General features: G+C 71.1%; 49 protein-coding genes and 7 pseudogenes (1 of these 56 running past the window's edge). 23 read left to right on the top strand and 33 right to left on the bottom strand.

The window, feature by feature from the left end:
• The 3 genes from MDN94_RS17785 to MDN94_RS17775 all read right to left on the bottom strand — a co-directional run.
• Window positions 1-182, bottom strand: partial view of an NAD(P)/FAD-dependent oxidoreductase gene (locus MDN94_RS17785; RefSeq protein ID WP_482726725.1) — the start only. The gene continues 1,063 nt to the left of window position 1, outside the view; 182 of the gene's 1,245 nt are visible here — the first part of the coding sequence; its start codon is at window positions 180-182; its stop codon lies beyond the left edge, outside the window.
• Window positions 183-321: 139 nt separating this feature from the next.
• Complete coding sequence (locus MDN94_RS17780) at window positions 322-663, bottom strand: DUF3140 domain-containing protein (protein WP_482726724.1); 342 nt, start codon at window positions 661-663, stop codon at window positions 322-324.
• Window positions 660-887 (bottom strand): hypervirulence associated TUDOR domain-containing protein, encoded by a 228-nt coding sequence (locus MDN94_RS17775; RefSeq protein ID WP_482726723.1) that lies wholly within the window; start codon window positions 885-887, stop codon window positions 660-662. Before MDN94_RS17775 ends, MDN94_RS17780 begins: the two co-directional genes overlap by 4 nt.
• 236 nt (window positions 888-1,123) lie before the next feature.
• Between MDN94_RS17775 and MDN94_RS17770 the strand changes: the two genes are divergently transcribed.
• Window positions 1,124-2,029: an SDR family oxidoreductase gene (locus tag MDN94_RS17770; RefSeq protein ID WP_482726722.1), complete on the top strand. Its 906-nt coding sequence runs from the start codon at window positions 1,124-1,126 to the stop codon at window positions 2,027-2,029.
• Between the two features lie 225 nt (window positions 2,030-2,254).
• On the opposite strand, the gene MDN94_RS17765 is transcribed toward MDN94_RS17770, so the two are convergent.
• The 3 genes from MDN94_RS17765 to MDN94_RS17755 all read right to left on the bottom strand — a co-directional run bounded on the left by MDN94_RS17765 (window position 2,255) and on the right by MDN94_RS17755 (window position 4,539).
• A complete protein-coding gene (locus MDN94_RS17765; protein ID WP_482726721.1) occupies window positions 2,255-2,836 on the bottom strand; it encodes a fasciclin domain-containing protein in 582 nt (193 codons plus the stop codon).
• A 142-nt stretch (window positions 2,837-2,978) separates the two neighbouring features.
• Window positions 2,979-3,749, bottom strand: coding sequence for an anti-sigma factor (locus tag MDN94_RS17760; protein WP_482726720.1), 771 nt, complete (start codon window positions 3,747-3,749; stop codon window positions 2,979-2,981).
• A 184-nt stretch (window positions 3,750-3,933) separates the two neighbouring features.
• Window positions 3,934-4,539 carry an RNA polymerase sigma factor gene (locus tag MDN94_RS17755; RefSeq protein ID WP_482726719.1) on the bottom strand — a complete coding sequence of 202 codons (606 nt, stop codon included), beginning with the start codon at window positions 4,537-4,539 and terminating at the stop codon, window positions 3,934-3,936.
• A gap of 154 nt (window positions 4,540-4,693) precedes the next feature.
• Here MDN94_RS17755 and MDN94_RS17750 point away from each other — a divergent pair, with 154 nt between their 5' ends.
• The 5 genes from MDN94_RS17750 (at window position 4,694) to MDN94_RS17730 (ending at window position 10,687) form a co-directional block, all read left to right on the top strand.
• Window positions 4,694-5,707, top strand: a complete 1,014-nt coding sequence (locus MDN94_RS17750; protein WP_482726718.1) for a MerR family transcriptional regulator — start codon at window positions 4,694-4,696, stop codon at window positions 5,705-5,707.
• 284 nt (window positions 5,708-5,991) lie between these two features.
• Window positions 5,992-7,170: a polyprenyl synthetase family protein gene (locus MDN94_RS17745; RefSeq protein WP_482726717.1), complete on the top strand. Its 1,179-nt coding sequence runs from the start codon at window positions 5,992-5,994 to the stop codon at window positions 7,168-7,170.
• Entirely contained in the window at window positions 7,167-8,648 is a 1,482-nt protein-coding gene (locus MDN94_RS17740) for a phytoene desaturase (RefSeq protein WP_482726716.1), read from the top strand. Before MDN94_RS17745 ends, MDN94_RS17740 begins: the two co-directional genes overlap by 4 nt.
• Window positions 8,649-8,657: 9 nt before the next feature.
• Complete coding sequence (locus tag MDN94_RS17735; protein WP_482726715.1) at window positions 8,658-9,683, top strand: phytoene/squalene synthase family protein; 1,026 nt, start codon at window positions 8,658-8,660, stop codon at window positions 9,681-9,683.
• On the top strand, window positions 9,680-10,687 hold the full coding sequence (locus MDN94_RS17730) for a DUF5914 domain-containing protein (RefSeq protein WP_482726714.1): 1,008 nt from the start codon (window positions 9,680-9,682) through the stop codon (window positions 10,685-10,687). Before MDN94_RS17735 ends, MDN94_RS17730 begins: the two co-directional genes overlap by 4 nt.
• A gap of 69 nt (window positions 10,688-10,756) precedes the next feature.
• On the opposite strand, the gene MDN94_RS17725 is transcribed toward MDN94_RS17730, so the two are convergent.
• The 5 genes from MDN94_RS17725 to MDN94_RS17705 form a co-directional block, all read right to left on the bottom strand.
• Window positions 10,757-12,325: an FAD-dependent oxidoreductase gene (locus tag MDN94_RS17725; RefSeq protein WP_482726713.1), complete on the bottom strand. Its 1,569-nt coding sequence runs from the start codon at window positions 12,323-12,325 to the stop codon at window positions 10,757-10,759.
• Window positions 12,322-13,065, bottom strand: coding sequence for a class I SAM-dependent methyltransferase (locus tag MDN94_RS17720; RefSeq protein WP_482726712.1), 744 nt, complete (start codon window positions 13,063-13,065; stop codon window positions 12,322-12,324). Before MDN94_RS17720 ends, MDN94_RS17725 begins: the two co-directional genes overlap by 4 nt.
• Entirely contained in the window at window positions 13,062-14,282 is a 1,221-nt protein-coding gene (locus MDN94_RS17715; protein WP_482726711.1) for a lycopene cyclase family protein, read from the bottom strand. The genes MDN94_RS17720 and MDN94_RS17715 overlap by 4 nt, the downstream gene beginning before the upstream one ends.
• Window positions 14,279-14,524, bottom strand: a complete 246-nt coding sequence (locus MDN94_RS17710; RefSeq protein ID WP_482726710.1) for a hypothetical protein — start codon at window positions 14,522-14,524, stop codon at window positions 14,279-14,281. Before MDN94_RS17710 ends, MDN94_RS17715 begins: the two co-directional genes overlap by 4 nt.
• Before the next feature lie 222 nt (window positions 14,525-14,746).
• Window positions 14,747-15,484 (bottom strand): SAM-dependent methyltransferase, encoded by a 738-nt coding sequence (locus MDN94_RS17705; protein ID WP_482726709.1) that lies wholly within the window; start codon window positions 15,482-15,484, stop codon window positions 14,747-14,749.
• Between the two features lie 151 nt (window positions 15,485-15,635).
• Here MDN94_RS17705 and MDN94_RS17700 point away from each other — a divergent pair.
• Window positions 15,636-15,989 (top strand): annotated as a pseudogene (locus MDN94_RS17700) (thioredoxin domain-containing protein); the annotation flags it as partial.
• Between the two features lie 143 nt (window positions 15,990-16,132).
• Here MDN94_RS17700 and paaE read toward each other — a convergent pair.
• The 8 genes and pseudogenes from paaE to paaN all read right to left on the bottom strand — a co-directional run bounded on the left by paaE (window position 16,133) and on the right by paaN (window position 23,368).
• Window positions 16,133-17,254: a 1,2-phenylacetyl-CoA epoxidase subunit PaaE gene (gene paaE, locus MDN94_RS17695; protein WP_482726708.1), complete on the bottom strand. Its 1,122-nt coding sequence runs from the start codon at window positions 17,252-17,254 to the stop codon at window positions 16,133-16,135.
• Window positions 17,254-17,760: a 1,2-phenylacetyl-CoA epoxidase subunit PaaD gene (gene paaD / locus MDN94_RS17690; protein ID WP_482726707.1), complete on the bottom strand. Its 507-nt coding sequence runs from the start codon at window positions 17,758-17,760 to the stop codon at window positions 17,254-17,256. The genes paaE and paaD overlap by 1 nt, the downstream gene beginning before the upstream one ends.
• The gene (gene paaC / locus MDN94_RS17685; RefSeq protein WP_482726706.1) at window positions 17,754-18,584 is read right to left on the bottom strand and encodes a 1,2-phenylacetyl-CoA epoxidase subunit PaaC; all 831 of its coding nucleotides are present in this window, start codon (window positions 18,582-18,584) and stop codon (window positions 17,754-17,756) included. The genes paaD and paaC overlap by 7 nt, the downstream gene beginning before the upstream one ends.
• Window positions 18,585-18,593: 9 nt before the next feature.
• Window positions 18,594-18,887 carry a 1,2-phenylacetyl-CoA epoxidase subunit PaaB gene (gene paaB / locus MDN94_RS17680; RefSeq protein WP_441264725.1) on the bottom strand — a complete coding sequence of 98 codons (294 nt, stop codon included), beginning with the start codon at window positions 18,885-18,887 and terminating at the stop codon, window positions 18,594-18,596.
• A complete protein-coding gene (gene paaA / locus MDN94_RS17675) occupies window positions 18,884-19,870 on the bottom strand; it encodes a 1,2-phenylacetyl-CoA epoxidase subunit PaaA (protein ID WP_482726705.1) in 987 nt (328 codons plus the stop codon). The genes paaB and paaA overlap by 4 nt, the downstream gene beginning before the upstream one ends.
• Window positions 19,871-20,152: 282 nt before the next feature.
• Window positions 20,153-20,399 (bottom strand): annotated as a pseudogene (locus tag MDN94_RS17670) (3-hydroxyacyl-CoA dehydrogenase family protein); the annotation flags it as partial.
• Between the two features lie 24 nt (window positions 20,400-20,423).
• Window positions 20,424-21,647, bottom strand: coding sequence for a thiolase family protein (locus tag MDN94_RS17665; protein WP_482726704.1), 1,224 nt, complete (start codon window positions 21,645-21,647; stop codon window positions 20,424-20,426).
• The gene (paaN, locus tag MDN94_RS17660; RefSeq protein ID WP_482726703.1) at window positions 21,647-23,368 is read right to left on the bottom strand and encodes a phenylacetic acid degradation protein PaaN; all 1,722 of its coding nucleotides are present in this window, start codon (window positions 23,366-23,368) and stop codon (window positions 21,647-21,649) included. The genes MDN94_RS17665 and paaN overlap by 1 nt, the downstream gene beginning before the upstream one ends.
• Window positions 23,369-23,710: 342 nt before the next feature.
• Here paaN and paaK point away from each other — a divergent pair, with 342 nt between their 5' ends.
• Complete coding sequence (paaK, locus tag MDN94_RS17655) at window positions 23,711-25,057, top strand: phenylacetate--CoA ligase PaaK (protein ID WP_482726702.1); 1,347 nt, start codon at window positions 23,711-23,713, stop codon at window positions 25,055-25,057.
• Between the two features lie 93 nt (window positions 25,058-25,150).
• Window positions 25,151-25,267, top strand: a pseudogene (locus tag MDN94_RS17650) (helix-turn-helix domain-containing protein); the annotation flags it as partial.
• A 146-nt stretch (window positions 25,268-25,413) separates the two neighbouring features.
• On the opposite strand, the gene MDN94_RS17645 reads toward MDN94_RS17650, so the two are convergent.
• Entirely contained in the window at window positions 25,414-26,463 is a 1,050-nt protein-coding gene (locus MDN94_RS17645) for a DMT family transporter (protein WP_482726701.1), read from the bottom strand.
• Entirely contained in the window at window positions 26,460-27,290 is an 831-nt protein-coding gene (locus MDN94_RS17640; RefSeq protein ID WP_482726700.1) for an SDR family NAD(P)-dependent oxidoreductase, read from the bottom strand. Before MDN94_RS17640 ends, MDN94_RS17645 begins: the two co-directional genes overlap by 4 nt.
• 140 nt (window positions 27,291-27,430) lie before the next feature.
• Between MDN94_RS17640 and MDN94_RS17635 the strand changes: the two genes are divergently transcribed.
• The gene (locus MDN94_RS17635) at window positions 27,431-28,015 is read left to right on the top strand and encodes a TetR/AcrR family transcriptional regulator (protein ID WP_482726699.1); all 585 of its coding nucleotides are present in this window, start codon (window positions 27,431-27,433) and stop codon (window positions 28,013-28,015) included.
• 50 nt (window positions 28,016-28,065) lie between these two features.
• Here the strand turns inward: MDN94_RS17635 and MDN94_RS17630 are convergent.
• Window positions 28,066-28,241, bottom strand: a pseudogene (locus MDN94_RS17630) (FMN reductase); the annotation flags it as partial.
• A 181-nt stretch (window positions 28,242-28,422) separates the two neighbouring features.
• Between MDN94_RS17630 and MDN94_RS17625 the strand changes: the two are divergent.
• Window positions 28,423-28,962 carry a DinB family protein gene (locus MDN94_RS17625; protein ID WP_482726698.1) on the top strand — a complete coding sequence of 180 codons (540 nt, stop codon included), beginning with the start codon at window positions 28,423-28,425 and terminating at the stop codon, window positions 28,960-28,962.
• On the opposite strand, the pseudogene MDN94_RS17620 reads toward MDN94_RS17625, so the two are convergent.
• A pseudogene (locus MDN94_RS17620) lies at window positions 28,946-29,173 on the bottom strand (pyridine nucleotide-disulfide oxidoreductase); the annotation flags it as partial. The gene MDN94_RS17625 and the pseudogene MDN94_RS17620 sit on opposite strands and share 17 nt — an antisense overlap.
• A gap of 210 nt (window positions 29,174-29,383) precedes the next feature.
• On the opposite strand from MDN94_RS17620, the gene MDN94_RS17615 reads away from it, so the two are divergent.
• On the top strand, window positions 29,384-29,899 hold the full coding sequence (locus tag MDN94_RS17615) for a DUF4396 domain-containing protein (RefSeq protein WP_482727103.1): 516 nt from the start codon (window positions 29,384-29,386) through the stop codon (window positions 29,897-29,899).
• Window positions 29,900-30,022: 123 nt separating this feature from the next.
• Here the strand turns inward: MDN94_RS17615 and MDN94_RS17610 are convergent, their stop codons facing one another.
• Both MDN94_RS17610 and MDN94_RS17605 read right to left on the bottom strand, forming a co-directional pair.
• Complete coding sequence (locus tag MDN94_RS17610) at window positions 30,023-30,562, bottom strand: hypothetical protein (protein ID WP_482726697.1); 540 nt, start codon at window positions 30,560-30,562, stop codon at window positions 30,023-30,025.
• Window positions 30,559-30,708, bottom strand: a complete 150-nt coding sequence (locus MDN94_RS17605; protein WP_482726696.1) for a hypothetical protein — start codon at window positions 30,706-30,708, stop codon at window positions 30,559-30,561. Before MDN94_RS17605 ends, MDN94_RS17610 begins: the two co-directional genes overlap by 4 nt.
• Before the next feature lie 110 nt (window positions 30,709-30,818).
• On the opposite strand from MDN94_RS17605, the gene MDN94_RS17600 reads away from it, so the two are divergent.
• Window positions 30,819-31,388, top strand: coding sequence for a TetR/AcrR family transcriptional regulator (locus tag MDN94_RS17600; RefSeq protein ID WP_482726695.1), 570 nt, complete (start codon window positions 30,819-30,821; stop codon window positions 31,386-31,388).
• A gap of 204 nt (window positions 31,389-31,592) precedes the next feature.
• Here the strand turns inward: MDN94_RS17600 and MDN94_RS17595 are convergent.
• Window positions 31,593-31,946, bottom strand: a pseudogene (locus MDN94_RS17595) (hypothetical protein); the annotation flags it as partial.
• Window positions 31,947-32,248: 302 nt separating this feature from the next.
• On the opposite strand from MDN94_RS17595, the gene MDN94_RS17590 reads away from it, so the two are divergent.
• The 6 genes from MDN94_RS17590 (at window position 32,249) to narI (ending at window position 42,530) form a co-directional block, all read left to right on the top strand.
• Window positions 32,249-33,451 (top strand): globin domain-containing protein, encoded by a 1,203-nt coding sequence (locus MDN94_RS17590; protein ID WP_482726694.1) that lies wholly within the window; start codon window positions 32,249-32,251, stop codon window positions 33,449-33,451.
• A gap of 602 nt (window positions 33,452-34,053) precedes the next feature.
• Window positions 34,054-35,235 (top strand): MFS transporter, encoded by a 1,182-nt coding sequence (locus tag MDN94_RS17585; protein ID WP_482727102.1) that lies wholly within the window; start codon window positions 34,054-34,056, stop codon window positions 35,233-35,235.
• Between the two features lie 431 nt (window positions 35,236-35,666).
• Entirely contained in the window at window positions 35,667-39,386 is a 3,720-nt protein-coding gene (locus MDN94_RS17580; protein WP_482726693.1) for a nitrate reductase subunit alpha, read from the top strand.
• Window positions 39,386-41,107 (top strand): nitrate reductase subunit beta, encoded by a 1,722-nt coding sequence (narH, locus tag MDN94_RS17575; RefSeq protein ID WP_482726692.1) that lies wholly within the window; start codon window positions 39,386-39,388, stop codon window positions 41,105-41,107. Before MDN94_RS17580 ends, narH begins: the two co-directional genes overlap by 1 nt.
• Window positions 41,104-41,748, top strand: coding sequence for a nitrate reductase molybdenum cofactor assembly chaperone (gene narJ / locus MDN94_RS17570; protein WP_482726691.1), 645 nt, complete (start codon window positions 41,104-41,106; stop codon window positions 41,746-41,748). Before narH ends, narJ begins: the two co-directional genes overlap by 4 nt.
• A gap of 62 nt (window positions 41,749-41,810) precedes the next feature.
• Window positions 41,811-42,530 (top strand): respiratory nitrate reductase subunit gamma, encoded by a 720-nt coding sequence (narI, locus tag MDN94_RS17565; RefSeq protein ID WP_482727101.1) that lies wholly within the window; start codon window positions 41,811-41,813, stop codon window positions 42,528-42,530.
• 110 nt (window positions 42,531-42,640) lie between these two features.
• On the opposite strand, the gene MDN94_RS17560 is transcribed toward narI, so the two are convergent.
• From MDN94_RS17560 to MDN94_RS17550, 3 genes are read right to left on the bottom strand one after another with little or no spacing between them, the layout of a single operon-like run.
• Complete coding sequence (locus MDN94_RS17560) at window positions 42,641-45,241, bottom strand: cation-translocating P-type ATPase (RefSeq protein ID WP_482726690.1); 2,601 nt, start codon at window positions 45,239-45,241, stop codon at window positions 42,641-42,643.
• A 49-nt stretch (window positions 45,242-45,290) separates the two neighbouring features.
• Window positions 45,291-46,160 carry a universal stress protein gene (locus MDN94_RS17555; protein WP_482726689.1) on the bottom strand — a complete coding sequence of 290 codons (870 nt, stop codon included), beginning with the start codon at window positions 46,158-46,160 and terminating at the stop codon, window positions 45,291-45,293.
• Window positions 46,157-47,056, bottom strand: coding sequence for a universal stress protein (locus MDN94_RS17550; RefSeq protein ID WP_482726688.1), 900 nt, complete (start codon window positions 47,054-47,056; stop codon window positions 46,157-46,159). Before MDN94_RS17550 ends, MDN94_RS17555 begins: the two co-directional genes overlap by 4 nt.
• A gap of 714 nt (window positions 47,057-47,770) precedes the next feature.
• Between MDN94_RS17550 and MDN94_RS17545 the strand changes: the two genes are divergently transcribed.
• The gene (locus MDN94_RS17545; RefSeq protein ID WP_482726687.1) at window positions 47,771-48,748 is read left to right on the top strand and encodes an Acg family FMN-binding oxidoreductase; all 978 of its coding nucleotides are present in this window, start codon (window positions 47,771-47,773) and stop codon (window positions 48,746-48,748) included.
• A gap of 571 nt (window positions 48,749-49,319) precedes the next feature.
• Here MDN94_RS17545 and ppdK read toward each other — a convergent pair.
• From ppdK to MDN94_RS17525, 4 genes and pseudogenes are all read right to left on the bottom strand, one after another.
• Window positions 49,320-52,022, bottom strand: a complete 2,703-nt coding sequence (gene ppdK, locus MDN94_RS17540) for a pyruvate, phosphate dikinase (RefSeq protein ID WP_482726686.1) — start codon at window positions 52,020-52,022, stop codon at window positions 49,320-49,322.
• A 648-nt stretch (window positions 52,023-52,670) separates the two neighbouring features.
• A pseudogene (locus MDN94_RS17535) lies at window positions 52,671-53,180 on the bottom strand (PAS domain-containing protein); the annotation flags it as partial.
• Window positions 53,181-53,528: 348 nt separating this feature from the next.
• Complete coding sequence (locus tag MDN94_RS17530) at window positions 53,529-54,587, bottom strand: TerC family protein (RefSeq protein WP_482726685.1); 1,059 nt, start codon at window positions 54,585-54,587, stop codon at window positions 53,529-53,531.
• A 57-nt stretch (window positions 54,588-54,644) separates the two neighbouring features.
• Window positions 54,645-55,154 carry a universal stress protein gene (locus MDN94_RS17525; protein ID WP_482726684.1) on the bottom strand — a complete coding sequence of 170 codons (510 nt, stop codon included), beginning with the start codon at window positions 55,152-55,154 and terminating at the stop codon, window positions 54,645-54,647.
• A gap of 147 nt (window positions 55,155-55,301) precedes the next feature.
• Between MDN94_RS17525 and MDN94_RS17520 the strand changes: the two genes are divergently transcribed.
• The 3 genes from MDN94_RS17520 to MDN94_RS17510 all read left to right on the top strand — a co-directional run bounded on the left by MDN94_RS17520 (window position 55,302) and on the right by MDN94_RS17510 (window position 56,345).
• A complete protein-coding gene (locus MDN94_RS17520; protein ID WP_482726683.1) occupies window positions 55,302-55,649 on the top strand; it encodes a helix-turn-helix transcriptional regulator in 348 nt (115 codons plus the stop codon).
• Window positions 55,646-55,828, top strand: coding sequence for a hypothetical protein (locus MDN94_RS17515; protein WP_482726682.1), 183 nt, complete (start codon window positions 55,646-55,648; stop codon window positions 55,826-55,828). Before MDN94_RS17520 ends, MDN94_RS17515 begins: the two co-directional genes overlap by 4 nt.
• A 295-nt stretch (window positions 55,829-56,123) precedes the next feature.
• Entirely contained in the window at window positions 56,124-56,345 is a 222-nt protein-coding gene (locus tag MDN94_RS17510) for a hypothetical protein (protein ID WP_482726681.1), read from the top strand.
• The last annotated feature ends 41 nt before the right edge of the window (window positions 56,346-56,386 follow it).

The raw sequence follows: 56,386 nt of genomic DNA, 5'->3' as shown, positions 1-56,386 counted from the left end.
AAGCCGCGATCAAGGAGGAAGCCGTCGCGCCGGTCCGTGCGCATCCGGCCTCCCACCTGGTCGGAAGCCTCGAGCAGTTGGACCCGCAGCCCCGCCCGGCACAGGTCGAGGGAGCAGGCGAGGCCGGCGAGCCCGGCGCCCACCACGACGACGTCAGGAGTGGCGTGCTGCGTCGGTTTCATCCCGTTCATCCCTCCAGGGTTTCGGCCGTGCCCGACGATCTGCCCCACGTCCGGCCGAAGTCCGACCGCGACCCGGAGCAGCGTCGGGGGTGAGCGTGTAACGGCACCGACCGCTCCTCGTCGTTACCACCGGGAAGCGTCACTTCTCAGGGTCGTGGCCCCAGTTCATCAGCGAGTACCGCCACTTGGTGCGGGTGACGTCGCCGGCGGGCCGCTGGGCGACGTGCCGGTGCACATAGCCGACGACCTTGCGCATGTGCGCGATGTCGTCCTCGTCGAGATCCGCCTTCTTGGTACGCAGCAGATCCACGATCCGCCGCCCCGAGGCATGTCCGACGCTCTCGCCACCGTCGGAGGACTCGCCGACGCTCTTCGACTCGTCGGTCCCCAGCCATTCCTCGAGGTCACCGGCCGTCATGTTGACCGCCTCCCCGAACTCGGCGACGGCCTTCTCGCGGTCCGCGTCGCTCCCGGGGTTCATGAGTCCTTGTCCCGCTTGCGCAGCGACTGCGGCTTGTGGACGGCCCTGCGGCCGGACTTGTCGCTCTCCACCTCGTACTGCGGCTCGTCCTTCGAGGCGTCGACGGTGCGGCCCGCCGCCTTCGTACGCTTGGTGATCTTCTTCTTGACCTTGCCCGGCACGGTTGTGCCGTGGCTGCTCCACGAGACCTGGTCGCCCTTGCCGAGCTTGTCGTCCTTGGCCATGGCAGTCCCTCCTGCGCTCACCGTCACCGGACCTGATCATGCTGTGCGGCGCCCGGCAGGGCCGCAACCTCGGCCGGATCCTCGGCCGGATCCTCCCCGCACGGGCGTGCCCCGGGCGGTGGCCGGCCGTGGACCGGCGGGCCCCGGCCCCGGTGCCTATGGTGAGAGAACGGCTCGCCGGACCGCGCGGCGCGAACCGCCGCTCCGGTGACACCTTCCCCACCGAGGAGGACCACGTGAGTGGCTCAGCACGTCCTCTGCAAGGCCGCACCGCCGTCGTGACCGGCGCCGCCCGGGGACTGGGCGCGGCGATGGCGAGGGAGCTCGCCCGGCGCGGAGCCACGGTCGCCCTCCTCGGCCGTGAGGAGTCGGCCCTCGCCGAAGTCCGGGAAACGATCCCAGGACCTGCCCGGTGCTGGGAGGTCGACGTGACCGACGACGACGCGATGCGTCGTGTGGCCGCCGACGTACGGGACCGCCTGGGCCCCGCCTCCGTAGTCGTCGCGAACGCCGGAGTGGCCGAAGGCGGCCCCTTCGCGGAGTCCGACCCCGCACTCTGGCGGCGGGTGATCGAGGTGAACCTCATCGGGAGTGCCGGCACCGCTCGTGTGTTCCTTGCCGATCTCCGTGCCTCCCGCGGCTACTTCCTGCAGATCGCCTCCCTCGCTTCGATCGGCGCGTCCCCGCTGATGAGCGCGTACTGCGCCTCCAAGGCCGGCGTCGAGTCTTTCGCCCACTCACTGCGGGCCGAGGTGGCGCACGAGGGCATCGACGTCGGCATCGCCTACCTGAACTGGACCGACACCGACATGATCCGTGACGCGGACGATCATCCGGTGCTGCGGGAGCTGCGGGCGCACATGCCGAGGCCCGCGAGGAAGGTCCATCCCGTCGAGACAGTGGCCGCCCGTATGGCGCGGGCCGTCGAGCGGCGGAGCGCGGCCGTGTACGTCCCGGCCTGGCTCCGGGCCACGCAGGCCGTGCGCGCCGCGATGCCTCCGGTGGTCACCTTCGTGTCGAAGCGGGAGCTTCCGCGCTTGCAGCGGAGGACCGTCTTCGAGGCGACGGGGCTGCTCGGCGCCGGCGGACGAGCGGACACCGACGCAGGCCACCGGGCGTCCACCGGAACCCCGGACCGCTGACCGCCGGCCGGGCGCCGGTGCGTTGACGGAGCAGTCGTTGTTCTCCCCGACGTGGCCCCCGCGGTCGAGACTGTCCGCGGCCTGGTCGCGACACAGGCTCCGTGGCTGACGGTCCGCTGCGCCTTCCGACCGGTCGCCCTCCGCGGGACCGTTCCCGAGAATGCCGCTGCCGGTGCGGTCGCGGTGCCGCGACAGCACCGGCAGGACTCGGCCGCCGGGCCGGGATCAGGATGGCGGCATCAGCACGGAGTCGATGAGGTGAACGGTCGCGTTCTTCGTCTTCACGTCACCGCAGACGATCGAGGCCGAGTCGTTCACCTTGAACTGGTCACCGGACCCGGACGTCGTCAACTGGCCGCCCTGCATGGTCGTGAAGGTGCCGTTCGGCAGCTTGTCGACCGTCACCTTCTCCTCCACCACGTGGTAGGTGAGCAGGTTCGTCAGTGCGGCCTTGTCGTTGAGGATGGCGTCGAGATCCGCCTTCGGGATCTTCTCGAACGCGTCGTTGGTCGGCGCGAACACCGTGATGTTCTGGGCGTTGTTGAGTGTGTCGACCAGTCCCGCCTTCTCCACGGCGGTCGCGAGCGTGGACAGTTCGGGGTTGCTCGCCGCCGCGGTGGCGACCGGCTGGCCCGCCATTTCGGCGGGGCTGCCCGGACCGCTCGTCGGCAGAGAGGCGCAGGCGGGACCGAACGGCTCGCCCGTACCCTCGGCCTGGGCGACCGGGGCGAGGGCCACGAGGCCGAGGGGAAGCAGGAGGCCGGCGGCACCGGCGAGAGCAGCACTCCTGAAGCGGTTGGTGTTCATGAGATTTCACCTTTGCTGGGGAGGAGCGACGGGCTCTTGCCGCTGCCCGTCACATCAGTCTCTTCCGCCCATGGACCTTCCGCGGATGCCTTATGAAAGGACTATTTACCGGACAATTTTATCGGCTGCTCCGGTCGCCGCATCAACCGATGAGGGCGCCCCGCACAACACTGCGTCCCGAGTGCGCCGGGTTCCCGTCGTACGCCTGGTCGGAGACATCCACCACCGGGTACGAAGGCAGGTCGACCCCGTCGGGCACGGGCAGGGTGGCTCGGCCGTCCCGGCCCAGTGCGCCGACGGGGACGAGCCGGCTCCCGGAGGGGTCCATGAGCCACACCTCGAAGTAGCCGTCGGTGTCCGGCAGGGCGTGCACGGTGATCTGCAGCACCCGGCCCTCCTCGGAGCTGTCGGCGAGCCGGACGGTCCCGAAGGCGCTGTGGCCGGGCCGGGGGGCGAGGCGGTGCGGCACCCCCGCGCTCTGCGACGCCTGAGGCCGGCTCTCGTGCGCCTGCCACCATGCGACGCCGCCGCCGGCGGCGAGCCCTACGGCAAGGGCGAGAGCGGCGAGCGCACGGGAGGGTCTGCGACCGCCCCACAGGGGCCGTCGCGAGGAGGTCCCGGTAGGTGCGGCCGGCTCGTAGGAATCGGTTCCCGAAGGGAGATCAGCGGCCTCCAGTTCGCGCCGGATCGAACGCCATACCCGGTCGGGCGGTTCTGTCATCGGATCGCCGGGACCGGCGGAACGGGCGGCGCGAACCACTGCACGCATCGCCTCGAGTTCTCGTCGGCACTCCGCGCACACCGCGAGGTGCAGGTGCTGTCCGGCGAAGCGTGCGGAGTTCGCGTTCTCGCCGTTGTCCCCGTGGTCCAGCGCGATCTCGGCCAGGTCGGCGGGGTCGACGTGGTCAGCCACCCGATCCTCCCTCCCGCGCTGTTCACCTGAACCGCGCCCGCCCCGGTCGTGGGGCGGAGACGGCGGCCTGTGCACACAGAAGGCACACCGACACTTCGCTCGTGTGCCGGCCGGCGGATGCCACCGGACCCGGCGGACACGGACAAAGCCGGACGGATCGCGTGACCGTGGCCGCATGCGGCTGTCAATACCGGAGACGTGCATCCTCGACACGGCGGCGCAGCAGGTGCATTCCGCGCCGGGCGTGACTCTTCACCGTGCCCAGCGGCATGCCCGTACGATGCGCGATCTGGACCTGGGTGAGGTCGCCGTAGAACGCCAGGGCGAGGATTTCCCGTTGCGCCGGAGGCAGTCTGCGCAGTTCGTCCGCGACGAGCACCCGGTCGAGGACCGCGTCAGGGGTCGTCTCCCGCGGTTCCGTGGCCGGCATCTCGGCCGCCGCGGCGCCGGCGATCCGGGCCCTGCGCGTACGTGCCGCCAGTGCGTCCACGACTTTGCGCCGGGTTATACCGACCAGCCAGGCGCCCAGCGGTCCGCGCTCCGGGCGAAAGCCCGCCCGTCCCCGCCACGCCGCGAGGAAGACCTGCTGGGTGACGTCCTCGGCTTCTTTGGCATCACCGAGGGAGCGAGTGGCCATGGTGTGCACCATGGCCCCCCACCGGCGATAGATCGCGGCGAACGCCTGCTCGTCCCCGAGCAGCAGTCCTTGGGCGAGCCGCTCGGACTCCCTCGTCTCCTCGACGGGTGCGTACAGGGTGCTTGCGGGCACCTTCACCGGCGTTGCACTCATGCTGCGCTCCCTCCGTCGGGCGACCGTTCGTGCTACCGCGGCCCCGATACGGTCAGGTGACCTCGTGGTTCACGCCATTGCGCGACGGGCCCAGTGTTCGACGACAGAAACGACGCAAGCAACATGCGTCGTTTGTGCGTCGTATGCTGGCCGTGTGAACCGTACGAACGACTGGCACCCGGGAACGGAGGCCGGCCTCACCACCGGCGCGGTGGCGCGCCGCTTCGGCGTGGCGCCCACCACGCTGCGCTCCTGGGACCAGCGGTACGGCATCGGGCCGGCCGCGCACGAGGGCGGCAGGCACCGGCGGTGGACCGCCGCTGACCTGGCGCTCCTCGAGCGCATGTGTGCCCTCACCAACGCGGGCCTGCCGCCGGCCGAGGCCGCCCGCGTCGCTCGCGCGGAGACACGTACCGCGCCGGAGACGAAGTCCCCCGGCGTCGACGGCGGGGGAAGCGTTCCCGGCCCCGGCGGTCCGGCCCCGCAGCGTTCCACGGCGCGCCGGCGTGCCGGAAGCGGCCTGCAGTTGGGGGACGCCCGGGTGGAATGCAAAGGGCTCGCCCGCGCGGCGCTGCGCCTCGATTCGCACGCCGTCGACCGCCTGCTGGAAGCGGTGATCGCCGAGCACGGCATCGTGGCGGCATGGACGGAGGTCGTCGTCCCGACGCTGAGGGCCGTCGGCCGTAAATGGGAGAGGTCGGGCGAGAAGTACGTCGAGGTGGAGCATCTGCTGTCGTGGCACGTCTCCAGCGCCCTGCACCGCCGCCGGGCCGTCCCCGACGAAGGCTCGACCGCGGATCCCGTGGTGCTCGCCTGCGTCCCCGGCGAGACCCACACCCTGCCGCTGGAGGCCCTCGCAGCGGCCCTCGGCGAGCGGGGGCTGCCGGTGCGCATGTTCGGCGCCGCACTGCCCGCCGAGGCCCTGATCGAGGCGGTCCGCCGAACCGGCCCGAGCGCCGTCGCGCTCTGGGCACAGTCCCGGACGACGGCGAGCCGACCGCTCGCCCAGCACGTCGCGCACATGACCTGGGGTGTGAGGGGGGCACGCCGGCAGCCGGTGGTGCTGACCGTGGGCCCGGGATGGACGGCGCCCCTCGTGCCCGGAACGCTGCACCCGCTCGGGCTCCGTGAGGCGGTGGACACGGTCGCCTCGGTGCTCGGCCGCTGACCGGTCCCTGTTCGGAGCAGCGTCCCCCCTCCTCACGAGGCGGTGCCCCGCCTTCGGTGGTTGCCTGGCGAGAGGCAACCAACGAGCGAGGACCAGCCGGGCCGCCCGAGGCACCTGACTGCACCGTTCCTGGAACGGTGCCGCAGGACCACGGAACGGAAGGCCGCCGACCAGGCTCGCGGCCGTTCTTGGAAGGGCGGCGGACGACTCGGCGCATCCAAGGACGCCTTCGTGGCGGAAGTGGCGGTGTTCGAGACAGTCGCGACGCCCGGAAGGGGGCCCGCATGCTCGGTATCCAGGCGACCGAGGACGACATGGGCGCAACCGGCGGCGAAGGCCGCCCCCTCAGGGGCATCTCCCCGGAGCGGCCCCGCCCTTGTGTGGTCGACGCCGTGGAGGCCGTTCTCCGGGATCACCTGGGCGAGCGTCTGGAGGACGCCCGGCGGACCGACGCGGTGTTCGCCGAGGAGGTCGCGGGGCGCGTGCGCGACATCGCCCTGCGCGGCGGCAAGCGTCTTCGGGCCCGGTTCCTCTGGTGGGGGTGGAGGGCCTGCGGCGGCCCGGCCGAGGGAGCGGAGACGGAGAACGTGCTCCGCGTCGCAGCTGCGCTGGAGCTGATCCAGACGTGTGCCGTGGTCCACGACGACCTCATGGACCGCTCACCGACCCGCCGTGGTGCCCGCGCCCTCCACGAGGATTTCGCGCAACAGCACTCCGCGGCAGGCATGTCCGGCTGCCCCGCGTCCTTCGGGACCGCCGGGGCCGTCCTCGCCGGGGATCTGGCCCTCGCCTGGGCCGACGATCTGCTGACCGCCACCGCGCTGGCCTCCGCACAGGGCGCCCGCCTTCAGCGGGAATGGCGCGCCATGCGGTCGGAGATGGTCGCGGGCCAGTACCTCGACATCCGCGCGGCGGCCACCGGCTCCACGGCGGTGGACCAGGCCGTCCGTATCGCCTGCCTCAAGAGCGCCCTCTACACCGTCGAGCGTCCCCTCGCGCTCGGCGCCGCCCTCGCCGGAGCCACCGACCGTACGACGGACGCCCTGCGGTCGGCCGGCCGGCCCGCGGGCATCGCCTTCCAGCTCAGGGACGACCTCCTGGGTGTGTTCGGCGATCCGCGGCGCACGGGCAAGCCCGCCGACGACGACCTGCGGGACAAGAAGCTGACCTACCTGCGCGCCGTCGCGCTGCGGCTGGCCGACGAGTCCGGGCCCGCGGCGGCCGCCGCGGCCCTGAGAGCGCCCGGCCCGACGCTGACGGACGCTCAGGTACGGGACGCAAGGGCCGCCCTGGAGAGCACAGGCGCCCGGCGGGTCGTGGAAGCGAGGATCAGCCGGCTGGTCCACCTCAGTGAACGCCGTCTGGCCGCGCTGCCCGGTGACCCCGCCGCCGTCGCGGCGCTCGGCAGTCTGATCCGCACAGCGGCGGGGCCGACCTCGCCGCACGAGGAGGACACTCCATGAAAACCGTTCCCGGTCGCACCGACCGCGTGGTCGTCGTCGGTGCCGGGCTGTCCGGCCTCGCCGCCGCGCTGCATCTGCTGGGCAGCGGCCGCCGGGTCACCGTGGTGGAACGGTCGGACCAGGCCGGCGGCCGGGCGGGGCGCGCGCGGCTGGGCGGCTATCTCCTGGACACGGGTCCGACGGTCCTCACGATGCCGCACCTCGCCGAGGAGGCGTTCGCCGCGGTGGGCGACTCGCTCGCGGACCGGGTCGAGCTCATCCCCCTGCACCCTGCCTACCGGGCGCAGTTCGCCGACGGATCGGGCCTCGACGTGCACACGGACGGGGAGGCGATGGCCGAGGAGGTCCGCGCCTTCGCGGGCCCGGCCGAGGCCGCCGGCTACCTGAGGCTCCGGCAATGGCTGCGGTCGCTCTACGAAGCACAGATGCGACGGTTCATCGACACGAACTTCGACTCGCCGTTCCAGTTGCTGCACCCGGATCTGGCGCGGCTGGCCGCCCTACGCGGCTTCGGCCGGCTGGACGCGCAGATCGGCCGGTACGTCAAAGACCCCAGGCTGCGCAGGGTCTTCTCGTTCCAGTCGCTCTACGCGGGCGTGCCGCCCGCCCGTGCGCTCGCCGCCTACGCCGTCATCGCCTACATGGACACGGTCGCCGGCGTGTACTTCCCCAAGGGAGGCATGCACGCGCTGCCCATGGCTATGGCGGACGCCGCCCGCGACGCCGGAGCCGAGTTCCGCTACGGCACCGAGGTCACGGAACTCACGATGTCCGCCGGACGCGTCACCTCCGTGCGCCTCGGCGACGGGGAGCGGCTGCCGTGCGACGCGGTGGTCCTCACACCCGATCTGCCCGTGGCCTACCGCCTGTTGGGACGCACACCGCGCCGGCCGGTACGGGTGACGCACTCCCCCTCCGCGGTGATCCTCCACGCGGGCACGCGCCGCAGCTGGCCGGGCCTTGCCCACCACACCATCTCGTTCGGACACGCCTGGGAGCGGACGTTCGACGAGATCACACGCACGGGGCAGCTCATGAGCGACCCGTCGTTGCTCATCACCCGGCCCACGGCCCACGAGCCGCGGCTGGCGCCCGAGGGCCGGCATCTGCATTACGTGCTCGCGCCCTGCCCCAACACAACCGTCGGCCCGTCGGCGGACGCATGGCGTTCCCTGGCCCCCCGATACCGCGACAGCATCGTCAGCGTGCTGGAGAAGCGCGGTCTGGACGGGTTCGGCGACGCGATCGAGGAGGAGCAGTTGATCACTCCAGCCGACTGGACGGCACAGGGTCACGCTGCGGGAACTCCGTTCTCCGCGGCCCACACCTTCGCGCAGACCGGCCCGTTCCGGCCACGCAACCTGGTCACCGGCGTCGAGAACGCCGTGCTGGCCGGCTGCGGAACGACTCCGGGTGTAGGCGTACCCACCGTGCTCGTCAGCGGAAAGCTGGCGGCGTCCCGCATCAGCGGACAGTGAGAGGCGGTCATGACACGACGTGAACTGGACGCGGCGCGGATCTCGGACCCGGGGCTGCGAGCGGCGTACCAGCACTGCCGGCGGCTCAACGCCCGTCACGGCAAGACCTACTTCCTCGCCACCCGGCTGCTGCCGGTCCACCGGCGTCCGGCTGTCCACGCACTGTACGGTTTCGCACGCTGGGCCGACGACATCGTGGACGATCCGGCCCGCGTCCGCACACCAGAGGCGCGGGACCTGCTGCTCGCGCGGCTGGAGAGCCAACTCGCTTCGGGGCTGCGGACCGGCCGGAGCAGCGAACCCGTCGTGCGGGCTGTGGCCGACACGGCCAGGGCCTACGCCATCCCCCACGAGCACTTCTCGGACTTCGTGGCCTCCATGCGGCAGGACCTCACGGTCACGGACTACGCCACCTACGAGGACCTCAGGTCGTACATGCACGGGTCCGCCGCCGTCATCGGCCTGCAGATGCTGCCTGTGCTCGGCACCGTGGTGCCGAAGGAGGTAGCGGCACCGCACGCGGCCGCGCTGGGGGTCGCGTTCCAGCTCACCAACTTCCTGCGGGACGTCGGCGAGGACCTCGACCGCGGGCGGGTCTACCTGCCCGCCGACCTGCTCGCCGCCCATGGTGCGGATCGCGCTCTGCTGGAGTGGAGCCGCGCCACCGGCAAGCCGGACCCCAGGATCCGCGCCGCGCTCGAAGCCGCCGCCGAGCTCACCCGGAGCGTCTACCGGGAGGCACGACCGGGCATCGACATGCTCGAGCCGCGCGCCCGGCCCTGCATCCGGACGGCCTACACGTTGTACGGAGGGATCCTCGACGCCATCGCCGACGACGGCTACGCCGTGGTGCAGCGACGGTCGGTGGTACCACGGAGGCGCCGCGCCGCCGTAGCACTGGACGGACTCGTACGGATTCTGACGACGCGCCTGCGCCCACAACCCCGGCGGTCGCCGGAGCACGCCCTCAAGTCGCGCCCGGCCGCACTGGCAGACAGGTCGCCCGCCACGGGCCCCGGGAGGTACGGAGCATGACGGGGCCTCGGGGACCCCTGCGGTACACCCTGCCCGTGCGGTCGCGGCGCCGGACCCGCTGGGAACAGCAGACGCCGACATGGCGCGAGGCCAGGCCGTCGCTCATCGCGGACGCGCTGAAGCGCTCGGCGGCACGGCCCTCCGGCAACTGGTACGTCATCGGCGCCTCGCGGGAGATCGGCAGCGAGGGGCACCCGTTCGGGCGGACGATCGGCGGCGTGGAGGTCGTCGCCTGGCGCACCGCCTCGGGCGGGCTGAGGGCCGGGCCGGGCGCCTGTCCGCACCTCGGCGCCCCCCTGCGGGACAGCCGGATCGTGTGCGGCAGCGTGGTCTGCCACTGGCACGGACTGTCCCTGGACGGAAGTCCGTTCGCCGGCTGGGACCCGTACCCCGCCCATGACGACGGCGTGCTCTGCTGGGTGCGTCTCGACGACCTCGGCGGGGAGCCGCCGCTCGACCGGCCGGTGGTGCCGCCGCGTCCGAGCGGCGGCACTGTCGACGCCGTGTTCACCGCCGTGGGCCGCTGCGAGCCGGAGGACGTGGTGGCCAACCGCCTCGACCCGTGGCACGGGTCCTGGTTCCACCCGTACTCCTTCGTGGATCTGGCCGTCGTGCGGGTGCCGGAGGGCGACGCGGACGAGGACGCGTTCACCGTCGACGTGTCGTTCAAGCTCGCCGGTCGGCTTGTCGTTCCCGTGCGGGCGGAGTTCACCGCGCCCGAACCGCGCACGGTCGTCATGCGCATCACCGAGGGCGAGGGCGCGACGTCCGTCGTGGAGACGCACGCCACGCCGCTGGGCCCCGGCCCTGACGGCAGTCCGCGTACGGCGGTGATCGAAGCCGTCGTCGCCGTCTCCGATCGGCGTGGGTTCGCCGTGGCACGGGCGGCGGCCCCTGCGCTTCGGCCGCTGATCCGGTGGGCGGCGGGGCGCCTGTGGCGCGACGACCTCGCGTACGCGGAACGGCGCCGGCTGCTGCGCAGCACGGGTCGATTCCCGGGCTGATCCGGTCGGTTCGGCCGCCCTGCCGGACGCCGGCCCGGCACCCGGCCCGCTGCCCCTGGAACCGATGGCTCAGTCGATGTCGGCGAACCGGGCGGCCATGCTCCGGAGCAGTCGCGAACGTCCCCTGCGAGGCACCGTCCACAGCGGGTGACCGGCCGCGCCCCAGCGCTCCAGCAGCGAGTTGGCGGCGAGGAACCCGGTGGTGGCGGCACGCTCCATGAGGGCGACCGGGAGGTCGGTGCGAACCAGGTCGCCGGCCATCGTCAGAGCGGGGTGGGGCGTGCGCACCGTCGGGCGGGACGGGTAGCCCTTGACGGGGAACAGAGGGCAGTCCGCACGCCATTCGTGCCGGGCGTCGACGACCCGGGCCTCAGCGGTCTCCGGGTAGACCTCGTGGAGTTGCCGCAGCAGTCTCCTTTCGACGGCGTGACGGTCGGCGGACTCGTCGACCGCGTAACCGTGCAGTTCCACGACAGCGCCGCCGGTGCGCCGGGCCCAGCGGCCCGCCTCCCCCTCCCAGCGGTCCAGCACGCTCACGTTGTCGAGGCCGTCGAAGCCGCTCGTGCCGAGGAAACCGGGCCGCCACCGGCCCACGGGACGGTCGAGCCACAGTCGGGACACCAAGAAGGGCGGCGCGGTCCGCTGGGCCGCGATCCCGGCCCGCCACGCCTCGTTCCCCAGTCCCGGCGACGCCTCGACCAATCGCTTGAGGCCCGTCACGTCCAGAGCGAGCACGACGGCGTCGTACTCGGTGGAGGTGCCGTCGGCATCGACGCTGAGCGCCGTGCCGCCCGACGGGCGGACGGAGTCGACGGGCGAGCCGGTCCGGATGTCCGCACCCGAGCGTTCGAGGTAACGGCCCAGCGGCTCCCAGAGCGCTTGCGGGAACGGGTCGTCGGGCACGTCGAAGAGCAGTCCCTCCGAGGAGCCGAGGAAGTAGATGTGGAACATCAGCAGCAGTTCGGCCGCGGACAGTTCCCGAGGGTCGGAGAAGAAGCTGCGGGAGAACACCTCGAACGCGAGGTGGTGCGCCGCCGGGGGGAAGTTGACCGCGTCGAGGAAGTCCTGGGCGCTGACGGTGTCGAAGCGCTCGTACACGTCGGGCACACGCACGTCGAAAAGCGGGAGGGCCGCGCCCGGCCGCATGGCGGCGAGGTCCCGCCACCCGAAGGTCGGGCTGAGTGCGGCGAACCCGAGGGCGCTCCAGGGTGGCGTGCGGGGCACATGGGCGAAGCTGTCGGTGAGGCCGGAGCGATGGCGCAAGGGGTAGTCCGGCAGCGGGCGGAGGACGGAGAGCGAGGGGTCCGCACGGCGGAGCAGGCCGCGCAGGTTGTAGTACTGGCGGAAGAAGGCGTGAAAGCCGCGGCTCATCGTCACCCGGCTGCCGTCGGCGAGCTCGGTCCGCCAGCCTGCCAGGCGGCCGCCGAGGCCGGCTCCGCGCTCGTGGAGCGTGACCCTGACGCCTCTTTCAGCCAGCGCCGTCGCGGCTGCCAAGCCGGCGATACCGGCTCCGACGACCGCTGCCCGTGGCGGCGGTCCGTGGACCCGGCGCAGGCCCGGCGCCGCCGTCAGCACCTGCGCCTTCCGGTCCCGCCCCCTGCGGGGAGCCGCCCCGTCGCGGACGCCGTAGCGGATCATCGGGCCCCTGCCTTTCCGCGCCCCGGGCCGCTTCGGGAGCGACGGCCCACGAAGGTGTGGACGATACCGGTCTGCCATCCGGGGACCGGCAGCACGCGGACGTCCTCGAATCCGGCGGCACCGAGCCGTGCGGCGAAGGCAGGCGCGGTGTCGAACTCCAGCACGCTGCGATGGAGGTAGCGGTACAGGTCCCTGTCGCCGGTGACGGTGCCGGCCGGGATGATGACCGCCCGGCACACGGCCGACCAGAGAGCCCGGTGTCCGGCCGACCCGCTCAGGGAGTATTCGTGGACCGCGAGTCTGCCGCCGGGGCGCAGAGCCGAGTGGACCGCGGCCAGCACGGCGTCGGGATCCGCAACGTTACGGAAGAGGTAGCCCGCGAAGACCGCGTCGAAGGGCCCGGTGACCCCGGCGGCGGTCAGGCGCTCCACCGGCGAGTGCACGAAGGTCACACCGGGGGGCCAGCGTTTGGCCGCTGCCCGTTCGAGCATGCCCTCGGAGGCGTCGACGGCGGTGATCCGGGCGAGCGGGGCGGCTCGCAGCAGGGCCGCCGTCGAGGCGCCCGTACCGCACCCGATGTCGAGGATGTGCCGGCCCGCGCCGCCGCCGGGCAGGCGGAGCCGCCGTGCCGAACGTCTGAGGTCCGCGTGGTAGCCGGCGTTGAGGCCGACGAGTCGGTCGTACCCGGCGGCGGCATGGTCGAAGGCTTCTGCCAGATCCGCGTCGCGCATCAGCGTCATCCGGTGCTCTCTTCGCGTGTGGAGGGGAAGGGCTTCCGCGGCAGGAAGGGCAGTTCCACCGCGGTACGGAGCATGGGGCCGACGGGTGTGGCGAAGCCGAGGAGCACGTCCTCCCACAGTGCGCTGCGGCCGTCGAGGAACCGCAGCACCCGTTCGACGGGCATGCGCCGGAACAACCGGGTGAAGAAGTCCGGGCCGTTGACGCGTCCGGAGTCCAGGGCGCGCAGCATCACGGCGTCCATGGCCAGGGCGCGGCGCCCGTGGGGCGCCGGCAGCCGGGCCTCCTTGCCGTCACGCAGCGCGGCGGCGACGGCCTTGCTCTGCCTCTGGACGGCGGAGAACGTGTAGCCGGTCGCCGGCCTCGTGGCGCCTCCCACGGCGCCGATGCGGTACACGGCGGGGCCGATCCGGCGGGCGAACCGCGCGTCCGTCATCGGGATGACACCCGCTTCGACGGAGCGCACCTCGAACGGCCCGAGGCGCAGGATGTCGCGGGTGTACTGCCCGAGAGCCGCCTCGTACTCCGGTTGCGACAACGGGGTCCGGGAGAACTGGGTGTACTCGACGAGCGCGTCCCTCGGGCCGAGCGGGAGGACGTATCCGAACGCGAGCCCGCGGGCGGGCTGAGGCACCCTGAAGTCCATCAGCTCCACGACCTCCTCGTCGAAGGCCGGAGCCGAGGTGCGGACGAACCAGCCTCTGAAGTGCTGCAGCAGGGTGCTGCGGGCCGGGGGCAGCGACCGGGCGGGGCGGGAGTCGAACAGGTACCGGCCCCGCACCGTGATGCGATCCCCTCGCGCCGTGACGCACAGGGCTTCCGCGCCGCCGGCCACGTTGCGCACCGTCTCCGCTGTCGCCTCCACCAGCCGCACGTGAGGAAGCGCGGCCAGCCGCGGTCCGACCAGGGCCTCGAAGGCGTCAGAGCGGAGCATCCGGTAGCGCAGCGATCCGAGTTCGCCCTCGACGACCTCACCGTCCCGGCCACGGACGCGCAGCCGCCGCCAGCTCGCGACCTGAGCGTCCTCGAAGTCGCCGGGGCCCTCCTGCCAGAAGCACCAGGTGCGCTCCGCCGGACGCAGCGACGGCCTCGACGTGTCCACCAGCGCCAGGGGGACGGGGCGGGCGGCGCCGGGCGCCGTCAGCGCGTGTGCGAGTGACAGCCCCGCCGCCCCGCCGCCGACGATCACCACGTCCGTGGCGATCCGTGCGTGCCTCATCCGCCCTCCTTGCCGGGGACGTGGGTTCCGTCGGCTTTCGCGGACACCATGTGCGCCTCGCCTGCCATCGCTTCGACCACCATGTGCACTGCTGCGTCGAGTCTGCCCGGCGGCGGCATCGTGGGCGGTTTTCCCGACACGGCCCGCGTGGCGAAACCCGTGTCCCGACGTCCCGGCCACGCCTCGGCGGCCCGGTGGCCCCGTCTCCCCCGTTCATGGCGATGCACCCCGGCGATGTCCATGCACGCTCCTTGTCCGCGCCGGGTCCCGAGCCCGCCGCACTTCGGCACGCTGGGACTTCCGCGTGCCCGGCTTCCCCGGATGCAGAGCGGTGCGGACGGGGACGCGGCGGACACCGACAGGCCGGCGCGGCTGAAGGCCCGCCGCTGCTCTGATCACCGCATCCTCATCGGCAGCGCCGACCTGGAGCAAGGCGCCCGTCGGCACGGGGGCGGTCGACGAGCTCAGTCGGAGGTCCGGCGCAGGACCAGGCAGACGAAGCCGAAGCTGTCCCGGTAGGAACGCAGCCATTCCGAGCGGCGGGTAGCGGCTGTCGAGAGAAGTCGGGCACTGTCCGGATCATCAGGATGATCCAGGGCCCACGCAGCCATCGATCCCCAGCATGCCCATTCGTAGTCGTCCAGTTCCCGGCGGGTGCTGACGTGGCCGTGGACGGGCGTCCACCCGTCAGCAGTCACCCGGTCCAAGGTGGTCGCCAGGTCGGCGAAGTCGCCGAGCGTCTCAACGGCTTCCGGTGAAGGCTCTTTCTCCCAGAATCCGTCTCCGACCAGGACGCGACCGCCCGGAGCCAGATGCCTGCGTGCCGCCGCGAGAGTGGGGAGCAGACCGCCGAAGGCGTGGGCGGCGCCGACGCTGAGCACCAGGTCGAACGCGTGCGCGGAGACGAAGTCGGCGGCTGCCTCGTGGTGGAGTACCAGACGTTCCCGGACGCCGAGGCTGCTCGCGGCCTCGCGGGCTTGTGCCAGTGCGTCTTCGGAGATGTCGACGCCCTCGGCAAGCAATCGAGGGTGAATGGACAGGGCGCGAAGGAGCCACTCTCCTCCTCCGCAGCCGAGATCGAGCACACGCGCGTCGGGTCGGGACATCCCGCGCTCGAGCAGTTCGCGCACCGAATCGTCGTCGAGGGGAGACCGGATCGGATGATTGGCATGAGCGATGCTGGACATTCGTTCACGATTCACCGGCGCAGCCTGACACCGCCGAAAGTCCGCGCGCACCTCCATTTTCGCAGTGAACTGGCCACCACTCACGCTCACGTCCCGTTCCTCGCGAACGGCGCCGAGCCCCGCGAAACAGCCCCCATGTCGCGGCCGGGCAAATGTTCAACGGCCGGGCTCGGCCCCGGGACTCCTGCTGGTATGCGTTCTGCTCGCAGGCGTGGACTCGTCCCTGGTCTTCCTCAGGTCGATCAGTGCGGTGGAGGCACAACGCCGCAGTGCGGTCGACGGCCGGCCGGTCGTCCGCTGGAGGCCGCGCCGCACGTACTGTCTGCGACTGCGCATCCGGTCGGGCCGCGGCGCCCGCCGGTTGCACTGGGTCCACATCTGGCATGACCCTCCCGGCGTGGTAGCGGTGAGGACAGCCAAAGACGGCAACGAGACCGTGCCGACCGTCGTCGTGGCGGGCCGGCCGCACACACACCCTGATCCTGCGTGGCTGCAGGAACAGCTCCCCCGGCACGCGTGAGAGGAGGGGCACTCCGTCACAGACGTCCGCGGGTGCGGCCCGGCCACCGCGGACCGTCCTGTCGGCCCCCGTCGGCCGACGCACGATCGTCGCGCGGGCCCACACCGCCCGCGACCTCCGGACGAGGAGCGACCGTTCGCTTCTCAGCTGTCGAAGTCGACGGTCAGCGTGTCGGAGACGGGGAACGACTGGCAGGTCAGCACGTAACCCGCGTCGACCTCCGCCGGTTCGAGCGCGTAGTTGCGGCGCATGTCCGCCTCGCCGCAGGTGACCAGGGCCCGGCAGGTGCCGCAGACGCCGCCCTTGCAGGCGAACGGCAGGTCGGGCCGCACCCGCGAGGCCGAGTCGAGAAGGGTTTCCTCACGCGGCAGCGGAGAGGAGGTGGAGCGGCCGTCCAGGACGACAGTGACCGTGCTGACCGGCCCGTCGGGCCCGCGGTCCTCGCGGCGTACCGGTGCGGCCGGCTCCTCACCCGCGAAGAACAGTTCCTGGTGGATCCGCTCGTCGGGGACCCCCAGTGCGGCCAAGACCTTCTGGGCGTCGCGGACCATGCCGTGCGGGCCGCACAGCCACCAGTGGTCGGCCTCGGACACGTCGACCAGCCCGTCGATCAGGGCCGCCAGCCGCTCGGCGTCCAGCCGTCCGGTCAGCAGCTCCGCCTCGCGCGGCTCGCGGGACAGCACGTGCGCGAGCTGGAAACGGTCGGGATAGAGGTCCTTCAGGTCGGCCAGCTCGTCGGCGAACATCACCGAGTCGGTGCGGCGGTTGCCGTAGAACAGGGTGACGCGGGAGCGTTCGTCGGCGGCGAGGACCGACTCCGCGATGGACATCATCGGAGTGATGCCCGAGCCGGCCGCGACGAGGACATGATGACCGGACGTGGACAGGTCCGGGGTGAAGAGACCGGTCGGAGCCATCACCTCTACGACGTCCCCAGGCATGACCTCGTCCACAAGCCAGGAGGAGAAGAGCCCGCCGGGCACCACACGCACGCCGATGCGAAGCCGGGTGCCGACCGGGGAGCAGATCGAGTACGAGCGCCGCTCGTCACGCCCCTCCACCTGGCGGCGAAGGGTGAGCGACTGGCCGGGCGCGAAGGCGAATTCCTCTGCCAGCTCGTCGGGGATGTCGAAGCTCACCGCCGCCGCGTCCTCGCACAGTCGCTGCACGGAAGCCACCCGCAGCGGGCGGAAGGCCGGGCGACGACGCGCGTTGCGGCGCCCGGGGGCGGGGGTCGCGCCCGCGAGGGCCGACAGGTCTGCCATCAGATCTCCTTGACGTACTCGAACGGCTCGCGGCAGGCCCGGCAGCGCCACAGCGCCTTGCACGAGGTGGCACCGAACCGGGAGCTCTCCTCGGTGTCCGCCGAGCCGCAGCGCGGGCACATCACCTGGCGCCGCATCGGCGACAGCGTGAGTGGTACCGGACCGGACGCGTGGCGCGGTGCCGGGCCGGGCGGTGCGATGCCGTGTTCGGCGAGCTTGCGCCGTCCTTCGGGGGTGATCCAGTCCGTGGTCCACGGCGGGTCGAGCACCGTGCGGACCTCCACACGCGCGAAACCGGCAGCCTTCAGCCTCGCGGCCACCCCGGCCCGCATCTCGGCCATCGCCGGGCAGCCGGAGTAGGTCGGGGTGAGGCTCGCGACGACCGTTCCGTCGTCGCCGACCACGACCTCGCGCAGTACACCGAGGTCCGCGAGGGTGAGCATGGGCAGCTCGGGGTCCGGTACCTGCTCGGCGATGTGCCGGGCCTGCGTGAGTGTGGTCACCATGTCGCCTCCGGATGAGCACGCGCCACGGACTGCAGCTCTGCGAGCAGCGGGGCGAGGTGGCCCGTGTGCCGGCCCTGGCGGCCCGGTCCCTCGGCGGCGGGGGCCGTCTGCGGCAGGGCGAGACCCGCCGCGTCGGCGATCTGCCGGAGCACGGCGAGGACCTCGTCCCGGGCGTCGTGGGCGTCGAACAGCTCGTCCAGGTACGCGGTCACCTGCTGGAGCCCGTCCTGCATACGGCGGTGCGACTCCTCGGTACCGTCACCGAGCCGGACCACCCACTCGGCAGCGTACTGGCGGTGGTACGTCAGCTCCTTCACGCCCTTGGCCGCGACGGCCGCGAGCACCGGGTCGGACGAGTCGGTGAGCCCCACGAACTGGGCCAGCCGCCAGCTGGACAGCACCAGCAGCCGCGCCATGGTGAACGCGAAGTCGCCGCCGGGCAGTTCGGCGAGGGTCACGTTGCGGAAGTCGTCGGGGTCACGGAAGTAGGCGTAGGCGTCCTCGCCGCGTTCCGTGCCGTCGACCTGTCCGGCGCGCGAGTAGAGCAGGCGGGCCTGCCCGAGCAGGTCCAGGCCGATGTTGGCCAGCGCCACCTCCTCCTCCAGCTCAGGGGCCCGGGTGGTCCACTCCGCCAGCCGCTGCGCGCTCACCAGCGCGTCGTCACCGAGAGCCACGCACTGCGCGGCGAGCTCCGCGGCGTCGACGCCGTCCGGGACGGTGGTGTCCACGCCGTGCAACGGGTCCTCGAAGCCGGTGCCGTAGGCCCACCGGGCGTCGTCCTCATGGCCCTCGGCGAGGGTCATGTAGACGTGGTCGTCGCTCATGCCCTGCTCCTAGATGTGGGGGACGTCGTCGGGGATGTCGTAGAAGGTCGGGTGGCGGTAGACCTTGTCCGCGCTGGGCTCGAAGAACGGATCCTTCTCGTCGCGGGTGGAGGCAGCGATGTGCTCGCTGCGCACCACCCATATGGACACGCCTTCGTTGCGCCGGGTGTACAGGTCCCGGGCGTGGGTGAGCGCCATCCGGTCGTCGGCCGCGTGCAGCGAGCCGACATGGACGTGATTCAGCCCGCGCTTGCCTCGGACGAACACCTCGTAGAGCGGCCAGTCCCGCTTCTCGCCGGTCATGCCGCGACTCCCTTCTCCGCGCGGGCCGCCTGCTTGGCCGCGTGCGCGGCAGCGGCTTCCCGCACCCAGTTGCCTTCCTCATGCGCGGCGCGCCGCCGCTGGATCCGCTCGGCGTTGCACGGACCGCCGCCCTTGATGACCCGCATCAGCTCGTCCCAGTCGGGGGTGCCGAAGTCGTGGTGGCCGCGGTCGGCGTTCCAGCGCAGCTCCGGGTCGGGCAGGGTGACGCCGAGCTTCTCCGCCTGCGGGACGGTCATGTCGACGAACCGCTGGCGCAGTTCGTCGTTGCTGTGCCGCTTGATCTTCCACGCCATCGACTGCGCGGAGTTGGGCGAGCTGTCGTCCGGCGGGCCGAACATCATCAGGGACGGCCACCACCAGCGGTTCACCGCGTCCTGCACCATCTCCCGCTGCGCTTCGGTGCCGCGCATCATCGTCATCAGCAGTTCGTAGCCCTGCCGCTGGTGGAAGGACTCCTCCTTGCAGATCCGGACCATCGCCCGCGCGTACGGCCCGTAGGAGCTGCGGCACAGCGGCACCTGGTTGCAGATCGCCGCGCCGTCCACGAACCAGCCGATCACGCCGACATCGGCGAACGACGGGGTCGGGTAGTTGAAGATCGACGAGTACTTCTGGCGGCCCTCGATCAGCCGCTCGGTCAGATCCGCGCGGTCCACGCCCAGCGTCTCCGCCGCCGAGTACAGGTACAGGCCGTGTCCCGCCTCGTCCTGCACCTTGGCGAACAGGATCGCCTTGCGCCGCAGGGACGGCGCCTTGGTGATCCAGTCCCCCTCCGGCTGCATGCCGATGATCTCCGAGTGGGCGTGCTGCGCAACCTGTCGGATCAGCGTCTTCCGGTAGCCCTCGGGCATCCAGTCGCGCGGTTCGATCCGCTGGTCCCGCGCGATCGTCGACTCGAAGTACTCCTGAAGCGCGGGGGGAGCGTCGATTCCGGCCGATGAGCCGGCCTGCTGTGCAGTCATCTGTACCACCGATCCCTACCGACCATTCGTTCGGTAGATGATATGCCGAGGTGCCCGGGTTCCGGCAAGTGCCGGAGTGCGGTCAATTCCGTTGAACGCCGTTTTCCCCGGTGAGGGCGGGTGGCCTTCCTTCGAGGAAGGCACGGACGGCACCCCGGTGGTCCCCCGTCCACCCGGGCCTCTCCCGCGCCACGGCCTCCGGCGGCCGGCGCGGTCCGACGACGGCGACGCCGTCCCGCAGGGCGTACGCGACGGTGCGTCCGCCGGCCTGTGCCGCTCCCCTCACCGCCATGTGCAGAACCCCTGGCCGATCTCGAGTTCGCCGCGGGCGACCTTCTCGCCCAGCAGGCGCTGCGGGGCGAACCGGTCACCCGGTGTGGCGTGCAGGTGTTCCGGGAGGGCCGGGCGCACGTCCAGGCCGACCAGATCGGTCAGACGGAGGGGGACCCATGGGGTGCTTGTGGCCGAGGCTCATCGCGGCGTCGATCGCCTCGGGCGCGGCCACCCCTTCCTCGACCATCCGGATGGCCCCGGGTCTCGTGGGCCCTGGCGCTCACACCCTCTCCACCAGCATGGCGACGCCCTGGCCGACGCCGACGCAGAGAGTCGCCAGACCCCTGCGGGCGTCCTCCCGCTCCAGACGCCCCAGCAGGGTCAGCAGAATGCGGGCGCCCGAGCAGCCGAGGGGATGCCCCAGTGCGATGGCGCCGCCGTCGGCGTTGACCTTGTCCTCGTCCAGCTTGAGACGGCGCATCACAGCGATGGCCTGGGCGGCGAACGCCTCGTTCAGCTCGACTGCGTCGAGGTCCGCGGTCCGCCAGCCGGCGCGGGCAAGAACCCTTTCTGTGGCGGGGACCGGTCCGAGCCCCATGATGTGGGGCTGGACACCGGCCGAGGCGGAGGTCACGATCCGGGCCCGCGGGGTGAGCCCGTACCGCTCCACGGCCGCCGCGCTCGCCACGACGAGGGCCGCGGCGCCGTCCGACAGCGGCGAGGCGGAGCCGGCGGTGACGATGCCGTCCTCGCGGAAGATGGTGCGGAGCGTGCCGAGCTTCTCCAGCGTGGTCGAGGGGCGGGGGCCTTCGTCCCGCGTGACCTCGCCGTCCTTGACCGGGACGGGAACGATCTCACGGTCGAAGCGCCCCGCCTCCTGGGCCGCGACGGCCCGCTGGTGGCTGCGCAGCGCGAAGGCGTCCGATTCGGCGCGGGTGATGCCGTCGAGCGCGGCGACCTCTTCGGCGGTCTCGCCCATCGACAGGGTGTGCTTCACCGTGTCGGGTCCGGCGCCGGAGGGGACGGCCCGGTCCCAGGCCGTGAAGCGGGGGTTGGTGAACCGCCAGCCCAGTGAGGTGTCCTGCACCTCCCCCGGCTTGGCCCACGGGGTCCCGGGCTTCTGCATCACCCAGGGCGCGCGGGTCATCGACTCCGCGCCGCCCGCGACGACCACGTCGGCCTCGCCGGCGCGGATCGCCTGGGCGGCCGAGGCGACCGCGGTCAGTCCAGAGGCGCAGAGCCGGTTGACGGTGTAGCCGGGCACGGTGTGCGGCAGCCCGGCCAGCAGGACCGCCATACGGGCCACGTCCCGGTTGTCCTCGCCCGCCTGGTTGGCCGCACCGAGGATCACCTCGTCCACGGCTTCGGCGGGGATGCCGGAGCGGCGCACGGCCTCGCCGACCACCAGGGCCGCCAGATCATCGGGGCGGACGGATGCCAGGGCTCCGCCGTAGCGGCCCTGCGGGGTGCGCGCCCCGTCTATCAGATAGACGTCTTCGGACATCAGGCGGACTCCTCGACGGTGACTACGGGGCGGCGGGACTGCAGCACGGCGAAGCGGCCGGCTACGAAGGCCTCGTCGGAGAGAGTGGCGCTGGCCGCCGGGTTGGCGGCGCTGCCGTGGAAGTCGCTGAAGGCGGAGGACTGGTTGACGAAGACCTGGCCGGTGAGGTTCTCGGAGAGGTGGACACCGGCGTCCAACGCGGCTTCCTCGGCGGCGGACAGCACGTCCTCGTCGGTGGAGTGGACGGCGGCGGTCAGCGCGCCGTGCTCGCGCACCGTCGCCCGGAACAGGTCCAGGCTGTGCCGGGTGGAGTCGGTGCCGATCACGAAGGACACCGGCCCGAACCACTCACGGGTGTACGTCTCCCGGTCGGTCTCCGCGTCCAGCCGCGCCACGAGCGGGGTCCGCACGTCGGCCTCGGCGTACTCGGGGTGTGCGACGGACGCGGACGCGCGCACCGTAATGCCGACGCCGGCGGCGTCCTTCAGCCGGTCGCGTACACCGTCGTTGACGATCGCGCCGAGGGTGCCGGCGGCGCGCGCGGGGTCGGCCAGCAGCTTGTCCACCGCGGCGGCAAGGTCGGCGGCGAACTCGTCCGCCGTCCGCGGGCCCTGGTCGGTGGCCATGCCCTCCCGCGGGATCAGCAGGTTCTGCGGGGTGGTGCACATCTGCCCGCTGTACAGGGAGAGCGAGAAGGCGAGGTTGCCCAGCAGGCCCCGGTAGTCGTCGGTGGAGTCGAGCACGACCGTGTTCAGGCCGGCCTTCTCCGTGTACACGACGGCCTGGCGCGCGTTGCCTTCCAGCCAGTCGCCGAACTCGGTGGAACCGGTGAAGTCGATGATCCGCACCTCCGGGTCGAGGGCGAGAGCCGCAGCGTCCCGGCCGCCCGGCTCTTCGACGACCAGCAGGACGAGGTCGGGGCTGAAGCCGGCCTCGGCCAGCACCTCGCGGGCGATGCGCACGGTGATCGCCAGGGGAAGCACCGCACCGGAGTGCGGCTTGACCACGACCGGGTTGCCGGTGACGAGCGAGGCGAACAGCCCCGGGTAGCCGTTCCAGGTGGGGAAGGTGTTGCAGGCGACGAGCAGCGAGACGCCGCGGCCGACGGGGCTGAACTTCTTGTCCAGCTCCAGCGCGCCGCCCTTGCGCTGCGGCTTGCTCCAGCGGGCGGCGGCCGGGTGCTTCTTCTGCGCCGCCCAGGCGTAGGCGACGGCCTCCAGCCCCCGGTCCTGGGCGTGCGGGCCGCCCGCCTGGAAGGCCATGACGAACGCCTGGCCGGTGGTGTGCTGCACGGCGTGGGCGTTCTCGAAGCTCGCCGCGTTCAGCCGGGCGAGGATCTCCGCGGCGACTCCGGCGCGGGTGTCGGGGCCGGCGGCGCGCCAGGGCGCTGTGGCCTCCTTGGCCGCGGCCACGGCCGCGGCCACGGCCGCGGCCGGCGAGAGCCGGGGGTAGCTGATACCAAGCGGGAAGCCGTACGGGGACTGCTCCTCGGGCGCCACGCGCCCCTCCGCCGGATGTCCGGGCAGGTCGAACGGCCTGCCGATCTGCTCACGGAAGGCCACCTCCCCGAGGATCGCGGCGTCCTCGCCGTACACCGACTTGCTGGGCGACTCGGGATAGGGCGTCCAGTGCTCCCGGCTCTCCGTCGCGGCCACCGCTCGCTCGAGCAGGGTGCGATGGCGCGCGAAGAGGTCGGGCGCCTGAGTGGCTGCGTAATGCATATGACTCCCTCTTGACAGGCCCTGGCGCGGCTTGAATTACTGACCTTGCCGCACGCTAACCGAATGTTCGGTCGGTATACAAGATGGTATAAGTCGTGGTCTGCCGACACCGCCTTCGCCTGCCTGCAACAGCCACGGACCGGTCACCGTCGCCTCCGGAGCGGATGTCACGACCGTGGCGCGCGCCTTCGAGGAAGACGTGCCGACGCCCGGTGCCCGGGAGATCACCCGATTCGGGTGGCAGCGGCATCTACGAGGTACGCGCCGTGCGCGGCGGGACAGTGCTCGCGGAGTTCCGCGGTCGCGGCCGCAGCGTCCGGAGCAAGAATTCGAGGAGCCGCGATGACCAGCGAACGGACCGCACCGGTGGATGCCCGACCCCGCCACGGTGAACCCCTTCCGGCAAAGCTGCTGGACGATGCCGAGCGGATGCCGCGCGAGGAGGTGGAAGCCCTCCAGCTGCACCGTCTCCGCCGGACACTGCGGCACGCCTACGACAACGTCGACCTGTACCGCAAGAAGTTCGACCGGGCCGGCGTGACGCCCGACGACTGCCGGACGCTGTCCGACCTGGCCCGGTTTCCCTTCACGACCAAGGCCGACCTGCGCGACACGTACCCCTTCGGCATGTTCGCCGTTCCCACCTCCGAGGTGCGGCGCATCCACGCCTCCAGCGGCACGACGGGTCGGCCGACGGTGGTCGGATACACCGAGAAGGACCTGTCGACCTGGGCGGACGTGGTCGCCCGGTCGATCCGCGCCGCCGGCGGCCGTCCCGGGCACAAGGTCCACATCTCCTACGGCTACGGCCTGTTCACCGGCGGCCTCGGCGCCCACTACGGCGCCGAGCGGGCCGGATGCACCGTGATCCCCGCGTCCGGCGGAATGACCGCCCGGCAGGTCCAGATCATCCAGGACTTCCAGCCCGAGATCATCATGGTCACCCCCTCCTACATGCTCACCCTGCTCGACGAGTTCGAGCGCCAGGGCGTCGACCCGCGCACCACTTCCCTGAAGGTGGGCATCTTCGGGGCCGAGCCGTGGACCGAGGCGATGCGCCGTGAGGTCGAGGAGCGCATGGGCATCCACGCCGTCGACATCTACGGGCTGTCCGAGGTGATGGGCCCGGGCGTGGCGCAGGAGTGCGTGGAGACCAAGGACGGCCTGCACGTGTGGGAGGACCACTTCCTTCCCGAGATCGTCGACCCGATCACGGACGACGTCCTCGCCGACGGCGAGCACGGTGAGCTCGTCTTCACCACACTGACCAAGGAGGCGCTCCCCGTCATCCGCTACCGCACCCGGGACCTGACCCGCCTGCTGCCCGGCACCGCCCGTCCCGGCTTCCGCCGTATCGAGAAGATCACCGGCCGCTCCGACGACATGATCATCCTGCGCGGCGTGAACGTCTTCCCGTCGCAGATCGAGGAGGTGGTGCTGCGCGCCCCCGGCGTCGCCCCGCACTTCCAGATCCTGCTGAGCACACGAGGGCGGATGGACCACATGACCATCCGCGTGGAGTCCCGGACGGGCACGGCACCGGAGCAGCGCGAGGCGGCCGCCCGCGCGATCGCCAAGGGCGTGAAGGACGGCGTCGGTGTCAGCGTGGAGGTCGTGATCGTGGAGCCCGGGACCCTGGAGCGTTCCGTCGGCAAACTCCGCCGGATCAAGGATGAGCGTCAGGGGTGACCTGCCACCTCGCGACAATGCACGAATGAGCAACCCGCCCCCGGACCTCCCGCACGGCGCGGGGAGCGACCCGCCTACGACTGTGACTCCCTCCTGGAAGTCGCGGTCGCGGTCTTCAACGAGCGCGGCTGCGACGGCACCGGCATGGAAGACCTTGCCCGGCGCCTCGGCCTGAGCAAGTCGAGCATCTACCACCACTTCTCCGGCAAGAAGGAGCTCCTCTCCCTCGCCGTGACCCGTGCTCTGGACTCGCTGTTCGCCGTGCTGGACGAGGAACTGCCGGCGGGCACCTCGGCAACGGCCCGGCTGCGGCACGTGGTACGACGCAGCGTCGAAGTGCTCGCCTCAGAGCTGCCCTACGTCAGTCTGTCGCCGGCCCCCGACGAGCGGGGCTCCCGGCCCTTGTCGGTGGCGGCACCTCCGGGAGGCGGATGCGCTGCGACCGACGCTCCACGCGGTTCCGCCCCGATACCGCCTCGGCGAGGGTGATCGGACCAACTCCTGAACACCCGCTCCGGGACGGTGCGATCCCCTCCCGAACGGGCGCGGGCGGGCTGTCGAAGTCCGACGGCGACGCCGACTGTGACGAGCAGGGCACCGGTGACGTCGGCGGGGCCTGCCTGGCCGAGGCCGAGTGCGACGGTGGTGAGCAGTGCGCCTACCGGCACGAGGCCGGCGAAGAGGCCCGCGCGGTCGGCTCCGAGGCGGCGCAGTGCGTCGTACCACAGGAAGAAGGCGGCCGCGGTGACGATCGCGCCGAGGTAGCCGAAGCCGGCTGCTTGGCCGGGGGTGGGCAGCCGCAGGGAGGCCGTACCGTCCAGGGCGAGGCCCGCGGCCAGCAGCATGGGTACGGACAGAGCGGCGGGATAGGCGGCGACCCTCAGGGGGCCGAGTTTGGGTAGGAGAGGGACGGCCAGCAGGGAGAATGCCACCTCGCCGGCGAGTGCACCGAGGGACAGCAGGAGGCCTGTCACGCTGCCCGAGCCGAGGCCGGCGGCGACGGCTGTGCCGAGTGCCACCACGAGTGCGGCACCGACGGTGCGGGGCGCGGGGCGCCGGCGTTCCATCAATGGGCCCACGAGGGCGAGCACGAGAGGGACTGCTCCGACCACGGCGGCGATCATGGCGGGCCCGGCGTGCCGGGTGGCCTCTACGAGGAAGACGTTGAACCCCGCCAGACCGGTGGCGGCCAGCGCGATCAGCAGCAGGACGTCACGTGCCGTCAGGCGCACGCGGGGCAGGCGCCGGTGGCCTACGACGGCCAGCAGGATCGCCGCGGCAAGCGCATAACGTAAGGCCTGTCCGGCGAAGACCGGGTAGTCGGCGACGGTGGCGGAGACCGCGGTCGAGGTGCCGACGAGCAACATCGCCGAGGCGGCGCCGACGGGGGCGGCGGAGGCTCTCATGCGGCGTGCTCCGGCAACTTCGAGGGGGCGGCCGAGGGAGCGGCCGAGGTGGCCAGGACCTTCCGCGTGACGCGTTCGGCGATGGCCGCGACCAGGGTCCGGGGGCGACGGGGTGTCAAGTGTGCGGCCAGGGCGTTGCCGAATCCGGGGGCGACATAGCCGCGGTCGCGCTCCAACGCGCGCAGCGCGGCGCGTACGACAGGCTCCGGGGTGGTCATGGAGCCGGTGACGGCCGCCCGGCGAGTGCCGATGGTGTCGAAGAAGGCGGTCTCGACCGGGCCGGGGCACAAGGTGAGCACGCGGATGCCACGACGGCGGTACTCCTGACGCAGAGCGAGACCGAAGTTCAGCACGAAGGCCTTGGCCGCGCCGTAGACGGCGAAGTAAGGGGACGGCTGGAAGGCGGCGTTGGAAGCGACGTTGACGACCGAGCCGCGGCCGCGCTCCAGCATGCCGGGCAGCAGCTCATGGGTGAGGTCGACGAGTGCCACGACATTGACCATCAACTGGTCGTGGTCGCGGGCCCCGGGTATCTCCTCGAAACGGCCGCAGGTCCCGAAGCCGGCGTTGTTGACCAATAGGTCGATGCTCAGCTCGCGGGCGGCCAGCCGGTCGGCGATGCGGCGGGCCGCGTCCGGCTCGGCGAGGTCCTGGACCAGCACATGCGCGCGGACGCCGTGCTCGGCGATCAGGCGCTCGGCAAGGGCGGCAAGCCGGTCGCCGGAGCGCGCCACCAGGACCACATCGTGTCCCTTGGCGGCGAGCTGCGCGGCGAACTCCGCGCCGAGGCCGGACGACGCTCCGGTGATCAGGGCAGTGCTGGACACGAGTCCTCCTTCAGTCGAGGGCAACTGGGAGGAGTATGTATCAGCAACTCATATAACTGCAACGGCGCTGATGCAGATAATCGAGGGACGGCGTCATCGATGTATTGTATTTTCGGATAAGTGGTGGAGCAGGAGGCGTGATGGGCGAGACGGCGGCACGAGGGCCAAGAGGGTTGCGGGCGGACGCGGAGCGCAGCGTGCGCGCGATCCTGGAAGCGGCCGAGCGGGTGCTGGCCGAAGAGCCGGGAGCTTCCATGGAGCAGATCGCCGCGGCCGCGGGAGTGGCCCGCACGACGATCCACCGGCGGTTCGCCAACCGGCAGGCGCTGATCGAGGCGCTGGCCTCGTCCGCGGCCCGCCAGCTCGCCCAGGCGGTGGACGACGGCCGGCCGGACACCGCACCGCCGTTGGTGGCGATGCACCGGATCACGGCCAACGTGCTTCAGGTCAAGAGCGCCTGGGCGTTCGCCCTGGAGCTGCCGGCGGACCCGGACGGCGAGGCCGCCGTCCTCCATCAGGACATTGCCCGCAGCTGCATCGCCCTGCTGAAGCGGGCCCAGGACGACAAGCTCATCGACGAAGCGGCCGACCTCGACTGGGTGCGCCGGGTCTACTACGCGCTCATCGGGGAATCCCTGCACGGCAACGCGGACGGCGCCGACCCGGACACCCTCGCCACCCGCATCATCGACACCCTGCTTCACGGCGCCGGCCCACGCACCTGACCCGAGAGCCGCAGCCAGGAGTGGCAGTCAGCGGCCTCGCCGCTCGGCCTGATCAGGCGCCCGTCCCGCCACGGCCCCGCCGTATGCCCGTCGGCCAGCCAGGCGCGCACCTCGTCCGGCGACTCGTGGAGCGCCGGGTCACCGGGGTGTCGTTGGCGAGCGCCTCCTCCATCCGGCAACAGCGCTGAAACACCGTCACCTCGGGGGCGTCGTCCGGGCCGGCCCGACCGATACGACGTCATCGGCGCCCTGATCCGCATCGCTGGGGCCGTCATCAATGTGCGCGCCCGCAGCCACCGAGGCGGCAGTCCCGCACTGCGCGCCGGTGCTTCAGGCTCGCCACCCGGGGCATCAACAGGTCAGGGGGTCCTCTGCCGAACCCCCGATGACCCTGGACGGGTGATCTCATGACAGGCGAATCGCCGGTAGACCGTCAGGTCATCCATGACGAGCTGGAGGAGGCTCGCGCGGCCTTCCACCGTCTCCTCGACTCGGCCACCGAGGCAGATCTGCGCAGGCCCACCGCAGGCACCCGCTGGACCAACGAGCAGCTGCTCTTCCACATGCTGTTCGGATACATCCTGATCCGGCCGCTACTGCTGCTGATGCACATCTTCGACCGGCTGCCGAACTGCTTCGGCAGAGCCTTCGCCCGCCTTCTCGACGCGGGCACCCGGCCGTTCGACATCGTCAACTACCTCGGCCCCGTAGGCGCCACCAGGCTCATCGGGCCCCGCCGGATGGGCGTCACGTTCAACCGGGTCATCGACGACCTGCACCGCCGGCTGGACTCGGAGACGGAGACCGGCCTGGCCCGCGGGATGCACTACCCCGCCCGCTGGGACCCCTTCTTCCGTGACTTCATGACCGTCACGGACCTCTACCGCTACCCGACCCGGCACTTCGACTTTCACCGGCGCCAGCTCACCCTCATCGGAAACCGATAAGGGGCTGCCTTGACCCGCCTGCCAGGAGAACCGGGACGGCGTGGGCGGCTTCTCGGGCAGGGCGGCCGACGCCGATGAGGGTGGCCGAGGCGGTGCCGGTCCATTCGCCGCGGCCGAGCAGGTGGAGCCGGGGTTCGGCGAGGCCTGGGTGCCGGTGGGCGGGAAGGCGGCCGCGGGGGCCGAGCGGGGCGAGGTGGGCGGGGGCGGGCCGGCGTGGTCCCGTCGGCCCACGCCGCGCCGGTGGGAGTGATCCGGACCTCGGCAAGAACTGACCACACGGCACAGAGGGGTGGGTCGGGCCCGAACCGGACCGACCCTTCTTGCCCCGCTCATCGCATCACGCCTGGAAGTGAATACCCAGGGGGGGTATACTGTTTGTGGTGTTGAACCACGGGAGCGATGACACTGGACGGGAATGGGGATGACGGTCATGGACCACACCGCGCACCGGACCAGCACCGGACACGACCACGCAGCCCACCACGGCGAGCACGCACAAGAGGGTGCGTCCTGGGGGATGGCGTCGAAGGCCACACTGCACTGCCTGACCGGATGTGCCATCGGTGAGATCCTCGGCATGGTCATCGGCACCGCCCTGCTGTGGGGCAACGTGCCCACCATGGCCCTGGCGATCACCCTGGCGTTCTTCTTCGGTTACTCCTTCACCTTCTTCGCCGTGCGCCGGGCGGGCCTGAGCCTCAAGGCCGCCATCAGGGTGGCCCTGGCCGCCGACACCGTCTCGATCGCCGTGATGGAGTTCGTCGACAACGGCATCATCGCCCTGACACCCGGCGCGATGGACGCCCACCTGTCCGACGCCGTGTTCTGGGCGGCGCTGCTGGGCGGCTTCGCCGTCGCCTTCGTGATCACCACTCCGGTCAACAAGTGGATGATCGGCCGCGGCAAGGGCCACGCCGTCGTCCACGCCTACCACTGACCCAACAACCACTGCGCATCTGCGCCGAAGCCTGCAGCTCCTGCGAACAGGCGTGCAGTGAACTGCTCACCGCCCCTCGGCCGGCCACGACCCTCGGGCCTCCCGCCTCCGACCGGGAGGGATTCAGAGCGCGGCTTGTCGCACCGGCGGGCTCTGCTCGCGCTGCCGGCGCCGCCCGTAGCGCGTGACCCCACGGGGCTTGAACACCGACAGGGCCGCGGCCGTGAGCAGCACCAACAGCGCGGCCGCCGCGTCCGCGACCAGCTGGACGCGCATCCCCTCCAGCTCGCCACCCACCAACGCAGTGGTCGCCGCCACGTCGGCCAGATGTCCGACCGGCTGCATGTGCACCACAAGCAGCACCGTCGCAAGCACCGTGATCAGCAGCTTCACGATCACCCAGTAGTGGCGCACCAGCCCCCAGACCGTGCCCAGCGACTGGACCACACCGGTCACCAGCGAGGCGACACCGAACGGGACGATCACGAACCACCCCACCAGCTCGATCGACAGATATGCGCCGCGCACCGTCTGCGGCGAGCCGCTGGTCAGCCCCGCGACCGCGAGGGCCAGGAACGCGGCGACCGCGCCGAGCCAGCCCAGCGAGGCCGTGATGTGCGCGGTCAACGTCAGCTTCCGCAGCCGCGCGCCGAACGGCTTCACGGCGTGTGCCCGACCATGCCGCCGCCGGCCAGGTGCACGATCACGAACACCACGACCAGGACCACCGCGATCACCGCGGACACCTTCACCCAGCGCGGCGCCCCGCCTTCATCAGGGGCGCCCGAAGGCGTTGACGAGCCGGCCATGGCGTCCTCCACAAGTTCAGTGCGGCGCGCCGCACCCAGCCCTTTGCGAGACATACTGTCTCTGTCCCCGGCGGAGTGTATCCACTCCGGAACATCCGTATCCTCGGAGGGTGCCGAAGCTGTGGAACGAGACGATCGACGCGCACCGCCACGCCGTGCGTGAGGCCATCCTGGAGACCACCGCCCGGCTGGTTCACGACGGCGGTCTCAGGTCGGTGACCATGTCCCGGATCGCCGAGCAGACCGGCATCGGGCGCGCCACGCTCTACAAGTACTTCTCCGACGTCGAAGCCGTCCTCCTCGCCTGGCACGAACGCCAGGTCGCCGAGCACCTCCACCAGCTGGCGGAAGTCCGCGACCGCGCAAGAACAGCCCAAGAGCGCCTCGACGCGGTCCTGAAGGCATACGCGGCCATCGCCCGGCAACGCCATGCAGGCGAACTCGCCACCCTCCTGCACCAGGGCGAGCACGTCGCCCACGCCGAGCGGCACCTGTCCCGCATCGTGGAGAACCTCGTGGCCGAAGGCGCCGCGGCGGGCGACCTGCGGGGCGACGTCCCGCCCGCCGAACTCGCGCAGTACTGCCTCCACGCCTTGACCGCCGCCGCCGGCCTCACCTCCGAAGCCGCCCTGAACCGCCTCGTCGACGTCACCCTCCGCGGCCTCCGCCCCGTGCACTGAGCCCGACAGGAACGCTCGATCGCACGAACCTGCAGGTCAGGACCTTTTACAGGCTCATCCCACGTCGGTTGCGCCGCGCCGGAGCGTCACTGCCCTGCTCTCCCCTCGTAGTCATGTCGCCGGTTCACGGCAGGGGTGCACCGCTCCCTTACGACTGCCGGCGTCGTGGTGTATCGCCTTGCGCGCTCAGCCGTGTCAGTCATGGGCGGCGGCGAGGGCGGCGATGAGCACCACGGCGCAGACGAGGTGATAGTCGATGAACGGGTTCGTCGACATGCCCGGTGAGCCGTCCGACAGGTGCTGAGCGGGTGGCCACCCGGCCATCCACATCAGCGCCATCATCACGGTGCCCGCGAGGGCCGTCAGGCGCAGCGCCACCCCGGCGGTCAGGGCGAGTCCGATGCCGAGCAGGCCGAGCATGAACAGCCAGTCCGCCCGGGCGGCGCCTGGCGGTTCCATCGGTCCGGCGGCGACGTGACCGAGGAACCCCTCGGCGGGTGAGCCACCGTCGATCCAACCCTTGCCGGACCGGGCGGCACGGCCGAGTCCGAAGGTCTTGGTGCGTGCGGACGCTGCGGATTGCGGAGGCGGCGTCGGGTGGGGCAAACCGCCACCAGCATCGCCCAGGACTGTTCGGCCCTGATCAGCGCATCGGGACCAAGGCACCTTCGTCGTGCACCCCGCACGGGCCGCTGGTCCCGACTCGCGCGACCCGGTCCGGACCGGGAGACCCTGACCACCGGGACCATGGTCCCTCGTCCTGCGTGCGAGAGGGGCGGGGCGGCCGAGAGCTGTTAAACCAGAGGATGCCTGCCGCTGCGCAGCGGCAACTCTTCTCCGCTTCCTCTCTCAGGAGTGTCATGCTGTCTGCCGAGTCGGCCTCGCTGATCCGGGCCACCCTGCCTGCCGTAGGCGGGGCACTGGATGAGATAACCACCCGCTTCTACGCCACGATGTTCGCCGAACACCCCGAACTGCTGGACGGCATGTTCAACCGCGGCAACCAGGCCAGCGGCGCGCAGCGCAGGGCGCTGGCCGGGTCGATCGCCGCCTTCGCCGGTGCGCTGCTGACCGACCCCGGCACCCGCCCGGACGCCCTGCTCGCCCGCATCGCCCACAAGCACGTCGCTGTCGGCGTCACCGAAGACCAGTACACGATCGTGCACAAGTACCTGTTCGCCGCGATCGCGGACGTCCTGGGCGAAGCGGTCACTCCGGAGGTCGCGGCCGCGTGGGACGAGGTCTACTGGCTGATGGCCGGCGCCCTCATCGCCCAGGAGGCGCGCCTTTACCTCGAAGCCCAGGTGCAGCCCGGTCACCCCTGGCGGCAGTGGACCGTCGTCGAACGCCGCCAGGAGACCGCCGACACCGTCTCGTTCGTGCTGCGGCCCTCCGACGGTGCCCCCGCGCCGCGCGCCCGGGCCGGACAGTACGTCAGCGTCCGAGTGCAGATGCCCGACGGGGTGCACCAGCTGCGCCAGTACAGCCTCTCCTCGGCCCCCGGCGACCAGGCGCGCCGGATCACCGTCAAGCGGGTGACCGGCGAGAGCGCCCCCGACGGCGAAGTGTCGGGCCTGCTGCACCGCACTCTTGAGGCGGGTGACGAACTCACCCTTTCCGCTCCCTTCGGCGATGTCGTGCTGGACGATACGGACGCTCCGCTGGTGCTGGTCTCCGCCGGCATCGGCTGCACTCCGATGGTTGCCATGCTCGAGCACCTCGCGGCTACCAACTGCACCCGTCCCGTCACGGTCCTGCACGCCGACCGCTCACCGGCCGACCACGCGCTGCGTGCCGACACCGACCGGTTGGTCAGCACGCTGCCCGATACGCGCGCCACGTTCTGGTACGAGCAGGGCGCGGTGGAAGAGCTCGCATGCCGGACGGGGCTGATGAACCTCGACGCTCTGGAGCTGCCCGCCGACGCGAGCGTGTACCTGTGCGGCCCGCTCCCCTTCATGCGCGAGATCAGGTCGCAGCTTCTGCGTGGCGGAATTCCCGCCCGTAACATCCGCTACGAGGTCTTCGGCCCCGACCTGTGGCTGGCCGACGCCACCTCCTGAACGGCCCCGGCCCCCTGGCGCGCCAACCGGTCACCGCCTTCCGTGAGGGTCACCCCGTGGCCGCTGCCGGCCCACTGCCGTTCTCACGCCGTTGGTCCACGCGCCGTGGCTGCGCACCGCGCAGCCACGGCGCTGCCGACGGTGCGGATGCGGCCATCAACGGTTGCCGGTTGCGTCCTGGCCGAACGGTGGCGACCCGATCCCCGCCCCTTCGACGACCCCCTCCGCGGAAGCCGGACGTCGGATGCTTGCGGTGTCATGCCGTGCCTTCGACGAACAGTCCACGCCCGGCAGCCTGTCGGCGCATGCATCCGTCCATTCACAGCAAGGCGGACCACGCGGCAGAAGCCGCGCGTGCCTGGGCTGCGGGCGTACCGGCACCGCGCTGACGGCGGGTCGGCCGGGGCCGGCGGTACGAATGACCCCATGCGGCTTCTGACAGGTTCGACGAATCTGGTGGCGGGACGCCGCGAGCGGTTCGGTAGCCGGGCGGCGCTCTCGTCACGACTCGACGGAGGTACACGATGCGCCCGCTTGAGGACGCCGCCAGAGCAGCAGCATCGACGACAGGAGGCCGCACCTCCCGGGCCGGCCGTCCGTGGATGATGCTCACGCTGGCCACATCGGGGTTCGCGGTCAACTTCTGGGCCTGGGCGCTGCTGAGCCCACTGGGTCCGCGGTTCAAGGAGACCCTGGCGCTCAGCTCCTTCGAACAGTCGCTGCTGGTGGCGGTGCCCGTCGTGGTCGGCTCGCTGGGGCGAATCCCTGTGGGGGCTCTGACCGACCGGTTCGGCGGCCGGGTGATGTTTCCCCTGGTGTCGGCGGCGACCGTCGTCCCCGTGCTCTACCTCGGGCTCGCCGGCCACTCGTCACTGGCGGCCCTGCTCGTGGGCGGGTTCTTCCTCGGCATCGGGGGTACAGCCTTTGCGGTGGGAGTGCCGTTCGTCAGCGGCTGGTTCCCACCGGAGCGCCGCGGACTGGCGATCGGCGTCTTCGGAGCCGGGATGGGCGGCACCGCGATCAGCGCGCTGACGACCGTCAAGCTGGTCGACACCCACGGCATGGCCAACCCGTTCCTGATCACCGCCACGGCGCTCGCCCTGTATTCCGTGCTGGCCGCGGTACTGCTGCGCGACGCGCCCGGCCGCACCGTCCCGAGCGAACCACTCTTCCGGCGGCTGGCCGACACCGTACGGCTGCCCATCACCTGGCAGGCGTCCGCTCTGTACGCGGTCGCGTTCGGCGGCTACGTCGCCTTCTCGGTCTACCTGCCGGCCTACCTCAAGACCGGCTACGGGCTCGAGCAGGCCGACGCGGCGAACCGAATGGCCGGCTTCGTCCTGCTCGCTGTGGCCATGCGCCCATTCGGCGGCTGGCTCTCGGACCGGCTGGGCCCGACCCGGGTCCTGACCGGCAGTCTGGCCGTAGTGATCGCGGGTGCGGCCGTCCAGTCGACCACGCCGCCCTTGGCCCCGGTAGGCACCATCGCCTTCCTCTCCCTGGCTGCGGCCCTCGGTGCGGGCAGCGGCGCGACCTTCGCCTTGGTCGCCCTGCTCGCGCCGGCCAACAAGGTCGGCTCGGTCACCGGCGTCGTCGGCGCGGCGGGCGGCCTGGGCGGGTTCATCCCGCCCCTGGCCATGGGAGTCATCTACAGCGCCACGGGAAGCTACGCCCTGGGGCTGCTCCTGTTGGCTCTGGTCGCTTCTACGGCACTCACCTTCACCGTCACCCGGGTACGACGAGCCGCCGCCGATGCAAGCCGCGGCACCACCAACCCGTCATGACCACTCCCTTTGGACGAGGACCCGGCCGGCGGACGGCGGCTCACCAACAAAGGCGCCGGGGCACTCGCAGCTCGAGGCCGATGCGGTGCTCGCCGTGCCGGTGTCGGCCGCCGCCGGGCTGCTGGCCGGCAAGGCGCCCGCCGCGGCGGCCGAACCGCGCTGTCGAGTACGCGGACATGCTCTGGTCACCGTGGCCTTCGACCGGGCGGACGCCATCAGGCTGTTCGGCCCGACCTGGGGCGTCTCGGCTCGGGAGATACCGGCGCCACTGCGAAATCGGCCGCTTTGCGCGCATATGGACGGTGGAACTGAATTGGCGTCACTCTCGTGGTGCCGTCGTCGACTTATGAGTATCCGGTGGCCCTAGAGTCGCCTGCGGTGGGACCGATCACAATTCGAACGGGCAGGTCTGCCCGGAAGCGGAGTGCACGGTGAGTACCGAGACCAACCCGGGGCAGCGGGCAGCACTGGACGGCCCGCTTGCGGACGCGCTGGTGCGCAGTCGGCGTTTCTTCACCCGGGCGGAGGTGTCGGACGACGGGCGCACGCTGTACCGGGTCGGAGGGCGGTCGGCGGACGACTTCTACCGGGACCGCTGGTCGCACGACAAGGTGGTGCGCTCCACGCACGGCGTGAACTGCACCGGCTCGTGTTCGTGGAAGGTGTACGTCAAGGACGGCATCATCACCTGGGAAGCCCAGCAGACCGACTATCCCTCTGTCGGCCCCGACCGGCCGGAGTACGAACCTCGCGGCTGCCCGCGCGGGGCTGCGTTCTCCTGGTACACCTACTCGCCGACCCGGGTGCGCTACCCGTATGTGCGCGGGGTGCTGCTGCAGATGTACCGCGAGGCCAAACAGCGCCTCGGCGACCCGGTCCTGGCCTGGGCGGACATCGTCGGTGACCCGGAACGTTCCCGCCGCTACAAAGCGGTGCGGGGCAAGGGCGGGCTGGTGCGGGCGAGCTGGGACGAGGCGGCCGAGATGATCGCAGCCGCGCACGTGCACACCATCAAGGAGTACGGCCCGGACCGGCTGGCGGGCTTCTCCCCCATCCCGGCCATGTCGATGGTCTCCCACGCTGCCGGGGCGCGCTTCTACTCGCTGCTCGGCGGGGCGATGCTGTCCTTCTACGACTGGTACGCCGACCTGCCCGTCGCCTCCCCGCAGGTCTTCGGCGACCAGACGGACGTCCCCGAATCCGGCGACTGGTGGGATGCCGGGTATTTGATCATGTGGGGTTCCAACCTGCCGGTGACCCGCACCCCTGATGCGCACTGGATGGCCGAGGCCCGCTACCGGGGACAGAAGGTCGTAGCCGTGGCACCGGACTACGCGGACAACGTGAAATTCGCGGACGAGTGGCTGCCCGCCCGGCCCGGCACCGACGGGGCCCTGGCGATGGCCATGGGACACGTGGTCCTCAAGGAGTTCTTCGTCGACCGGCAGGTCGACTACTTCACCGGATACGTCAAGCGCTACACCGACCTGCCCTTCCTGGTCACCCTCGATCGGCGAGACGGGGACGCAGACGCTCCCCGGGTGCCGGGGAAGTTCCTGACCGCCGCCGACCTCGGCGGCGAGGAAGCCGCGGCGGAGAACGCGGAGTTCAAGACCGTCCTGCTGGATGCGCTGACGGGGCGGCCCGTGGTGCCCAACGGCACGCTCGGCCACCGCTATGGCGAGTCCGGCATGGGCCGGTGGAACCTCGACCTCGGTGACACCGACCCGCTGTTGAGCGCCGCCGGGGGCGATCAGGCCCCGGTGGAGGTGGAGCTGCCACGCTTTGACACCCCCGACGGGCGAGCGGGGCGGCTGCTGCGGGGGGTGCCCGTCCGCCGGATCGGCGGCCACATCGTGACCACCGTCCTCGACCTGCTGCTGGCCCAGTACGGCGTGGCCCGCGAGGGGCTGCCCGGCCGGTGGCCCGCCGGATACGACGACCCCGATCAGCCCTGTACACCCGCCTGGCAGGAGGCGATCACCGGAATCGCAGCGGAGAAGGCGGCCCGCATCGGCCGGGAGTTCGCCGCCAACGCCGAGGAGTCCCGCGGCCGATCGATGATCATCATGGGGGCGGGTACCAATCACTGGTTCCACTCCGACACCATCTACCGGGCTTTTCTCACCCTGACCACGCTCACCGGCTGCCAGGGCGTCAACGGCGGCGGCTGGGCCCACTACGTCGGTCAGGAGAAGGTCCGCCCGATCACCGGATATTCGGTGCTGGCCACGGCCGCCGACTGGAACCGGCCCGCCCGTCAGATGATCCAGACCGCCTACTGGTACCTGCACACCGACCAGTTCCGCTACGACCCCTTCAGCGTCGACACCCTGGCGGCCGCCTCCGCCGGCGGCACCTTCGCGGGAAGGTCCACGGCCGACGTCATCGCGCAGTCCGCCCGTCTGGGGTGGATGCCGTCGTATCCCACCTTCGACCGCAACCCCCTGGCTCTCGCCGCGGAAGCGGAGGCGGCCGGGCGCGAGGTGGGACCGTACGTAGTGGCCGAGTTGAAGGCCGGCAGGCTGCGCTTCGCCGCCGAGGACCCCGACGCTCCCGAGAACTTCCCTCGAGTACTGACCGTGTGGCGGGCCAACCTGCTGGGCTCCTCCGCCAAGGGCAACGAGTACTTCCTCAAGCACCTGCTGGGCACCGACTCCTCCCTACGAGCCACCGAGGCACCCGAAGAGGCCCGCCCACGCCACGTCGTGTGGCGCGATCAGGCCCCCACAGGCAAGCTCGACCTGCTGCTGTCGATGGACTTCCGAATGACCAGCACCACCCTCTACTCCGACGTGGTGCTGCCGGCCGCGACCTGGTACGAGAAGCACGATCTCAACACCACCGACATGCACCCTTTCGTGAACTCCTTCAACCCGGCCATCTCCCCGCCCTGGCAGACCCGCACCGACTGGGACGCCTTCAACACCATCGCCAAGGTCTTCAGCCGGCTGGCAGCCGCCCACCTGGGCACCGTCACCGATGTGATCGCCGCCCCGCTGCTCCACGACACCCCGGACGCCATGGCCACCCCGCACGGCCGCGTGAAGGACTGGAAGGCGGGTGAGTGTGAGCCCGTTCCCGGCCGGACGATGCCCAAGCTGATCACGGTCGAGCGCGATTACGCGGCCGTGGCGGAGAAGATGACCGCGCTCGGGCCCCTGCTGGACACGCTGGGCGCCACCACCAAGGGCGTCACGTTCACAGTGGAACGGGAGCTGGAGTACCTGCGGCACAAGAACGGCACCGTCCACGGCGGAGTGGCCGACGGACGTCCCTCCATCGCCCGCGACGTTCAGGCGTGTGAGGCGATCCTCGCCCTGTCCGGTACCACCAACGGGCATCTGGCCACCCAGGGCTTCCGCACCGTCGAGGCCCGCACCGGCGTCCGGCTGGCGGACCTCGCCGCCGAGCACGAGGGCAAGCAGGTCACCTTCGCCGACACACAAGCCGCACCCGTCCCGGTCATCACTTCTCCCGAGTGGTCAGGGTCGGAGTCCGGCGGGCGCCGCTACTCGCCGTTCACCATCAACGTCGAGCGCCTCAAGCCGTGGCACACCCTCACCGGCCGCCAGCACTTCTTCCTCGACCACGACTGGCTGGCGGAACTGGGCGAGTGGCTGCCGGTCTACCGGCCCCCGCTGAACATGCACGCCCTCTTCGACGAATCCGAGGTGGGCGACACCGGCGAACTCGGCATCACCGTGCGCTATCTGACCCCGCACAACAAGTGGTCCATCCACTCCGAGTACCAGGACAACCTGTTCATGCTCTCCCTCTCACGCGGCGGGCCGACGGTCTGGATGAGCCGGGAGGACGCGGCGAAGATCGGTGTCGCGGACAACGACTGGATCGAGGCGGTCAACCGCAACGGCGTCGTCGTCGCCCGCGCGGTCGTCTCCCACCGCATGCCGGAAGGCACGGTCTACATGCACCACGCCCAGGACCGGCTCATCGACGTCCCCCGCACCGAGACCACAGGCCGCCGCGGTGGCATCCACAACTCTCTGACCCGGCTGCTGGTCAAGCCCAGCCACCTCATCGGTGGCTACGCCCAGCTCTCCTACGCCTTCAACTACCTCGGCCCCACCGGCAACCAGCGCGACGAGGTCACCGTCATCCGCCGCCGCTCCCAGGAGGTGACGTACTGATGAAGGTCATGGCCCAGATGGCGATGGTGATGAACCTCGACAAGTGCATCGGCTGCCACACCTGCTCCGTCACCTGCAAGCAGGCGTGGACCAACCGCAGCGGCGTCGAGTACGTGTGGTTCAACAACGTCGAGACCCGGCCCGGCCAGGGCTACCCCCGCCGCTACGAGGACCAGAAGACGTGGAAGGGCGGCTGGGAACTCAACAAACGCGGCCGGCTCACGCTCAAGGCCGGCGGCCGGTTCAAGAAGCTGATCACCATCTTCTCCAACCCCGAACTGCCCTCCCTCGACGACTACTACCAGCCCTGGACCTACGACTACGAGACCCTGACCAACGCCCCGCTCCAGGACCACACCCCCGTCGCCCGGCCCAAGTCGCTGATCACCGGCAAGGACATGAAGATCACCTGGTCGGCGAACTGGGACGACAACCTCGCCGGCGCACCGGAGCACGGCAACAAGGACGTCCTGCTCACCCAGCTCTCGCAGAAGGTCAGGTTCGAGTTCGAGCAGACCTTCATGTTCTACCTGCCCCGGATCTGCGAACACTGCCTCAATCCCTCATGCGCGGCCTCCTGCCCGTCCGGAGCGATCTACAAGCGCAGCGAGGACGGCATCGTCCTGGTCGACCAGGACCGCTGCCGCGGCTGGCGCATGTGCGTCACCGGCTGCCCGTACAAGAAGGTCTACTTCAACCACCGCACCGGCAAGGCCGAGAAGTGCACCTTCTGCTTCCCCCGTGTGGAGGTGGGGCTGCCCACCGTCTGCGCCGAGACCTGCGTCGGCCGTCTGCGCTATATCGGCCTGGTCCTCTACGACGCCGACCGCGTCCTGGAGGCAGCCTCCACCCCCGACGACACCGATCTGTCCGAGGCGCAGCGCGGTATCCTCCTCGACCCCCACGACCCCGAGGCCATGGCTGCGGCCGAACGCGACGGCATCCCCCGCGACTGGATCGAAGCCGCGCAGCGCTCACCGGTCCACGCCCTGATCAACACCTACAAGGTGGCCCTGCCACTGCATCCGGAATACCGCACCATGCCGATGGTCTGGTACATCCCGCCACTGTCCCCGGTCGTCGACGCGGTCAGCGGCACCGGCCACGACGCGGAGGACCGCGACAACCTGTTCGCCGCCATCGACGCCCTGCGCATCCCCGTTGAGTACCTCGCCGAACTGTTCACCGCCGGCGATCCTGCACCCGTCGACGCCGTACTGCGGCGGCTTGCCGCCATGCGCAGCTACATGCGTGACATCAACCTCGGCCGCGAACCCGACGCCTCCATTCCTGCCGCCGTCGGCATGGGTGAGGAGGAGATGTACGAGATGTACCGGCTCCTCGCCCTGGCCAAGTACGACGAGCGCTACGTCATCCCGCCCGCGCACGCCGAACAGGCGCACGGACTGGAAGAGCTGGCCACCGAGTGCAGCCTCGACTACGAGGGCGGCCCCGGCATGGAGGGCTCCGGACCGTTCGGTGAAGCCTCAGGCGGCGCCTCGCCGGTTGCCGTGGAGAACTTCCGCATGCTGCATGCCCGTCAGACGACCGACTCCACAACGGACCCGGCCGACAAGGCCAACCGCGTCAACCTCCTCAACTGGGACGGCAAGGGCAGACCAAAGGGCCTGTTCCCGGGCCGTCCCGGAAGCGAGGGAGGCCCTCCGGCGGAGCTGATGGACGGCACCGATCCGAACGCCGAGAGGGAGCCGAAGCCGTGACCCGGCGCACCCCCGACCCCCTGCACGTTGCGGCCTGGCAGGTGCAGTCGCTGCTGCTGGCCTATCCCGACGAGCACCTGACCGGCCATGCTCGTCCGGCTCGACAGGTGGCGGCAGCCCTGCCCGGGCCGGTCGCCACCCCCTTGCACCGTTTCCTTGATCATGTGGAGGCCTGCGATACCACGGACTTGGCCGCCGAGTACGTCGCCGTCTTCGACCACCGCCGGCGCTGCTGCCCCTTCCTGACGTACTACGCCCACGGGGACACCCGCAAGCGCGGGGTCGCGCTGCTGCGCATGAAGCAGACCTACGCCGCGGCGGGACTGCGTCTGTCCGACGACGAGCTGCCCGACCACCTGGCGGTGGTTCTCGAGTTCGCCGCGGTCGAACCGGAAGCCGGGCGGAAGCTGCTGCTGGAGCACCGGGCCGGTCTGGAGCTGCTGCGCCTGGCCCTTGACGACGCCTCCGCTCCCTGGGTGCATGTCCTTGAGTCGGTGTCGGCGACCCTGCCGCCACTGGCCGGAGACGAGCGGGAGGCCGTCGCCCGGCTGGCCGCCGAGGGCCCGCCGGAGGAGCAGGTCGGCCTGGCGCCCTTCGCACCACCCCAGTACATGCCCGACCCGGTGGGAGGCCGCCGATGATCTTCTTGGTGAGCACGTCGACGGAGCCGACACTCGAGAACGCCGCGGCCGAGCCCGGAGCGCTGGGCATTCTGCTGTGGGTGGTCCTGCCGTACGTGGCACTGGTGCTGTTCGTCGGCGGGCACGTCTGGCGCTACCGCTACGACAAGTTCGGCTGGACCACCCGCTCCTCCCAGTTGTACGAGAGTCGGCTGCTGCGCATCGGCAGCCCGCTGTTCCACTTCGGCATCCTGGTGGTTCTCATCGGCCACATCGGAGGGCTGCTGATCCCTCATGGCTGGACCGAGGCCGTCGGGATCACCGAGCACACCTACCACGTCGCCGCCGTCGTCCTGGGAACCATCGCGGGGGTGAGCACGCTCGGCGGACTTGCCATCCTGATCTACCGGCGCCGCACCGTCGGCCCCGTGTTCAGTGCCACCACCCGCAACGACAAGCTGATGTACGCCATGCTCACCCTCGCCCTGGCGCTGGGACTGGCCGCCACGGTGGCCGCGAACATCATCGGAGGCGGGTACGACTACCGGACCACCATCTCCCCCTGGTTCCGGTCGATCTTCTACCTCCAGCCGGATCCCGCCCTGATGACCGGAGTGCCGCTACTGTTCCAGCTCCACGCTCTCAGTGCCCTGGCACTGTTCGCCATCTGGCCGTTCACCAGGCTGGTGCACATGCTCACCGCCCCGCTGGGCTACCTCACTCGTCCCTACATCGTCTACCGCAGCAGGGACCCGCGACTCGGCGCGCGGGCCCCCCGACGCGGATGGGAACGCGTCCGATAGGCCGGCCCGCAAACTGGCGGCTCTCCTTGTCCCGGTGCAGCGGGTCGCTGTACAGGACACTCCGCGCGGGCAGGGCGGCCCGCTCAGGTGAGCCACCCCGAGAGCTCTGGTCAGTCACTGCTGCGGCGCCTGCCCAGGCGTGCGACGAGGAACCCCAGACCACCCACTGCGACCGCGATCGCGACTTCTCGGTATCCGAGTGCTGTGGTGACGAGAAGGCCCCGGAGCGGAGGGAGGTACAAAGCGGCTGAGGCGAGTCCCGCCGATGCCGCGACCGCCGTCGGCAGGAGCAGGTTCTCACGTGTCAGCAGGCGGTCCCGCAGTCCCAGGGCAACCCCCAGTTGGGCGAGCAGCAACGACAGGAACAGGACGCTCTGCCATGGCGCACCGGTCATGCGGGCCGTCCACCCCGCTGTCAGCGAGCCGGCGGTGACCACTGTCGCGATGAGCAGGAGTCGCTGCCACAGCCCGTCGCCCAGGACGTGCTGGTCGGGCGGGCGCGGGGCGCGGAGCATGGTTCCCCTGGTGACGGGCTCGGCGCCCATCGCGACGCCGGTGAGGCCGTGGGTCAGCAGGTTGATCCACAGGATCTGTCCGGCGCGCAGCGGCAGCGGCAGACCCAGGAGAGGGCCGAGGAGCATGACGAGGATTTCCGCCGCTCCTCCCGCCAGCCCGTACAGCAGGAAGCGCCGGATGTTGTCGTAGACCCGGCGGCCCTCTTCGACGGCGCTGACAACGGTGGACAGTTCGTCGTTGGTCAGCACGAGATCGGCGGCCTGCCGGGCAACCTCGGTGCCTCTGCGTCCCATGGCGACGCCGATGTCGGCCTGCCGCAGGGCGGGCCCGTCGTTGACCCCGTCGCCGGTCATGGCCGTCACGTGTCCTTGGGCCCGCCATGCCTGGACGATGTCGAGCTTCTGTTCGGGGTCGGTGCGGGCGAAGATCCGCACGGCCGTGAGGTCCGGCACCCTGCCGGCGGCCAGTGTCCGTCCGGTGACGACCGTGTCGGGCTCGGTCCCGGTGACGAGGCCCACGCGTTGCGCGATGGCGCTCGCGGTGGCCGGGTGGTCACCGGTGATCAGTACGGGGGTGATGCCGGCGGCCCTGCAATCGGCCAGCGTCCGGGCGGCGGCTGTCTTCGGCGGATCCGCGAGAGCGGTCAGGCCCAGCAGCCGCAGGCCCGATTCGGCGTCCGTGACGTGCCCGGGAACCTCGCCGCGTTCGGCCGATGCCACGGCCAGGACCCGAAATCCCTCGGCCGCCAGCGTGGCCGCATGCTGCCGGGCACGTTCGATGAGGGCGGCCGGCTCGTCGAGGACGGCGGTGTCGAGGACGGCTTCCGGAGCGCCCTTGAGGCAGATCATCGACCGGCCGCGGCCGGTGGTGTGCACCGTGGTCATCTTCTTGCGGACGCTGTCGAAGGGTTCCTCGGCCGTCCGCGGGTAGAGCACCCTCAGTTCGCGGTGCTCGGGGCATCCGGCCTTGGCCGCGGCGGCGAGCAGAGCCGCCTCGGTGGGGTCTCCCAGCGCGGTCCAGCTGCCGTCGTCGCTGCCTTGCGGTGTCCGCGCGGGCGGCCGGAGTTCGGCGTCGTTGCACAGCGCGGCGGCTATGAGCAGTTCTCGTACGGGAGCCAGCTCCAGGAGGTTTGCGGCCCTGCCGTCCATCCGTACCTCGCCCGCGGGGTCATAGCCGGAACCGGTGAAGGTGACTTGCCCTACAGGGGTCCAGACGTGTTCGACCACCATGCGGCCTTCGGTCAGCGTGCCGGTCTTGTCCGTCGCCAGAACGGTCACCGAGCCCAGCGTTTCCACGGCGGCAAGACGGCGGACGAGGGCGTGCCGTGCCACCATGCGCCGGGCCCCGAGCGCCAGGGCCACGGTGACGACCGCCGGCAGGGACTCCGGGACGGCGGCGACCGCGAGGCTGATCGCGGTCACCGCCATGGTGGCCGGAGCCGTTCCACGAAGCAGCCCGAGGAGGAAGACCACCAGGCACAGGCCGAGCGCCACCAGGGCAAGCACCCGGCCAAGGCCCGCCAGCCGGCGCTGCAGCGGGGTCGGCTGCGGGCGTGTGTCCAGCAGTTCGGCGATGCGGCCCAGTGCGCTGTCCTTGCCGGTGGCGCTCACGTGCGCGATGCCTCGTCCGCGGACCACGACGGTTCCGGCGCGCAGGACGGCGTCCTCGGCGCCGGCCCCGGTCGGGGACTTGTCCACGGGCACGGACTCGCCGGTCACCATGGACTCGTCGATCAGCAGGGACGCCGCCTGTGTGAGCCGGGCGTCCGCCGGCACGATGTCGCCTTCGCCGAGGACGACGACGTCTCCCGGCACCACATCCGAGGACGGCACCTCCTTGTCGATTCCTGCGCGGCGCACCCGTGCGGTGGGCGCAGACATGGCGGACAGCGCCGCCACCGCGTGATCGGCCTTCACCTCCTGCACCACTCCGACAGTCGTGTTGACCAGGACGACGAGTGCGATGACGGCCGAGTCGGCGAAGTCGCCGATCGCGACAGTCAGAGCAACAGCGCCGAGCAGCACCATGATCAGCGGGTCCCGCAGCTGTGCGGCGACGCGCGACCGCAGCGGGACCGCTCTTTGGGTGATCACCGTGTTGGGCCCGTGCTCGACCAGGCGCCGCGCGGCCTGCTCATCGGTGAGCCCTTGGGAGTGATCGCCCTTGAGGTCCCTCACCGCATCGATGGATGGCACGCACTTCTCCTGTCCGTCGTGCCGGATGCCGAGGCGGTCGCCCACGGCCTCAGCTCTCGCTCGCGGGCACGGTGATCACCGGGCACGGGGCGCGGTGCAGCAGGCCGTGGACCACCGATCCCAGACGCATACCGGTGTACCCGCCGCTTCCCCGCCGCCCCACGACCACTGCCGCCGCGTCGGCGCAGGCACGCGCCAGTTCCTCGACAGGGTGCCCGCGCCCCACCTCCTGCGTCACGCGGACCTTCGGGTACGTCTCGGCGATGCCGGCAAGGGACTCTGCGAGAAGGCGCCGTCGTTCGTCCGTGGCGCGCTCTTCGTCGCCGAAGAAGACGACGGGGCGCTGCCATGCCCAGAGCGCGTGCAGGTCTGCCCCGCGCAGGTGGGCCTCCTCAAAGGCGAACCGGGCTGCGGTCCTCGACGACTGGCTGCCGTCGATGCCGACGACCAGGCGAGAAGAACCTTCCGTCGTGGTGTGCTCGGGCTCGCGGACCACGACCACGGGACAGCCGGCTCGTGCACTGACGGGGACGGCCACCGAGCCGGCGCTCAGGATCTCCTCGGCCCGGCTCAGGCGGCGCGAGCCGAGGACCACCAGACGCGCATGTGCCGCCTCCCGGCAGAGCACTGCCGCGGGCATGCCATCGAGTAGCTGCGTCACTACGGTGACTTCCGGACGCAGAGCGCCCAGGTGCTCCCGGGCCGCGGTGAGCACCCTTTCACCCTGGGCGCGCAGGGACATGGAGTGCGGGGTCATCTCCACGGGCCGGAGGTCGTGCCTGGGCGGTATCGACAGCAGCAGCCGCAATCGCCATCCCGTGCGAGCGGCTTCATCGGCGGCCCAGGCAAGTACGGGGACCGAGGGCTCCCTCGGGTCGATCCCCACCAGGATCTCGTCGCGCGTCGCACGGCTGGTCATCGCTGCTCCTCCTGCCTGCGGCGGGGCATGATCATGATCGGGCAGGACGCGTGATGCACCAGGGCGTGGGCCGCGTGCCCCAGGCCGGGGCCAAGGCCTATAGGCCGTCGCCGTGCGCCTATGACGAGAAGATCCGCCGTCCGGCTCGCCTCGACGAGATGGCCGGCGACAGAGGTCCCGCTCGCGATGTGCGTGTCGAGCAGAAGCCCCGGGAAGGCCTCACGCAGGCTCTCGGAGAGCATCGTCAGATCGTCCCTGCGGGCCTTCGCCGGCTGGTTCAGGCCATCAAGCATGGTGGCCACGTCCCCAACGTGCGTCAGAGGGTTCCACACGGTCAGCAACCGCAGCGTCGCCTTGCGCAGGAGCGCTTCCCTGGCGGCGTGGCGCAGCCAGTCGGCGTCTGCCGCACCGCGTACCGCCGCGGTGACCACGGCCGTGTCGGGACCGTCGGCCTCTCCCCGGACCACCACCACGGGCAATCGGCTGCGCGCGGCCGTCTCCAGTGCCACGGAGCCGAGCATGAGGGTGGCGAAACCACCCAGCCCGCGATGTCCGACGCAGAGGGTGTCGTCCCGCTCTGCCGCGATGCGCAGGGCGGACACGGGGTCTTTGCGGCTGAGTTCTCTGACCACGCTGACCCGGGGGAACCGCTCCTGGACCATCGCGGCGGTGTCGGTGAGCAGATCACGGCCCTTCTCATGGATCCGGTCGATCATCTCCGAGGACGCAAGCCGTGTCAGACGCTCCAGATCCGCTGCATGGACGATGCGCAATGGCCGGCCGCGCCGGTCCGCCTCGTCCGCTGCCCAAAGAGCCGCGGCCCTGGCGTGCGCGGAACCGTCGACACCGACGACGACCGCCCCGAAATCGGAGTCAAGGGAAATGCCGGTGTTCATGTTGCCTCCTCGGGAACGTGCGGGGGTCGCACGCTTCACGCTGTCACCGCAGGGGCTGTACGAGGCAGGGCCGCGCAGGCCCCCGGCAGGGCCGAAGGTCCCTCGCCCTCACTCCGGCTACCTGGCCCGGCCGCTGCGGCACGGCCTCTGACCGCCTCGGCGGTCACGTTCGGCGCTGATCTCGGGTGCGTGGTTGGGCCGGCTGCCCGGGGCGGGGTCCGCGCTGGGCCTGGACGGTTGCAGCCGCACGAGAACCGACGGCTCACCGAACCGCGACGGTCGGGCCTGCACGGAGCCTCGCTTCCGGCTACGGCTTCCCGGGCGGAGGCGCCGGCCATTCCGCCTCTACGCGTGAGTCGCCGCAGGCCAGGTGTTTCCCGCACGGCTCTCCTCCGCCCGGCTCCGAGGGTCCTTCGGCCCACGCCCTACCCGAGCGGCCCTACTGCTCCTGCTCGACAGAGGGCAGGCTGGAGACGAAGCCGGGGACCCGGCGCTCCACGACAAGGGAGCGGCCGGCGTCGTTGCGCGGGTCAGCTGCGGCTGAGCTGATGTGCCCGTTCCTCTACAGGGCTTCGCGGCTGTGGGCCGCGCCGTGCCCAAGGGCCGAGGTGGCTTGTCTGGGCCATGCGGCGTACGGCGTGGTCCATCAGGCGGCCAGTCCCGTCATGGTGGTCCCCGGTGTCGACATTCACAACGCCCTCCGGAGGTGACCCCGTGTCCGCACGTACACCGGACCCACCGTCCATGACGTCGTGGGTGGCCGATGCGACCACCGCGCCGTCCATGCACAACGCCCAGCCCTGGCTCTTTCGCTATGCCCGGGCGGAGGGCGTACTGACCATGCGTATGGACCCGGCGCGCACGATGCCGCACACCGACCCCTCCACCCGCGGACTGCACATCGGCTGTGGGGCGGCCTTGTTCAACCTGCGCGTGGCTGCGGCACGTGCGGGATGGGAGCCGGATGTCCAGTTGCTGCCGGATCCGGCCGATCCCGAAACCCTGGCCGTGATCACGTTCACGCCCTCCGGCGTGGACGACGACATCGCGGGCCTGCACCCGGCACTCAGCAGGCGGCATACGAGCAGGGAACCGTTCTCCGACGAGGCCGTTCCCGAGGCGGTGCTCGACGGGCTGCGCGGTGCCGCACGGGCGGAAGGCGCACGCCTCGATCCGGCGGGCGAATGGCAGGTGCAGGCGTTGCTCGACCTCGTGTGGGACGCGGAGCGTGCCGAAGCGCTCGCCCCTGGCGTACGCGAGGAGATCACCCGATGGACGATCGGTTCGGATCCGGCGCGACCGGAAGGCATCCCCACGGAGTCCCTCGGACCCCGCCGTTACGACGGCCGTGCGCCCGTGCGTGACTTCACCGGTGGCCATCGCGTCGAGGGCAGCAGGTCCGCGGTGTTCGAGCTGTCGCCCTGCCTGGCGGTTCTCGGCACGCGCGAGGACGGACGTGAGGACTGGCTGCGTGCCGGTCAGGCCATGGAGCGGGTGCTGCTGCAGGCGACGCTGGACGGACTGGCCACCTCACTCAACTCCCAGGCCCTCGAATGGCCTCAGCTGCGCTGGGCGGTGCGCGATCCCTCCTCGACAGCCGGCTACCCGCAGATGCTCATCCGGCTGGGCTACGGCCCTGAGGCTCCTGCGACCCCTCGTCGGCCGGTGTCGGAGGTACTCGTCCTCGCCTGAGGCGCCGCGGGCCGGTGCGTCACCCCGGTCGCGGCCGACGATGCGGCGCCCGGTCACCCGGCGGGGCTTCACTGTGATCCACAGGTCGCCCGCCCCGCCGCCCCATGGGCGGCTGCGCCTGTGCGCCTCCAGCCGCCGTACGGCCTCAGGTCCGGTGCCGTCCTGGCATCGCCGACGATCAGGACGCTCCACCCCCCGGCTGAATGCGTCATCGATGCGGTCCACCTCGAAAGGCGACCTCGTGACCGGCAGCTTCGGCCGGCCCGGCGTCCGCGGAGGTCCGGTGGGCGACCTCCGCCCCGACCGAGACGCAGTGACCGAAAGACGGCCGGCCCGGCGTCGGTGATCACCGCGATACGGCCCACCCCGTGGCTGCCGAGCGGTTCCCAGCATTCCTGTGACGTCGGTTCGACGAGTTCGGGGTGGTAGGCCCCGCCCCACCTCCCCTAAGCCAGGGGGAAGGTCCACCGTGGTCCTGCTCGGCGGCGAGTCCGGCAGCTCGGGCTTTGATCGTGCACCCGTGCGTATCCACGCTGGGCACCGGACTCCTTCGCCGCACGACGAAGGAGGGTCAGCGGCTGTCCTCGCCCGCTCCCGGTGGTAGGGCGGCGCGTCCGGCTTCGAGGCGTGCGACGGGCACGCGGAAGGGTGAGCACGAGACGTAGTCCAGGCCGGCGTCGTGGAAGAAGTGGACGGACTCGGGGTCTCCGCCGTGCTCTCCGCACACGCCGATCTTCAGCTCCGGTCGTGCGGCGCGCCCTTCGGTGACCGCGATCCTGACCAGTCGGCCCACGCCTTCGCGGTCGATCGTCTCGAAGGGGGAGGTCTGGAAGATGCCCTTGTCGAGGTAGGCCGAGAAGAACGCGGCCTCGACGTCGTCCCGGGAGAAGCCCCAGGTCGTCTGCGTGAGGTCGTTCGTGCCGAACGAGAAGAAGTCCGCGTCGGCAGCGATGCGGCCTGCGGTGAGGGCGGCTCGTGGAAGCTCGATCATCGTGCCGACCGGGCAGTCCACAGCGATGCCGCTGCCGGCGGACACGCGCTTCAGCACGCTCTCCACTTCCTCCCGCACCAGCCGCAGCTCCTCCACCGCGTCGACCAGCGGCACCATGATCTCGGCCCGGGGATCGCCGCCTGCCCGCTTGCGGGCCACGACGGCCTCGGCGACGGCCCGTACCTGCATGGCCACGAGCCCCGGCACGACCAGGCCGAGCCGTACGCCACGCAGCCCCAGCATCGGGTTCTCCTCGTGCATGCGGGTGACTGCCGCGAGCAGGTCCGTCTCCCGCGGATCGGGCATCCTGCCCAGGGCCTCATTCCGGGCGAGGCGTACGGACAGCTCGGTGAGGTCGGGCAGGAATTCGTGCAGGGGCGGATCGAGGAGCCTGATGGTCACCGGCAGGCCGTCCATCGCTTCCAGGATGCCGATGAAATCCTCGCGCTGAAGGGGCAGGAGGGCGTTCAGGGCCGCTTGCCTCTGTGTGTCGTCGCTCGCCAGGATCATCGCTTCGACCAGAGGGCGGCGCTCTCCGAGGAACATGTGCTCCGTGCGGCACAGACCGATGCCCTGGGCTCCGAAGCGCCGGGCGCGGGCGGCGTCCTCGGGTGTGTCGGCGTTGGCCCGCACCTCGAGGCGCCGGGCCTCGTCCGCCTGCCCCATGAGCCGGTGCACGTCCCGTACCACCTGTGGGGCCGACTCCCCGGGCGGCTGCCCACCGTTTTCGAAGTAGCGCATGACCGGGGAGTCCGCGAGGGGCGCGGCGCCCAGGAACACCACGCCCTCGGACCCGTCCACGGAGACCACGGTGCCTTCCCGCACGGTGACCGAAGACGTCGAGAAGAGCCGTCCCGCCGGGTCGACGGTGAGTTCCTCGGCCCCGCACACGCAGACCTTGCCCATGCCCCGGGCGACGACGGCCGCGTGGCTCGTCTTGCCGCCGCGGCTGGTGAGCACGGCCTCGGCGGCGATCATGCCGGGCAGGTCGTCGGGCGTCGTCTCCTGGCGTACGAGGACGACCTTTTCCCCGCCGGCTGCCCGGCGGACCGCTTCGGCCGAGTCGAACACCACGGCGCCGACGGCCGCACCGGGCGAGGCGGGAATGCCACGGGCCAGCACCTCCTGGGTACTTGAGCTGTCGAAGCGGGGGAACATCAGCCGGGCGAGCCCTTCGCCGTCGACCCGGTCCAGCGCCTCCTTCTCGGAGATGAGCCCCTCGTCGACCAGCTGCCCCGCGATGGCGAAAGCGGCCTGCGAGGTGCGCTTGCCGACACGGGTCTGCAGCATCCACAGCGTGCCGCGCTCGATGGTGAACTCGATGTCGCACAGGTCCCCGTAGTGCGCCTCCAGCCGCCGCATGCAGTCGCGCAGCCGGCCGAAGGAAGCCGGATCGATGTCCTCCAACTCCTGGAGGGGCACGGTGTTGCGGATGCCGGCGACCACATCCTCTCCCTGGGCGTTCGGCAGGTAGTCGCCGTAGACGCCGGGCTGCCCGGTCGCCGGGTCGCGGGTGAAGGCGACACCGCTGCCCGAGTCGGGGCCGAGGTTGCCGAACACCATGGTCTGGATGTTGACGGCGGTGCCCAGGTCGTCGGGGATGTGCTCGCGGCGCCGGTAGATCCTGGCCCGCTCGCCGTTCCACGAGGTGAAGACGGCGAGGATGGCCCGATGGAGCTGCTCGGCGGGGTCCTGCGGGAACTCCTCGCCGGTCTCCTCCAGAATCAGGTCCTGGTAGGTGCCGACCAGCCTGATCAGGTCGCAGGTGTCCAGCCGGCTGTCGTCAGCGGCATGGTGCTGCTTCTTGATCCCGTCGAGGACCGCCTCGAATCGGGCGCTGGGGACCCCCATGACCGTGCTGCCGAACATCTGCACGAGGCGACGGTAGGAGTCCCAGGCGAAGCGCTCGCGCTCGGGGGTCTTGCCCAGGCCGAGCACGGACAGGTCATTGAGGCCGATGTCCAGGATGGTCTCCATCATGCCCGGCATGGAGAACCGGGCGCCGGAGCGGACCGAGAGCAGCAGCGGGTCATCCACCTGGCCGAGCCGCCGCCCTGCCGCGCGTTCGAGCGCGGCGAGGTGCTCAGCCACCTGGCCCTCCAGCTCCGGCGGGGGTTCACCGGTCGCGAGGAAGACCCGGCAAGCGTCCGTGGTGACGGTGAATCCGGGTGGCACCGGCAGGCCCATGCGGGCCATCTCGGCGAGATTGGCGCCCTTGCCGCCCAGCAGGTCCGCCATGTCCCGGCCGCCCTCGGCGAAGTCGTACACGTACTTCGGCTCCATGACACCGTTCCCCTCTCTTGACAGCGGTCCGGGCCACCCCGGATGCCCGGTCGATACGGCTCGGCCGTCACTCGTGCGCGACGACCGCCACGCGGGCCGCCCAGTGATGCACGCAATGGACCACAGGCCCGATGCGGGCCCCCGCCGCGAGCGTCAGTGCCGGCCCGACCATGGCGGCCGAGCATCGTCCGCCGCCTCGACCAGGCGCTGCGCCGTGCGCCCCTCTTCGCCGCCCGCACCGCGGCCGCTTGGGTGGAGGTCGAACCGTGGCCGCCGACGACGACCCCGCCAAGGCCGGGGCGTAGCGTGCTGCGTCCATGGCTCTCCTCGGTCCGGTGCGAGCCGATGGTTTCAGGCTGGCATCTGTCCCGACAGGACCGCAGGGCCGCAGGGGGCAAGGCCGCGGGGCCAAAGGTCCCATCGGGACAAGTCCCACACGATCCGGTCCGACCTTCGTGGACGGCCTGCTTCATCCGCTCAGTCCGGACGACATCCGCCGCGCACACCCCCTACCTCGTCCACGGCGAACCCACCGCATCCGACGCCTGCGCGACCGCATCGACCACGAACTGGGCTCGACGGCCGTCGTTCCCGCTGTTCTTGTCGCCGGACGGAACCCCGGCCCGGGGCGGTCCGCGCAGTGCCTTCTGCCACCTCGCGTTCACGGGCGTGGGCCCGACGCAGGCGTTCGTTGACCTCCTGGAGCTCCCGGGCGCGGGTGTAGAGCTCGGCTTCCAGAACCTGGGCGCGGTCCGTGCCGGTGCGCGCGCCGCGGGCGCGGATGAGTTCGGTGACCTCCTCCACGCGGTGCAGCAGCAGAGCGACGGTGCCGTCGGGGGCAAGGACGGGAGCGTTGACCGGACTCCAGTACGGTCCTCCACGTCATAACGCTGCAAGGCCGTGGCGTCGTGTTTCCCCGGTGGCAACGACCCGCTCCAAAGAGGCGCGCAGGTTGCGCATGCCGGACGCGGAAGGATCGGAGGGATTATCGGGGAAGACGTCGAACAGGTAGCGGTCGACCACCTGCTCGCGCGTGCGTCCGGACATCGTCAGAAACGCCTCGTTGGCGTCCGCGTACACCAGCCCAGGGGTCAGGAGAGCGACCGCGCCGGGCAGCGCCTGGAAGACTGCCTGGTAGTCGATCCCGCGTCCGCTCATCGTCCACCTGTCCGTGCTGCCGGCCATGACACTGCCCCTACGGTAGGCACGCGGGCCCGGGACGGCCTATGTCCCTTGACCGTTCGGGCCCCGGACGGGCGGTCCGCCGTCGCGGCCTGGGAGGCTCGGTGGGCATGGAGGCGTGCGGTCGGCTTTGATCAGTGCCTCGCGGGTTCCTTGCCGCACCGTCCGGCGTGTGACCGCACGCCTGGGTTCCTGTCCTGGTAACCGGCGACCGCCGCGGACATGAGTTGCGCAATCCGAGACCGGGTCCGGAGGGCCTACAGAGAGTAGACGTGGACCTGGGGAGCCGGGGACGGCGTGGCCCGCCGCGGAACGGCGTGGTGGTCAAGGCGATTGCCTTCCGTGCGGGCCGCGGGTGGCGGGCGTGGGAGCGGCCGGTGCCGGACCGGCTCCCTCGGTGTCACCGGCCTGGGCTGCGGCCGGCCGGCCTCCGGTGCCGGTGGCCGTGCCGGTCCGACCGCGGGTGGCGATCAGGGACCAGGCGATGGAGACGGTGATGGTGACGGCGATGACGGAGAGGGTGAGGGGAATGGGAAGCTTGCCGACGGGCGTCTCGGACAGGATGAGCTTCACGCCGGCGAAGGCCAGCAGGACCGCCAGTCCGTAGTGGAGGTAGGCGAAGCGGCGCAGGAGTCCGGCCAGGCAGAAGTACAGGCTTCGAAGGCCCAGGACGGCGAAGGCGTTGGCGGTCCACACCAGGAAGGTGTTGGTGGTGATCGCCAGGACGGCGGCGACGGAATCGACGGCGAAGATCAGGTCGGTGGCCTCGATCGCGACGAGGGCCACGAACAGCAGCGTCGCCACGCGCTTGCCGCCCACGCGGATGAAGAAGTTGTCGCCGTGGAACTTCGCATCAGTAGGGATGAGCTTCTTGACCAGGCGGACGACGGGGTTGCGGTCGGGGTGGACTTCTTCGTCCTTGGAGACGGCCATCTTCCAGCCGGTCCAGATCAGGAACCCACCGAACAGGTAGGCGGTCCAGAAGAACACCTGGAGCAGCTCGGCGCCGACGAAGATGAACACCAGCCGGGCCGCGAGCGCCCCGAGAACGCCCCAGAAGAGGATCTTGTGCTGATAGGCGTCGGGGACGGCGAAGAAGGAGAAGACCAGCGCGAAGACAAAGACGTTGTCGATCGACAAAGCCTTCTCGATCAGGTAGCCGGCGTAGTAGGTGGAGGACACCTCCCCGCCCTGCCACGCCAGCAGGATCAGGCCGAAACCGAGGCCGATGGCGATCCAGACGCCGCTCCAGACCGCGGCCTCGCGGAAGCCGATGACGTGGTTGTCGCGGTGGGCGATCAGGTCGACGGCGAGCATCACGCAGATGCCGACGGTGACGGCGCCCCACATCCACAACGGGACCGGGAACGACAAGTCATTCATCGCGAAACGATTCCTCTCTCAGGGCCGGACGGCAGGTCGCCTACGGGGAAGAGGCGGTCACGGCGCGGGTGACCGCAGGGGTGTCCAGGGGGCCGGGGCGACCGCATGGACGAACGGGCCGCCGCGCACAGCCGCGGCCTCGATCAAGGTGAACGCGTCCAGCCCTTCCGGCCCGCGGCGTGCGGCTACCACGTCCGGGGCCCGATGGCGGGAGGCCAGCGCCAGGAGTTCCTTCGCCGCCGCCGACCGCGCGCCCCTGCCCGGGGTCAGGTGGAACACCTCGGGGATGTATCCCGTGCGATGGGGCATGACCCTCGGCAGGACCCTGGCCAGTACCCCCCGCACCGGCGCGGAGATGGGGCCCAGGCCCGAGCGGCGGGCGTGCGCAGGCACGACGGCGATCAGCAGCAGCGGGACTCGACGGACCAGCGCCATGCGGGCGGCGGTCTCGGCCACCGCGACGTCGTCGATGCGATCGGTCAGCACCGCCGCCACGGGCCGGACGGGCCCGGCCCGCGCGGAGCGGGTGATGTGGGCGTGTGCGGGAGGGAACAGCAGTCGAGCCATAACACTTACCCGCCTTCCTGAATGGGAAGAATGCCCCAATCGTCACCCGACTCCACGACATGCGTCAACAGTTACGCGAAAACTTTTTCGCTAATAAAGTTTCACGTGAGGGGGGACACGCGAAGCGGCCTTCGTATGATGGAGCCCATGAGTAGCTCATCGGCACGCGGCGACCAGTGGACGTTCCTGACCAATCACGCACGGGTACTGCTGTGGATCGCCCGCGACCCGGAAGTCCGGCTGCGCGACGTCGCCGCAGGGATCGGCATCACAGAGCGGGCGGTGCAGATCATCGTCGCCGACCTGGAGGCCGCCGGGTACCTGACCCGCACCCGGGTGGGCCGCCGCAACCGCTACACCATCGACGACAGCGTCGCCCTGCGCCACCCCTCCGAGGCCGACCACCCCGTCGGTGACCTCCTCGGCGCCTTCCTTCACCGCGAGGACGCACCGGAAAACGCGCCCGCCGAGCCCGAGGCGGTCGCACGGCCGTGACCGAGGAACCGCTGCCGTCGGTGGTGCGCGACGTCATCGCAGGCGTCGTCGACGCGGTGCGCGCGGGGGATGACGCCCGCATCGATCGTCTGCTGGAACAGCTCGCACAGGGTGTCGCCACCCCCGATGCCCTCTACGAACTGCGCAGGCAGCTCTCCAAAGAGGCGACGTCGACTTAGAGGGCTGAGTACGGGACGGCGCCCGGTTGCCGTGCCCAGCCCTCGCCAACACGTCGTGCAGCACGAAGTTTTCAGGGCCGGCACGGAGGCGGAGCGGATCTGCCGGGTGTCGACCGGGTGGATGACCGCTTCGCGTACGACGTCGTACTCACTGGTGTCGATGGCGTGCTGGGTGCGGGGAGCGCGTCGGCCTTGACCGGCCGGCGCGGGGCCCGGGGCTCGAAGTCGAGGCCGCGGGCCGTCGGTCCAGGCGGGGACGCCGAGTCTGTCCAAGGGAGTGGCGAAGTCAGGTGCCGTGGCCAAGTGGCCACCTGTCAAGGCGGCGGTGTACGGCGGCGTCGAAGGACCTGATGTCGAGCAGGACCGGATCGGTGCCGGCGAGCAGCGCCTCGTCGGCACGGGCGCCGAGCGCGCCGGAGGTGTCCAGGACGGTGTGCGGGCCAGTGCCTTGCACCGGTGCGGCACTTCGGCGGTGAAGGTCGACGGCGATGCTGTCGGCGCGGTCGTCGACGCATGAGGCGCCCTCCGCCCTGCGACACGGCGCCTGTCGTCGTCGCT

The sequence above is a fragment of the Streptomyces sp. WAC00040 genome, assembly GCF_056835925.1.
Note: the sequence above shows the minus strand (reverse complement) of the source record. Positions and strands in the feature narration are given on the sequence as shown.

What these genes read in the sequence shown, in the direction of transcription:
- MDN94_RS17635 (WP_482726699.1), top strand. Translation starts at nt 27,431, where the DNA reads ATGGGCGAGACGGCGGCACGAGGGCCAAGAGGGTTGCGGGCGGACGCG.
- MDN94_RS17715 (WP_482726711.1), bottom strand. Translation starts at nt 14,282, where the DNA reads ATGAGGCACGCACGGATCGCCACGGACGTGGTGATCGTCGGCGGCGGG.
- MDN94_RS17590 (WP_482726694.1), top strand. Translation starts at nt 32,249, where the DNA reads ATGCTGTCTGCCGAGTCGGCCTCGCTGATCCGGGCCACCCTGCCTGCC.
- MDN94_RS17615 (WP_482727103.1), top strand. Translation starts at nt 29,384, where the DNA reads ATGACGGTCATGGACCACACCGCGCACCGGACCAGCACCGGACACGAC.
- paaB (WP_441264725.1), bottom strand. Translation starts at nt 18,887, where the DNA reads ATGACCGGCGAGAAGCGGGACTGGCCGCTCTACGAGGTGTTCGTCCGA.
- MDN94_RS17740 (WP_482726716.1), top strand. Translation starts at nt 7,167, where the DNA reads ATGAAAACCGTTCCCGGTCGCACCGACCGCGTGGTCGTCGTCGGTGCC.
- MDN94_RS17730 (WP_482726714.1), top strand. Translation starts at nt 9,680, where the DNA reads ATGACGGGGCCTCGGGGACCCCTGCGGTACACCCTGCCCGTGCGGTCG.
- paaK (WP_482726702.1), top strand. Translation starts at nt 23,711, where the DNA reads ATGACCAGCGAACGGACCGCACCGGTGGATGCCCGACCCCGCCACGGT.
- MDN94_RS17725 (WP_482726713.1), bottom strand. Translation starts at nt 12,325, where the DNA reads ATGATCCGCTACGGCGTCCGCGACGGGGCGGCTCCCCGCAGGGGGCGG.
- MDN94_RS17625 (WP_482726698.1), top strand. Translation starts at nt 28,423, where the DNA reads ATGACAGGCGAATCGCCGGTAGACCGTCAGGTCATCCATGACGAGCTG.
- narH (WP_482726692.1), top strand. Translation starts at nt 39,386, where the DNA reads ATGAAGGTCATGGCCCAGATGGCGATGGTGATGAACCTCGACAAGTGC.
- MDN94_RS17585 (WP_482727102.1), top strand. Translation starts at nt 34,054, where the DNA reads ATGATGCTCACGCTGGCCACATCGGGGTTCGCGGTCAACTTCTGGGCC.
- MDN94_RS17520 (WP_482726683.1), top strand. Translation starts at nt 55,302, where the DNA reads ATGAGTAGCTCATCGGCACGCGGCGACCAGTGGACGTTCCTGACCAAT.
- ppdK (WP_482726686.1), bottom strand. Translation starts at nt 52,022, where the DNA reads ATGGAGCCGAAGTACGTGTACGACTTCGCCGAGGGCGGCCGGGACATG.
- MDN94_RS17550 (WP_482726688.1), bottom strand. Translation starts at nt 47,056, where the DNA reads ATGAACACCGGCATTTCCCTTGACTCCGATTTCGGGGCGGTCGTCGTC.
- MDN94_RS17605 (WP_482726696.1), bottom strand. Translation starts at nt 30,708, where the DNA reads ATGGCCGGCTCGTCAACGCCTTCGGGCGCCCCTGATGAAGGCGGGGCG.
- MDN94_RS17755 (WP_482726719.1), bottom strand. Translation starts at nt 4,539, where the DNA reads ATGAGTGCAACGCCGGTGAAGGTGCCCGCAAGCACCCTGTACGCACCC.
- MDN94_RS17525 (WP_482726684.1), bottom strand. Translation starts at nt 55,154, where the DNA reads ATGGCTCGACTGCTGTTCCCTCCCGCACACGCCCACATCACCCGCTCC.
- MDN94_RS17775 (WP_482726723.1), bottom strand. Translation starts at nt 887, where the DNA reads ATGGCCAAGGACGACAAGCTCGGCAAGGGCGACCAGGTCTCGTGGAGC.
- MDN94_RS17710 (WP_482726710.1), bottom strand. Translation starts at nt 14,524, where the DNA reads ATGGACATCGCCGGGGTGCATCGCCATGAACGGGGGAGACGGGGCCAC.
- paaA (WP_482726705.1), bottom strand. Translation starts at nt 19,870, where the DNA reads ATGACTGCACAGCAGGCCGGCTCATCGGCCGGAATCGACGCTCCCCCC.
- paaE (WP_482726708.1), bottom strand. Translation starts at nt 17,254, where the DNA reads ATGGCAGACCTGTCGGCCCTCGCGGGCGCGACCCCCGCCCCCGGGCGC.
- MDN94_RS17780 (WP_482726724.1), bottom strand. Translation starts at nt 663, where the DNA reads ATGAACCCCGGGAGCGACGCGGACCGCGAGAAGGCCGTCGCCGAGTTC.
- MDN94_RS17745 (WP_482726717.1), top strand. Translation starts at nt 5,992, where the DNA reads ATGCTCGGTATCCAGGCGACCGAGGACGACATGGGCGCAACCGGCGGC.
- paaC (WP_482726706.1), bottom strand. Translation starts at nt 18,584, where the DNA reads ATGAGCGACGACCACGTCTACATGACCCTCGCCGAGGGCCATGAGGAC.
- paaN (WP_482726703.1), bottom strand. Translation starts at nt 23,368, where the DNA reads ATGCATTACGCAGCCACTCAGGCGCCCGACCTCTTCGCGCGCCATCGC.
- MDN94_RS17720 (WP_482726712.1), bottom strand. Translation starts at nt 13,065, where the DNA reads ATGACGCTGATGCGCGACGCGGATCTGGCAGAAGCCTTCGACCATGCC.
- paaD (WP_482726707.1), bottom strand. Translation starts at nt 17,760, where the DNA reads ATGGTGACCACACTCACGCAGGCCCGGCACATCGCCGAGCAGGTACCG.
- MDN94_RS17530 (WP_482726685.1), bottom strand. Translation starts at nt 54,587, where the DNA reads ATGAATGACTTGTCGTTCCCGGTCCCGTTGTGGATGTGGGGCGCCGTC.
- MDN94_RS17735 (WP_482726715.1), top strand. Translation starts at nt 8,658, where the DNA reads ATGACACGACGTGAACTGGACGCGGCGCGGATCTCGGACCCGGGGCTG.
- MDN94_RS17665 (WP_482726704.1), bottom strand. Translation starts at nt 21,647, where the DNA reads ATGTCCGAAGACGTCTATCTGATAGACGGGGCGCGCACCCCGCAGGGC.
- MDN94_RS17555 (WP_482726689.1), bottom strand. Translation starts at nt 46,160, where the DNA reads ATGACCAGCCGTGCGACGCGCGACGAGATCCTGGTGGGGATCGACCCG.
- MDN94_RS17765 (WP_482726721.1), bottom strand. Translation starts at nt 2,836, where the DNA reads ATGAACACCAACCGCTTCAGGAGTGCTGCTCTCGCCGGTGCCGCCGGC.
- MDN94_RS17645 (WP_482726701.1), bottom strand. Translation starts at nt 26,463, where the DNA reads ATGAGAGCCTCCGCCGCCCCCGTCGGCGCCGCCTCGGCGATGTTGCTC.